The following is a 57,671-nucleotide window of genomic DNA, read 5'->3' as shown; positions in this document are numbered from 1 at the left end:
TATTGTACTAAGTGTGGGCTTATTTGGTTGTGGCAATTCTAACAATGCAGGCAATACAACTACGCAAGAAAACGCAACAACGACCAGTCCAACAGTGGCAGAAAACAAAGATACTTTTGTCAGCAAATTACCAGATGATGCTCCAGTAGTTAAAGTAGCAACGACAGGGACCATGCCTCCGTTTTCCTTTCAGGATGACTATGGAAATATGCAAGGTATTGATATTGATGCTATCCGTGCTATTGGAGAAGAGCAAGGCTTTAAAGTCGAGTTTTATAAAGAAACTTGGCAAGACATGTTTGATAGCGTAGAGACTGGCGGTCGTGACTTGGCGGTATCAGGTATCTCTTATAAAGACGATCGTAACGTAAAGTATGGCTTGTCCACACCTTACTTTTTTAACCCATCAGCCATGATGTACTCAAATAAAGACTTAGACTTGAAGCGTTTAGAGGACTTAGGAGGATTACATGTTGCTGGTATGGAAGGTGCAAAACCTGCAGAGCAACTAAAAGAAATTGGCAAATATGGTGAGCTTTCTACAAGAACCACAGCCTTTTTACTATTTGAAGACCTACTGCAAAACAAGGTCGACGTTATCCTACATGATTTGCCTATTTTGCAATACACCGCTAAGACCCATCCAGAGTATGACGTTACTATCGTACCGTATGAAGGTGAAGATACGCCTTCAGCGCAGCAAGTTGTACTAATGGCAAAGGATAACACTCAGCTTATCGACACTGTTAATGAAGGTATCACCAAACTTAAAGCAGAAGGGACCTTTAAGACAATCGAAGAAAAATGGTTAGGTGAAGCTCAATCTGACGCCCAAACTACTGAGCAAGCAAACTAAAGGACTTTCAACATGGCAACCACACATAATGTCGATAATAAGCGTTATCAAGGTCTGATTATATCAATTGCATTGTTCTTGTCGTTGATTGGTGCTTTGCTTGCGTTTACGTTTTATACCTCAAGCTTATTAGAAAGAAACACAGTATTAATTGATCAAACCAACCAAGTTGCCAACAGTGCGCAGGCGGTGATCAAAGACTTGTTTGATTTGGATAATAGCTACGGTGAGGATACCAACTCTCCTCATATGCAGCGAGTTTTTGAGCGTTTAGAGCAGAATACTGGGTTGATTACCAACTCTATTACAGCTATCGGACAAGGTGGTACGATTACTGATATCGATGGCGATACTTATGATTTACCGCAAGTTGATAGTAAGGCACAAGCCAACATCGTAGCAGCTAGTGAGCAATGGCAGCTTTTAGAACCTAAAATTCAAGCGTATCTAAAAGATGCTGATAATATTATGGTTGACTCTGCTGATGAGTTAACGCAAGCAGTCGAGCAGGCAAAGACATCAAGTTTGCTTATTAACGACTCTTTAGACCAACTGACTGATGATGTATTTACGAGTGCTGAAAACCAAGCCAATACTATTCGTCTGGTTCAGATACTTGGTGTTGCAGCAATCTTTGCCTACTTTTTGATCTTTGTATTCTTCTTTGTACGTCGCTTACGTGAAACAGATGCTGAAGCATTAGCAGCACGTCGCGAGACCCAAGAGATTATGCAAACGGTTAATACCGGCCTGTTCTTGCTTGATAAAGACTTAAATATTGGTCAGCAGCATTCAAAGGCACTCAATAAGATTATTGGCTCTGATAGCTTAGCAGGAGAAAACTTTGCCAGCGTACTACGCGGCCGTATTTCTGATAAAGATCTAACGACCACACGCCAGTTCGTTGAGCAGCTATACAATCCACGAGTGAAAGAAAAACTGGTTAACGATCTAAACCCCCTACACAAAGTATTGCTACATAACACTACTAGCGAACAGGGTTCGGACAGCCGTTTCTTAGATTTTAGATTTTCACGGGTTTATGAAAATAAAGACATTGCTCGTATTTTGGTCAACGTTAACGATGTATCAGACGCTGTTCATCTAGAACAACGTTTAGAGAAAGAACGTTCACAAAATGACATGCAGATTGAGATGTTAACAACCATCTTAAATGTAAATCCAAAAATCATTAATGAGTTCATCACTAACACCAAAACTCATATTGAAAAAATCAACAATATCTTAAAAAATCCTGGCAGTACGCAATATGAGCTTGAGGTTAAATTAAACGCTATCTATCGTGAAATGCATAGCTTAAAAGGTGAGGCCTCAGCATTAAAGTTACACAGCTTTACTAAGATTGCATCAGAAGCAGAAGATCAGCTTAACGTGCTACAAAATCAAGGCAAGCTGTCTGGTAATGACTTCCTGCCTTTAGCAGTGCATTTGGATGATTTGCTCAGTTTGTCTAACACTATCGAGACATTGGGTGAGCGTATCAACCGTACAGCGCCAGCTAGTGCAGCATCAGATGTACATGAAGCAGTAGTCCAAAATCAAGCAACAGATCTGTCAATAGATGGTTTAGAAATTGCAGGCAATGAGATTGACTTGGATGAAGAAGCTGACAGTCATTTGCTCGATTATTATCATGATTTTGCACGAGATATCGCAGCAAGACAAGGCAAACAAGTACAACTTGATAGTGCTACTTTGGGACAAATCAAGATACCAGAGCATCTTAAAAAGACCGTAAAAGAAATCAGTATCCAGCTGCTACGTAATGCTGTGGTACACGGTATTGAAACGCCTGATGTGCGTCAATCAGCTGGCAAGTCTGCTGTTGGTACAATTGGTCTTGAGATGCAAAGTAGTGGTCAAGATTTTATTGTGACCCTACAAGATGATGGTCAAGGTATCGACTATGATGGTATTCGTGAAAAGTTAGTCAAGCAAGGTCGTTTCGATGTCGAAGAGGCAAAACAACTTGATCGTAATGGCCTGTTAAAACAGCTGTTTTCTTCTGGATTTTCTACGAAAGAAGATGCTGACGAAGATGGTGGTCGCGGTGTTGGTTTAGACATCATCAAAGCTCAAGTAAAAGAATATGATGGTAAGCTCAATGTAAATAGTGAGCATGGTAAGATGACACGTTTTGTCATTACGCTGCCTAACGCTTAATTAAGGATAATAAATACGTTATGTATAAACTAATGATTGTTGATGATTCCAATATCATTCGAAACCGCATCCAGCGGGCTTATGACTCAGGAAATTTTATGTTGGTTGCGACGGCAACCAGCGGTGTTCAAGCTATTGAGAAGTTCAATACGCATCGTCCTGATGTCATTACTATGGATTTAACCATGCCACAGATGGATGGTCTTGAATGCATTGAAAAGATCATCGCTATTGATCCTGATGTACGAATTTTGGTGGTATCGGCATTGTCAGATAAATCTACGGGCATCGAAGCATTATCGCTTGGTGCTAGTGGGTTTTTATGTAAACCTTTTTCAGAAGAAGATCTCGTAGAGTCTTTGTATGAGCTGGTACAAGACTAATATCATCCAACGACCTAAGCAGATGTCATTATGAAAGAACAAAAGCTACAAATTTTTTTGAACATTATTAGTAACTATTTTAATCAGTTCGGAGGTTCAGAGCTCATCGCTGATACGCCTTATTTGTTAGAAAACAAACAGCCAAAAGTTCACGACTATACAGGTGTGATTGGAATATCAGGTGTCCAGAAAGGTGTGGTGTATTTTTCAGCAACACGCGAGTTACTGACTTCTTTATTAAACAGTATGGGCGAAACTGAAAATAGTGAAGAGATTTACATGGATCTTGCAGGTGAAGTGGCTAATACTATCGCTGGTAATGCACGCAATGAGTTTGGAGCCGAGTTTCACATCTCTGTCCCATTCGTATTTAAAGGGGCGCCGCAAAGTATCGTATTACCTAGCGAAGAGCGTTCCTTTATTATTCCTATTACTTGGCTATCGCAAGTCGGCGAAATTGTAGTTTGTCTGCAAGATTAAACATGTTGCGGGCATATGTTGGATATGGATAATAATATATTATGGTTAAAGTAGAAAAGTTAGGTGTGTTCCTAAGTTCGATTAATGCATTTTTTGCACAAATTGATGACGCACAAGTGGCTATTAATACCCCTTATTTGAATAACAATAAAAGCACTATCGGTTATGACTATAGTGGTGTTATTGAAATATCAGGTCCTCTTGAAGGCTGCGTTTATGTCAGCGCTCCCAGCAACATGCTGCGCCAAGTGATCAAAATAATGGGTGAGCCTGACTCATCGATTACAATGATGAAGGACTTACTTGGTGAAATGGCCAACACGATATCTGGTAATGCTCGTACCGAATTTGGTCCAGAGTTTATTATCTCACCCCCACATATCGTTCAAGGTGCACCAAGTGTGTCTTATTTGCCAAAAGAACGTCATAGTTATATTACCAATTTTACATGGCGTGGTTATGAAGCAGTCATAGGTATTTGTATCGCTTAAGCTAATCAATAAATTGGCCATCATTAAAAAACGACGTATAGGCGTCGTTTTTTTGTGTTTTCTTAATAAGTCATTGGTTTTATTGTCTGTTATTTAAGTATGTAACACATATCGTCAAAGTAATTGTTTATAATTAATAGGCAGTTATGATAAAATACAGCGCAGCTATTTTTAGAATATACTTTTTTTAAGTAATAGCTTAATTTTTAAATCAACCAATGACACACACATCATGGTAAAAAATTACTGGGTGTTTGGTGACTTGATTAATTTGCATATAGTAGAGTATTACGACGTTGCATTGATATAGTGTGTAACGTAAGCAAATGCGTGTCGCTAAATAGGTAGTTTTTGTGATGTGGAGGCATAACCCAACCAACAGGATATTTAACATGGCTACAAACAATCCAACCAAAATTGAGATGCGCGACTTATTACAAGCTGGCGCTCACTTCGGTCACCAAACACGTTTTTGGAATCCAAAAATGGGTCCTTACATCTTTGGTGCACGCAACAAAATTCACATCATCAACTTAGAGCATACTGTCAAAGCATTTAATGAAGCATTGACTTATGTAAACGGCTTAGCTGCTAAGAAAAACAAAGTATTGTTTGTTGGTACTAAACGCGCTGCTAGCGGTATCATTCGTGAGCAAGCTAGACGCGCTGGTATGCCATATGTTGATCACCGCTGGTTAGGTGGTATGTTGACTAACTGGAAAACACTACGTCAGTCAATCACTCGCCTAAAAGAGCTTGAGAAGCAAAGCGAAGACGGTACGTTTGCTAAGCTTACTAAGCGTGAAGCGTTAGAGCGTACTCGCGATATGGAAAAACTTGAGCGTTCATTAGGTGGTATCAAAGATATGGGTGGCCTACCTGATGCAATCTTCGTTGTTGACGTCGATCATGAAGCGATCGCGATCAAAGAAGCTAAGAACTTAGGTATTCCAGTTATCGGTATTGTTGATACAAACTCTAATCCAGACAACGTTGATTATATTATTCCAGCAAACGACGATGCTATTCGCGCTGTGACTTTGTATGTATCTTCTATTGCTGATGCGATCATCGCTGGTAAAGAGTATGCACAGACTCAAGCTGGTGGCAAATCTGACCAAGAGCAAACTGCACAGCAAGCTTCTACAACTGAAGAAGCACCAGCTGAAGATAACGCAGACGCTACAACGCCAGCAGAATAAATGACTGCTCGTTAAGGTCTAACGTTGAAAGGATATTTTGATAGTGTATCTGTCTATATCCATATTAGGTTATTAACAACATACAAGCTTACAATAGGCATGATGCAGTTTGACTCGTCATGCTTTGTTGTTGATGGATAGCTCTTTCACAACTAAGTATAGCTGTCTATGTCTCCCTTGTTATACATAGCTCGTAAATAGTAAAACATCAGCGACGTTAAGCCCCTCATACATAACAATACTAAGGTAACTCTTATGTCAGAAGTAAAAGTATCTGCCAAAATGGTAAAAGAATTGCGTGACCGTACTGGTCTTGGCATGATGGAATGTAAAAAAGCACTGCAAGAAGCAAATGGTGATGTCGAAGTTGCTATCGATAACTTGCGTAAGTCTGGTCAAGCGAAAGCAGCTAAGAAAGCAGGTAACATCGCAGCTGACGGTGCTATTATCATCGCTCAAGGTGACAAAAAAGCATTTTTGTTGGAAGTGAACTGCCAAACTGACTTTGTAGCAAAAGATGATAGCTTCACAGCGTTTGCAGAAAAAGTCGCAAACCTTGCTCTAGAAAACAACGTGACTGACGTAGCTAAAATCTCTGAATTGCCTTATGGTGACGGTCAAACAGTTGAAGAAGCACGTGTGTCTTTAGTACAGAAAATCGGTGAAAACATTCAGGTTCGCCGTGTTGAAACTATTGAAGGCGACAATATCGCATCATACCGTCACGGTCTACGTATCGGTGTTGTGGTATCGTATGAAGGCGGCAATGAAGAAACTGGCAAAAACCTTGCCATGCACATCGCAGCGTTCAACCCTGTTGCTGTCAATGATGAAGATGTCTCAGCTGACGTACTAGCACGCGAAAAAGACATTATCGAAGCAAAAGCTAAAGAATCTGGCAAGCCTGATAACATCGTTGAAAAAATGATCGAAGGTGGTCTACGTAAGTACCTAGACGAAGTAACCTTACTACGTCAACCATACGTCATGGACAATGACAAAAAAGTAGGCGATGTACTAAAAGCTGAAGGTGTAAAAGTACTTGGCTTTAAACGTCTAGAAGTTGGCGAAGGCATCGAAAAAAAGCAAGAAGACTTTGCTGCTGAAGTTGCTGCTACCCAAGCTGCTAACAAGTAAGCTTTAAAATATATTACAGGTCGCGGTGGATGCTAAATAATCAATAAGTTTGTATTTAGCATCCATCAACTGACTGTATTTAGATCGTAAAATAAAAAGCCCGCTAATAGATGAGCGGGCTTTTTTGTGTACAGGTTTTAATATTTAAATATATGTCTTACTTTCAATATTAGCGCAAAGCGGCGTAGGCGGAATTGGCATAACTGGCACTGCCACTGTTGTTGCTAGTGCCGTAACTGACAGTTTGTATCCCACCACTATTGTTGTTGCTATTAACAGTAGCATTATTAGCGCTCATAGTATTATCAGACAGACCTGAGTCGTTCTTGTATAAGCTATGGTAACGACTCATCACTTTTTTGACGTAGTTACGAGTTTCTTTAAAAGGTGGTATACCGTTGTATTTATCGACATTACCTTCTCCAGCATTGTAACCTGCTATCGCAAACTCTATATTGTTGTTAAAACGGCGCATAAGCCAAGCAATGTATTTAGCTGAGCCTTCAATATTGTCAGCAGGATTCCAAGGATTGCTGACTTTGAAGCGACTGGCAGTAGCAGGCATCAATTGCATAAGACCTTGCGCTCCCACAGGAGAACGAGCATTAGGGTTAAAAGCTGACTCAGTGTGCATCATCGCTTTCATTAGGCCTGGATCAACGCCATGCCGAGTAGCAGAGGCACGAATATAGCTATCATAAGCATCGCGACTACCGCTTTTGCTAGCAGAGCTACTGCTATAGCTGTTACTACTACTATCACCGTCATACATCTTTGAGTCTTTGTAATAAGTCACTTTTACTTTTTTAGTAAACTTATCAAAATTACCAGTCGGATTGACGTTCGTTAAGAGAACTTGGCCACCCTTATCTTTATATATGTACATGTTACCAGCTTGAGCGGTAACCGAGAGGGTAGATAGAGCGATAGCAGTCAACATAAAAGGAGACAGAAAACGGTTAAATAGAGGGGCAATTTTTATCATAGAAAATATCACTTTTTATCGAATAACAGCAAATTACTCTGCTTATAGGCGTAATGTTTTGTTTAATAAAGCCATTATTAGTAGCTGCAGGTTGTCACACCAATGACTGCCATAAATAGCCAACAAAATTACGTCTAACCAAAATCACTTGCAATAGATACAAAAGATAATAGTTGCTTACTATATCATAAAATAACTTTTAACCCTATAACCTTGGTTTGGAATAAGCACTAAATATTTTTAATAAATATTTAGAAAAATCAGATATTAACGCTATTTTTATTTTGAACAAGATTGATAAATACGTTTACTTATAATCTGATTATAATGTTATAAGGACAAGCGAAAGACAAACAGTTATATAGGTTTAGACATTTCTGATAGACATAAGTTTTTAAAATAAGACACATATCGGGTTTGCGAGTGACTGGTTTTAAAAGTGACTGAATTTAAGATTGACTAATCTTATATGCTTTATAAGCACCAAACTTTAAATGCCTAAGGCACTGATAAAGATAGGCACCCAAACTGCTGTTAGTAAACCGTTGACTGCCAGTCCAAAAGCAGCATAACGTCCAGCTGTATGACTGATTTGCCAAGCTTCTACTGTACCAAACGCATGAGCGGCCAATCCTAATGCCAAACCTTTAGCGCGGTCATCATCTATACTGCGAAATAAGAACCGAGCCAGCATGCCGCCTATTAAACCTGACACAATGATAATTAAGTTGGCCATTGCTAAAGGCGCTTTTATCAAATCTGCCACACTAAGGCCAATAGGGGTCGTTACAGAACGAGTAGCGAAGGCTAATAAGGTGTCATGACTTAACGAAAATAGATAAGCCAATGACATGGGTAGGAGGGCGCCGACCACACTAGCGATGACTACAATATTGGTCAAGCTTTTGACAGGTAACCCTTTGAAGCTCATAGCGGCTAGTGGCACAGCCAATAATACGGTGACGTAACCTAATAAATGGTCAAAGACAGGTTTGGCAACACTATAATAATCATTGTAATCCCACCGTGAAATAAACAAAAATACAATGACTAAGACGAGTGCAGTAATGACCATTGGTAACCAAGATATCTTCCTTGCCAATACGCGAGCAATAACGTGTGCGGCTAAGGTGAGTAATATCGCTGCCAAGGTAGCTATAAATACACTATCAAAGCTCATGCTGTCTCTCCTAAGCCTATTATGGCTTTTTATGCTCAGTAATAGTGTCGTCATTGATACTGACATCACTACTTAACCAACGATTGGCAAGTAGGCCAAGCCCCCAAAGAGGTATCAGCGTACTAATCAACATGGTTAGCATGACTCCCCATAGCTCATCGCCTAACGCAAAAAGCAGTAAACCTGCGCCAGCTGATATTGGCAAAAATGCAAAGCCACTATCAACCAGTAGCGTATTACTGGCTTTGGTCAGCCAGTTAGGTAAACCTTTGAGTATCCGCCATGCTACAAGAATAAAAAACATCGCTACCAAGCCGACTACATTGGCTGCTTTTTCAATACCCGCCCACTGACAAACAACAACGGCTGTTTCACGGACAATAATGACCATAGATAGTGTAATTATTAATGCAATCCATGGCGGCATAGACGAGGAGTAGCTAGCTTTCATAAACAATCCTTGCCAAAATAGCAATTAGTCAGTGTTGGAAATAAGGTAGAAGTTGCATTGTTGGCACAGAAAAAAGCGCTATAGCATAGAGTGGTAAGTATTATACAAAGATAACCAGACGCTTTATTGACTTTGCGATTGATTATATACATATTGAATAAACTAATAAACCTCGCTGAATACACAGATTTAACTAGTAAGGTTTGAGCACGTTAATAAGGTAAAAATACTTGTTCGTCAAACAATAAAAGTGACTTAAAAAAGGCCTGTACATGCAAACGTTGCAAGTACAGGCCTTTGTTGGACCAAGCCTACATACCTTGTTTAACTGGCTAAGATGATGAATCAGTCGTTGAGGAGTCATCAATATCAACAGGCTCATTGATATCTTGGCCATCCGTATTTCCAAAACCATCATCACCATCAGTCGTCGCTTGCTCAGTATTAATATCCTGTTCAAATGGTTCAAGTGTAGGCATCAATAGGGTTGCTTGCGCTAATGGTAAGACATCAATCGGCGATAAGTTTGCTTGCCCTAGTATTTGCTTGAGTCTATCACTTGGTAGACGAATGGTTAAGCATTCGTGTCCTGTGTCATCGTAGCTTTCTGCTTGAATAACCCCTAACTCATAAAGCGTATTTTTGAGCTGACCGGCATCATAAGGAAGCGTCAAGTCAAACGTTGTCAATGTACCTGTTAATAACTGCTGTACAGCAAGTGACAACTCTTCCATGCCTAAGTTATCTTTTGAAGACACATAAACGCGATTGGGCTTACCTTCAGTTGCATAGCCTATATGTGCAGGCTCATCGGTTAAATCGATTTTGTTATAAACGTTGAGTACAGGAACATCATTATCAATCTCAGCCAAGACATCTTTGACAGCCTGGATTTGCTCATGCATATCTTCACTAGAGGAATCAATAACATGTAACAATAAATCAGCCTCTAGCGTCTCCTCCAAAGTCGCATGAAAAGACTCAACCAATTCATGCGGCAGATGACGAACAAAACCTACCGTATCAACAAGCACGACCCGACCAACACCTTGCCAGTCTAGGCGGCGCAGCGTAGGGTCTAGGGTTGCAAATAGCTGATCTGCGGCATAGATGTTTTCATCAACTAGACGGTTAAACAAAGTTGATTTACCAGCGTTGGTATAGCCAACCAAAGATATAGTAGGTACATCTGACTTTTGACGTTTGGCTCGACCTTGAGCACGAGTTTGCTTTACTTTATCGAGCTTATTTTTCAGCTGATTGACGCGCGTCTGTAACAAACGGCGATCGGTCTCAAGCTGAGTCTCACCTGGCCCGCGCAGACCAATACCACCTTTTTGACGCTCCAAATGCGTCCAACCGCGTACCAAGCGGGTAGACAGATGGTTTAACTGCGCAAGCTCCACTTGCAGCTTACCTTCATAAGTACGCGCACGCTGAGCGAAAATGTCTAAAATTAAACCGGTGCGATCAAGTACGCGGCATTTTACTAGGGTCTCAATATTACGCTCTTGTGAGGGCGATAAGTTGTGGTTAAACAGAACAATATCAGCGTCATGTTCACGAACCAGCTCAGCGATTTCTTCAGCTTTACCACTGCCGACGAAGTATTTGGCATCGGGTCTTGAACGTGATCCGGTGACTAGTGCCAGACGATCAGCCCCTGCCGAATCTGCCAACAACTCAAATTCGCTTAAATCATCAGGATCTTGGATTTGACGAATGTCTAAATGTACGATAATGGCACGTTCGCCACCTGAGTGTCTTTCAAAATATTCCAAAAATTCTCACCTCTGAATAGAGTAAATAAATCGCTACTATTGTATAAAAATATAGCATGTCAGCAGCGTTCAGTTAAGGTCTATATATGGTCTGATGTCTTGATATTAAAGCGTATAAAAATAATTAGCGATGATTTTATGTTACAGCGCTTTTAGGGTAACTCGCTATCGATGATATTGTTATCTTAACTTTTTTATCAATAAATATAAAAACGGCTGATAAAATAGTATTAAACCTTGAGAAAACGAAGAACGTGCTGGTCCCACAGTAGCATAAGAAGACTGAGTGAACAAATCGTCACTGACTCACAAAACTTTGTTATACTTACCTCGTTTTTTGGCTTAATTTTGTCCTTCATATAAGGGTATTAATTTTTAGGCTGAATCAACATTTTCATTTATCTAAGTATTAATTTGTTCAGGTAATTGTTTAAACCGTTATCTAATCATGAGGGGCACAGATGAGCCAATCTAAATCAAAGTTTTCGCTCAGAAAGCAGGTGGGCCGCGGCAAAAAAATAGCTGGCATGACGACGACTATCGCAGGTGGTATGCGCACAGCACAGCGTATTGGTGCTTTTCGTGAACCACCACGTGAGACGTTACCACGCTATATTCAGACTTTTTGTCGCAAGATGGCAGGCTCTTTCGGTGTCAAGATTGTCCAGGTTGAGCCTGTGCCGCAGTATCACGGCCTATGGGTATCTAACCATGTTTCGTGGATGGATATCCCTGTAGTTGGTACTGTCAGCCCTGCTTTCTTTTTGTCAAAGGCAGAAATTGGCGATTGGCCTATCTTTGGTAAGCTTGTCCATGCAGCAGGCACAGTGTTTATCAAACGTGGCTCTGGCGACGTAGGCTCAGTGACAACGCAAATTGCCAGTTTTTTAAATGAAGGTTTTTCAGTTATATTCTTTCCTGAAGCGACCACCACTGATGGCAAAAAAGTGAAGCGTATTCACGGTACTTTATTACAAGCAGCAATCGACGCGGATGTACCGATTCAACCGCTTGTACTATGCTATGTTAATAAAGATGGTACCTTAAGTGAAGCACTGCCTTATTATGGCAAGCTTACGATGAAAGACAGCATTAAACGGGTCCTTGATAGTAAAAACGTGACCGCTTATGTACTACCACTTGAACCATTAGATCCAAACGGCCGCAGTAAGAGTGAGTTGACCAACGAGCTACAAAAGCGTATGCAAGAAGGTTTGACTGAACTACATTCAAGAGTACTTAGCACGTCACCTAACGCTTAAGAATTCATGTCTAATCTTGATAGGGATAGCATAAGAAAAGGCGCAAATCGCTATTGTTACTAGAGCGATTTGCGCCTTTTTGATATCAACAATGAACAACCTTATGTTGACCGTATAAATACGAGGCTGACCAGTCTATGGAGATGGGTTGGGTTGGCGCGTATGTACCGCTTCTATGGCATCTAATACATCAGTGGTTAAAGTCAGATGAATACTGTCAATATTTGACTTTAGCTGCTCAAGGTTGGTGGCCCCAATGATATTACTAGTGACAAATGAGCGTGAGTTAACAAAAGCCAGTGCCATCTGTGCCATATCTAAGCCTGCATCTGCGGCTATCTTAGCGTACTGGGCGGTTGCTTCTTGTGCTTGCTCGTTGACATAGCGCTCAAAACGATCATATTTCGTCAGGCGTGCTCCTTCTGGACGTTTGCCATCCAAATACTTACCTGATAGGACGCCAAAGCCAAGCGGAGAGTAGGCGAGCAGACCAACGTTTGAGCGGTGTGCAATCTCCGCCATGCCTACTTCATATAAGCGGTTAAGTAGGCTGTAAGGGTTTTGTACCGTAATCGGCGCTTTTAGTCCATTTTTATCCGCTTCCCATAAATAGCGCATCAGACCCCAAGCAGTATCATTCGATAGCCCATAAGCACGAATACGACCTTTTTTAATTTCATCATTTAAAGCACTGATGGTTTCCAAAAACGGCGTGAGGTCTTCTAGTGGCTGCGCTGCCATATCTTCAGTATAACCGCGCTGTCCAAAGTAGTTGGATTGGCGTTCAGGCCAGTGCAACTGGTAGATGTCGATATAATCTGTTTGTAGACGCTCAAGATTACTATCAATCGCGCTACTGATTTGCTCAGCGTTAAAACGCGTTTGACCGTCACGCAAAAAGCTCATTGGTGACATTTTGCTGGCAAGTATGACCTTGTCACGCTGTTTGGTCTGGTTAAACCATGTGCCTACGTAACGCTCTGTATCACCTTGCTTGTCTTTGTCTGGCGGTGAAGGGTACATCTCAGCTGTATCCCAAAAGTTTACCCCTTCGCTGAGCGCCATGTCCATTTGCGCGTGTGCTTCAGTTTCGGTGTTCTGTTGGCCCCAAGTCATCGTACCTAGACAGATTTTAGAGACTTGTTCATCGATTTGTGGAAGCGTCTGATATTGCATATAAATGTCCTTTTTAAAAGGGTTGTTGTTCTCTAGAGTACGTTTCATTATTACATTAGTTGGACGCCAGTCACCCCAGGTGGGGTAACTTTAAAGACTTTGACTTTAAATAGCACGGATTGACCAGCAAGAGGATGATTAAAGTCCACCTCTATCTCATCGTCATTGATAGTACTGATCGTACCTGGCAAAGTGTTTTTACCTTTGTCTTCAAATTCGACCAACATGCCAACTTCTGGATTATCGGTGACTAAAGCGAACTGAGTGCGACTAAAGTGCTGGATGTTTTCAGGATTCCATTCACCAAAAGCCTGCTCAGGCTCAAGATGGGCTGAGCGCGTGTCACCCGCACGTAGATTCATCAGTACCTGCTCAAAACCTGGCAATAAACTCTCATCGCCGATGGTAAGCTTGACAGGTGAATCACGGTGGAAGGTTGAGTCAACGATGGTACCGTTCTCTAGAGACACTTCAAAATGAAGCTTAACAAGGCTACCGTGAGTAATACGTGTGTCTTCATTTGGATTGATAAATTGGGAGTCAGTCATAATCAAGCGCCATTAGTCATAAAAGTAATGAGGAATTATTTGATGTGTATAGTGTAAGAAATGATAAGACAATTAACCATTAATGTAAGCGTTAATAATGTAACCTAAATAGTTTACAATATTTGACTGTTTAATACAGAGGCAAAAACAGATGGCAGATAGGCAACAGGGCACGATTAAAAAATGGCAAGACGATAAAGGTTTTGGCTTTATTAATACTGAAAATGATGAGTCCGTATTTTTTCATATTAGTGAATTTAAATCACAGCGTCGCCCTAAGATTGGTGAGTCTGTCATCTTTACGGTCGGACAAGACAATAAAGGTCGTGTGCAGGCAAGACAAGTACAAGAGCTTGAATATGTACAACAACAAATGGCGAAGAAAAACAGTCAAATCCGTAAACGTAATCAACAACGCACGGCACAAGCTGAGTTTGAGAATGGGCAAAAAAAACGTTTGCTCCTTGGTGCCGGTTTTTATGGCGTGCTTATACTACTTGCATTGACCAGTGAGATAAGTTGGCTGGTGGTTGCATGGTATATAGCACTAGGATTTATCACTTATATGATGTATGCCAAAGATAAAGCCGCAGCCCAAAGTGGCGATTGGCGTACGCCTGAATTAACACTACACCTGCTTAGCATGCTTGGTGGCTGGGTCGGAGCGATGGTCGCACAGACGTATTTGCGACACAAATCACAAAAGCCTGAATTTCGCATGACCTACTATCTGACGGTCATTATCAATTTAGCAGGGCTGCTCTTTGTCATAATGGGCGGCAGCTTAGATTTTTTAACCGAGTTATTGTAGAGCGTTGGTTTAAATTTGCGCCAGTATTCGCTGATAAACGGCTGTATCTGAGGCTGAAAAACAGCAAAAGATCACTTCACAAATTGAAAAATCATCCATTTGTTCTAAACCGTTTTGCACATACTCTCTGACTGTATCGATTGCAACTTTAGCTGCCTTATCAATGGGGTAACCGTAGACGCCTGTACTAATAGATGGAAAGGCAATACTGGTGAGACCTTTTTGAGTTGCCAGTTCTAAAGATTTTCGATAACAACGGGCAAGTAGTGCTTGTTCGCTACTATGACCGCCATGCCAAACAGAGCCTACAGTATGAATCACATACTGGGAGGGTAAGTCAAATGCTGGACTGATTTTAGCATCGCCAGTCTGGCAGCCATTTAATGTACGGCAATACTCAAGTAGCTTAGGTCCCGCTGCCCGATGAATTGCACCATCGACACCGCCGCCACCAAGCAAACTTGAGTTGGCAGCATTAACAATGGCATCGACGTTTAAGGTGGTGATGTCTGCCTGTAATACTGACAAAGTCACAACATTAGAGGGCTCAATATTAGGATTTTTAGAAGCAGAAATTTTCTTTTGATAAATAGGTCTTGATTGAGTGTTTGACATAGAAAAAACCTTTTTATTAGTTCAATAATATTATTTTATAACTTATTCTAAATTATTTTCCATCATTGGCTTGTATGTTATATGGTTATAATAAGTTGTATTTTATCAGCTCAATTCTATAGATCTATAAACAACCAAACAGGTAAATGGACTTTAATCATAACAAGGTAAATTATAATGATTACTCTGTACAAATATACCCAGCCAAGTCGAGCGGAGACTGTGATTTGGGCACTAAGCGAGCTTGACCTAGATTATGAAGTTAAAGAGATAGATGCCAAAAAAGGTGAGCAAAGAAGTCCTGAGTTTCTAGCAATTAATCCTTTTGGTAAAATCCCAGCATTAACTCATAATGACAAAGTATTTACAGAATCTTTGGCTATCATTGAATACCTTAATGACTTGCATCCTGATAAACCACTTACGCCTAACAGAGACGATGAAAACTACGCAGAGAAAAACTACAAACTGCGTCAAGTCATCTCCTTTGGCATGATTGAGCTGGAAAGTTATCTATGGATATTGACCAAAATTAAAGTTTTACAAAACTTTGAGAGCTGGCCCGAGGGTACGGCTGATAACTGCATGAAGTGTATCCAAAATGCGCTACCCATTGCTTACGCTTGGTTAGATGAGCAGGACTATATAGCAGGGGACAGCTTTACGTTAGCAGACATTTATTATCAGCAGCTGTTTACGTGGGTAAAAATGCTAGGAGTTGAATTACCAGAGCATGTTAAGGCTTATCTTAAGAAGTTATCAAAGCGTGAGAAGTTTCATGGGAGGTAGGATAATAGCGTGTAGCAAGAGCCGCTCCAACACGTTAATTTATCAAAAACAACAGGCAAAAGAAAAGGCGGGTTACGTATTCGTAAACCCACCTTCCCAATCTAAAAACTATCTACGATTATCATTGCTAAATTTCACGCTTCTTTTCTAAAAATAGCATATCAATGACAATCATCGCCACACCGATACTGATACCCATATCGGCAATGTTAAATATCGGATAATGCCAGACATCCGCATTATGCACATGGATAAAATCGATGACGTGACCATGTAGCAAGCGATCTATCAGATTACCAACTGCACCGCCAAGTACCAATGCTAGACCTGTAGATAGTAGCTTGGCTTGGCGCGGGGCTTTTATCAGATAGCCTATCAAGAACAGCGACATGATTAGAGCAAGACCTGCAAAAAACCACTTTTGCCAACCGCCTGCATCGGCCAAAAAGCTAAAAGCAGCGCCATAATTGTACGCTAAGGTCCAATTAAGAAACGGCTCGATAACGGGTACGGGCTCATGAAAAGTCAGCTTGGTTTCAGCTAGCCATTTTGTCCATTGATCGATGATAAGCACGGCAAGCGACAGCAAATACCACATAAAGGCACGACTGCCATTTGCGATAACTTTTGGTGTTTTAGTCAAACGTCCTTTGGGCGTCGATGAACTACCCGTGGTTGCATGGGCAGGTTTGGGCGAGCCGTCGGCCTCAACCTGCGGCCGTTGATTGTCGGATGATTCCGTTGGATTAGGCATAGTGACGCACCTCGCCATTGCCAGCGACGTTGGTTACGCAGCGCGCACATAATTCAGGGTGTGCTGGATCTGTACCGATGTCATCACGGATATGCCAACAGCGTATACATTTTGTGCCAGTGGCCGCGCTCACATTGACAGTCAAGTCTGCTGAGCTGTCTTCTGTTTGCTTAGCATCATTGGGAGCTTTAGCTATTGGAGCCAAAGTCGCTTTACTGGTAATCAAGACAAACCGTAATTCTTCACCAAGTTTTGCTAGGCTCTCATGCATCGCGCCATCGGCATACAGGGTGACGTCAGCGGACAAATTAGCATTAATGATCTTATCGCCGCGTGCAGTCTCGATGTTTTTATTAACCATGTCTTTGGCTTGCATGATACGTTGCCAGTCCTCACTACTGATGGCACTGAGCTCGAATGCTGGGAACTCGTACCATTCTTGGGTAAACACATAGCCGGCGTCTTGCCCGTTTTTACCTTGCAATACTTCCCAAGCTTCTTGGGCAGTAAACGACAAAATCGGCGTAATCCAGCGAATGAGTGCATGAGCAATATGATAAATAGCGGTTTGCGCAGAGCGGCGCGGCTGTCCGTCAGTTTGAGTGGTGTACTGACGGTCTTTAATAATATCTAAATAGAAGCTGCCCAAGTCTTGCGAACAAAACGCGGCAATATGCTGGGTGACTTGGTGAAAGTCCATGGCATCATAAGCACTGACAATTTGTGCTTGTACCGCTTGCGTACGTTTAATAATAAATTTATCAAGACTGACCAGCTCATCCATAGCAATGCTATTAGTCTGAGGATTAAAGTCGTCGGTATTGGCAAGCAAAAAACGCAAGGTATTACGGATACGGCGATACATGTCGATTGCGCCTTTAAACACCGTCTTACCTGCGCTCATCTCATAGCGATAGTCGCTAGAGGCGATCCACAAACGCAGCATATCTGCGCCTGTTTTATTAATCTCGTCTTGTGGCGTAATGATATTGCCAAGTGACTTACTCATCTTGCGGCCGTTTTCATCAACGACAAAGCCGTGGGTCAATACTTGCTTAAACGGTGGGCGCTCGTACATTGCTTCAGACGTTAATAGTGAAGTCTGGAACCAACCGCGATGCTGATCAGAGCCTTCTAGATACATATCAGCGGGGTTGGTCAATTCATCACGCTGTTCAAGTACCGCAAAATGCGTCGTCCCTGAGTCAAACCAAACGTCTAAGGTGTCAGTAGATTTGTCATAATCAGCAGCTTCATCGCCTAGATAGTCTTCACAGCTGGCATCAAACCATGCTTCAACGCCACCTTTGGCGATGTTTTGTGCGGCCATCTCCATCAGCTCAAGCGTCTTTGGATGCAGCTCGCCTGTTTCTTTATGAGTAAAAAAGGCAATCGGTACGCCCCAGGTGCGCTGACGTGAGATGCACCAGTCAGGGCGACCTGTCATCATAGATTCAATGCGGTTTTGCCCCCAAACTGGCGTCCAATTGACTGATGGGATATCGGCAAGCGCTCGCTCGCGTAAACCTTTGGTCTCCATGTTGATAAACCACTGCGGCGTTGCGCGAAAGATAATGGGCGACTTATGGCGCCAGCAATGCGGATAGCTATGTTCAATCTTGGTATGACTAACGAGATGACCGTTGTCATGCAAAGTGGCGATGATCTTTGGATTGGCTTTATAAATGTGCTCACCGGCGAATACCGCCGCGCTGTCCAAATACACGCCCGTACCGCCCACTGGGTTTTCAACTGGTAAGTTATACTTAAGGCCCACGATATAATCGTCAAGACCGTGACCAGGAGCAGTATGTACCAGACCTGTACCACTATCGGTAGTCACGTGATCGCCTAAGATAAACGGTACTTGACGATCTACAATCAAGGGATGCTGAGCACGCAAACCTTCAAGCTCGCGTCCTGATACGGTTGCCAATACGCCTTCATCACTGAGTTTAAGCTCGGTTAATGCCGTTTCAATCAGATCAGTGGCGAAGAGAAAATTACCTTTTTCAGTTGCGACTATACTATAGTCATGCTCAGGATGTACTGAAATCGCTTGGTTAGCAGGTAGCGTCCAAGGCGTGGTTGTCCAAATGACAGCGGCAATGTTGCCATCAATTTCACTTAGCGCCGCAACCTTTTCGGTATCAAGTACATCGAAGCTGACATAGATAGCGTCAGAGACTTTATCTTGATATTCAACTTCTGCTTCAGCTAAGGCAGAGCTACAATCCAAGCACCAGTTCACAGGCTTCATGCCGCGGGTCACATGACCGTTGTCATAGATTTTAGCCAGTGCGCGTACGATATTAGCTTCTTGCGCAAAGTTCATGGTTAGATAAGGGTTATCCCAATCACCAAATACCCCTAGACGCTTAAAGTCCGCTTTTTGCAATTCAATCTGAGTGCTTGCGTATTCACGACACAGACCACGGAATTCAGTGGCAGAGACTTTTTGACCAACTTTACCGACTTTGGCTTCCACCTTTTGCTCGATAGGCAAACCATGACAGTCCCAACCGGGCACATAAGGCGCATCAAAGCCTGATAGCGTTTTTGATTTAACGATAATGTCTTTGAGCACTTTATTGACTGCATGACCTAAATGAATCTGACCGTTTGCGTAGGGAGGGCCATCATGCAAAATATATTTGGTTGCGCCTATACGTGCTTGACGAATTTTACCGTACACATCGTCAGCTTCCCATGCTGCAAGCCAATCAGGTTCACGTTTGGCAAGATTTGCACGCATGGCAAAAGGTGTGTCAGCAAGATTTAGTGTGTCTTTATAGTCGATAGATTCGGTCATAGTCTTCGTCTTTGTCTCTATTTATACAGTGGAAAGATAAGGGTTGGGATGGAATATATTATGTGGTGACTTATAAACCAGCAGACAGGTTTAGCAAAATCAAAGCTACTCATTATAGGGTAAAAGAGGGACTAAAAATAGGGGCTATCATGCATGGGGCTAACCGACAACATCAGGCGATTACTAGGACAAAAATGGTGTGAAGGCTTGAGTTATAGTTAAGTATCTTGCCATGACAATAGGCTAAAAGGTTAAATTTTGGTGTAGCTTACAACAGGATGCCAGTATAGACCGCGCAGTCAGCAAACTGTTGTATGCATAAAGGAAAAGGTTTGGCACAAGAGACGGAGAATACCTGCAATATTATCATTTGGCTGTATCACAGGCTTTTTTATTCCTTCAAACAGGTATGATGGTTAAATGCTCTGCTAAATTGAAAAAAGGCTTTGTAGAAGTTTTAAAATCAAGTCCAGCCTCTAAATGATTTAAGTGCTGGTCAATCAATAGCAACAGGCGTTCTTCATCTTTATCTTCAATAGCTTGAACTATCTCAAGATGCTCATCTTCAGCACAGTGGGATGAGCCAGCCATGTTGTACAAGCCGATAATTAAGGTGGTACGTAACGTCAGCTCGCTCAAAAACCGCTCTAAAACTTGATTATCAGCGATCATCGCCAAACGCATGTGAAACGTACGTGATAAGCGCAGCTCAGCAGGCTTGTCTCCAGTTGCACGTGCTTTGGCTTCAGTAGCTATGATAGCACGCATATCAACAATATCATCTGGCGTAATATTTTCGATCACTTTACGTGCCAGCATACGTTCAATCATTCGACGCGCTTCAAAGACATCACCAGCTTCTTTGGGCGAGGGCGTTGAGATAAAGGCTCCTCGATTGGGCTGCAATTGCACCACATGCATCGTAGCAAGCGTAGAAAGTGCTCGCCTGACATTGGCTCTATTACAGTCAAACAAATCGCTTAGTACCTGTTCACCCAGCTTTGTTCCAGCAGGCAGCCGCTGCTCTGATACTGCCGCAGTGATTGAGTTAATAATCGTTTGCTCTGGCATCTCATCGATCCTAGAAGCTGTTTTTTCGGTTTTTATAACATTCATAGGCGCAATTATAGTGTGCTGCTGTTAGCTCTACAACAAATATTATAATTTTTTGATTGTTTTGTTAACAAAAATAGTTAACAATGTTTGTTAACAACTATTATTATATACAAGCGGACAATAAAACACGAAAGCCAATAATGAAAAATGAAACCAATAGCAAAACTTACAGATAGGGAGTCGCTATGAAAATCTTAGTTATGAACCCAAACTCTACAACGTCTATGACAGACAAAATCGTAGAAAGCGCGCGTCAAAAAGTCAGCGTCGGCACGACCATTATTGGTGCTTCTGGTACAGATGCACCGGCTTCTATTCAAGGGCATCACGACGAAGCGATGTCTGTCCCTGGTTTAATCAGACGTTTGCAACAAGCAGAAGCAGAAGGCATCGATGGCGTAGTGGTTGCCTGTTTTGATGATCCAGGCATCGGCGCTTGCCGCGAAGTCTTTTCAGGACCAGTACTGGGAATTTGTGAAGCAGCGGTTAAGGCGGCAAGTATGATTTCGACATCGTTCAGTGTCGTAACCACTTTGCCGCGTTCAGTACCTGTTATTGAAGATCTTATCCATGGTTATGGCTTATCACATCGCTGCCGCCGTGTACGCTCGGCTGCCATACCAGTACTTGCGCTTGAAGAGCCAGGCTCTGGCGCACGTGAAAAGGTTCGTGATGAGATCTTACGTGCAGTGCGTGAAGACAATTGTGAGGCCGTAGTTTTGGGATGTGCTGGTATGGCAGATCTGACAGAATGGCTGACAAAAGAGACTGGCGTTCCTGTTATTGATGGTGTCACTGTTGCTACGCGCATGGTTGAGGCTTTGATTGGCTGCGGTCTTAAAACCAGTAAGGTTGGTGCTTATGCTGCACCGATTGAGAATTAAATTAACCAAGATGAATTAATCCACGATTAACCAACAAACTTTCTCAAGGAAGGGGAACGTAATGGAAAATGCGAAAGTTGCCGTCGCTGCGGCAGGAGTACAAACCCTCGATAATAAGGCAATCGGGGAGGAGAGTCTGGCACCGCAAACCACGCGTATTATGGGCTCATGGTCTTATTTATTTGCATGGTTGGGGGGATGTGTATCAATTGGCACATTCACCGTTGGTTCAGGACTTGTGGGTACGTTAAACCTGCTACAGGTAGTATTGGCTATCGCAATTGGTTGTACCGTTATTGGTGCTGCGCTCATGATTAATGGTCGAGCAGGCCACAAATACGGCATACCGTTCATGGTACAAACCCGCTCTGCCTTTGGCTTTTCAGGTAGCCGTATTCCGGCACTGGTACGTTCGGTGCCAGCGATTGTCTGGTTTGGTTTTCAAAGCTGGATCGGCGCTGGTGCCCTAAACTTAGTATCCGACACTTTGTTTGGCTATAGCAACATTGTCGTATTCTTCGTAGGCTTTCAATTTTTACAAATTGGTTTATCCGTTCTTGGGTTTCATGGTATTAAATGGCTTGAAAACATCGGTTCGATTTTTATTATCGGTTCACTCGCTTATATGTTTTTTAGTGTTATTAACAAGTACGGTGATACGATTTCGACTAACCTTGTCAATGTCGAGGGCACATGGGGTACACCATTTTGGGGTGCCACGATGTTGTTTTTAGGGGTCTATAGCACAATGATGCTCAACGTATCTGATTACTCGCGCGAGCTACGCGAAAATGTTGGGCTATTTCGTCAAGTTGTCATCTATGCTAACTCAATTTTGCCTGCCACGCTATTTATGGGTTTAATCGGTGTCATGGTCACTAGTGCGACTGGTGAAGTTGATCCTATTCAAGTGTTTTCTAGCGCTGTCGATAACAAGCCTTTATTGGTTATCACCATGCTTTTCATCGCTTTTGCGCAAGTTACGACCAATATCTTAAACAACGTTATCCCACCTGCGTATGCTTTAATGGATATCTTTAATCTTAAGTATAAAACAGCAGCTGTTATTGTGGGTTTGCTAGCTTTCTGTACCTTCCCTTGGGAGCTGGTAAAAGACGAGTCTGCCGCAGGTTTGAATCTATTTATTCAAACTTATTCGGCATTCTTAGGTCCGTTATTTGCAATCTTGGTAGTAGACTTCTATTTCTTGCGTAAACAAAAACTTGATATCGATAAGCTCTATGACAAAGACGGCCCTTATAAAGGTGTGAATATGGCCGCAGTCATCGCCATGGTTACCGGTATCGTAGTCGCGTTGATGTTCTCTAGCATCTCTTGGTATGCAAGCTTGATTCCAGCAGGAGCTATCTATTGGATATTGATGCTTAAGATGCCAGCTGCACAGCGCTTTATGTCGTAGTCAATGCGATTGATGTACTCAGTCTTTTTGCATAAATCGTTAAACAGCCCCTATAGTAGAGAGCTCTACTATAGGGGCTGTTGCGTTGGACAGTGAGTTCCTGCATGATAACCTTTATGGTTCATTGTTGGGCTGTATTTATAACACTGACCCTGTACCACTTATTTTCTATAGTTAAATACACCACTCTACTGTCATCAAGGAAGATGAAATTATGAAAATAGGAATTCCAAAAGAGGTGAAAAATAACGAAAATCGGGTTGGCTTAACGCCAAATGGAGTCAGTGTCCTAGTCGATGATGGTCACGATGTGCTCGTTGAAAAGGATGCTGGCATAGGCTCACAGTTTACTGACGATGATTATAAAGAAGCGGGCGCGACCATCGTTAGTGATGCGGCAACAGCATGGGACGTAGAATTGGTCATCAAAGTAAAAGAGCCGCAAGCAGATGAACATCGATATCTCACCCAAGACTTAATCCTATTTACCTACCTGCATTTAGCAAATGAGCCTGAGCTTGCCAAAGTATTAATCGACAACAAAGTGACCGCGATTGCTTATGAGACAGTCCAGCTAATGGATAATTCATTGCCACTACTCACACCGATGAGTGAGATTGCTGGACGCATGAGTACACAAATTGGTGCGCAGTTTTTGCAAACTTTTTATGGTGGTAAAGGGGTGTTACTTGGCGGAGTCCCTGGCATTCAAAAGGGCAGAGTGACTATTATCGGTGGCGGAGTATCTGGTACGGAAGCTGCCAAAATTGCCGTTGGGCTACGTGCTGATGTTACTATTTTAGACTTAGATCCTCAGCGGTTGAAAGAGCTGTCCGAGATGTTCGGTAATAACGTACAAACTTTAGTATCTAATAAGGTCAATATCGCAAAGAGTGTCAAAAACAGTGATTTGGTTATTGGTGCCGTATTGATTCCAGGCGCAGCGACACCCAAACTGGTGACTAAGGAGATGATCGAATCTATGGACGATGGCGGTGTCATCATCGATATTGCAGTCGATCAAGGCGGGGTCTTTGAAACCACAGATCGTATCACCACTCATGATAGTCCCACATACATAAAGCACGGTATCGTCCACTATGCGGTGGCAAACATTCCTGGCGCTGTTCCACGTACTTCTACCATGGCATTGTCTAACGTCACCTTAACATACATACAAACACTTGCTAACAAAGGCTATCAGAAGGCCTGTCTTGATGATGCAGCATTGGCAAAAGGCGTCAATACCATGCAAGGCTATATGACTTATGAAGCTGTTGCTAAGGCACTAGACTATGAGTACAAAGCGCTGGATGAGCTGATTGGTTAATTTTTTAAGAACATGGTGACTGTTGTACTCATTATGAGCCGCACTGCAATATAAAAAATCAGTGATTTTAATAATGTTTTCAGTGATTTAAATTGACGTCAAATATTCGTTATTATATGGTGGATGATAGAGACTAATCAATGACACCAACCAGTAAAAGGATAATAGACATGGAGCTTTACGATTTAGAGGTATCAGGGAATTGCTACAAGATTCGGCTGTTCTTAGCATTGATAAAACAACCTTATACGCTGCATTCAGTAGATTTTTTGGGGGGTGAGCACAAGAACGAGACGTCTATTGAACGAAATGCGTTTGGTGAAGTGCCAGTGTTGATTGATGGTGATTTGACTCTCAGAGATTCGCAAGCCATTTTGGTTTATCTTGCTAGAAAGTTCGATAGAACAGACTGGTATCCAACAACGCCTGCTGAGGAGGCCAAAGTTGTTCAGTGGTTAATGGTCGCTGAGAGTGAGATTGCAAGAGGCCCTAACGATGCACGGCTGCATGATAAGTTTGGTTACGAGCTTGATATTGATATAGCTCGGAATAAGTCAGCTCGTGTTCTAGATATTTTAAACAAACATCTATCAGACCGTGATTGGTTAGAGCTTGACCGGCCAACATTAGCAGATTTAGCGTGCTTTCCTTATGTGGCACTTAGCGAGGAAGGCGGCGTATCATTGAAGCCTTATCCAGCAATAACAGACTGGATAGAGCGTATAAAAGCGTTACCAGATTTTGTCAGCATGCCTGGAATATAAGGCAGCACTTTTTATAAGAACAAACTATTTACGTAGGGCTACGGGTATAAATAAGTTAAGTCCTCATAAACAAATACAGGCAGCTTTGGTCAAAAGTTGGCGCTAAGCCACAACCTTAATTTAAGGGACCAAAGCGGCTGAATGCCTGTCAACCCTTGCGTCATCTCGCCATCTTTTAAGACCACATAAGAGGGCGTTACTTGTCCTTGCCACTCGGCAAAAATATTGCCGTCTTGGTCATTAACCGTTGTAAAACTATAATCATGCTCATTAAGGTAGCTGTCAAGTTCTTGATCAGAACCTGACTTAATTGCGACAGTGACTACCGGATAGTCATTAGACGCTGCAAGTTTGTCTATCGTTGGCGAAGTCACACTACAAATCGGACACCATGTACCCCAGAAATATACCAGCGTTGACTTATCTGCACTCATAGCAGCCAAATCAACGGGTTGGCCTTGATAGTCCGTCAATTGTAGCTGTGGGTTGGCTGGCATGACTGGCTGTCGCCACCAGTTAATCGCAGTATAGATGACCAAAAAGACAAAACCATATAATAGTACGGTTTTGAGTACGGATAACAACCTCTGTTTTGGGGTCTTTTTAGGTTTTATTTTGGTCTTTTCAACATCTGTAATCATAGTGTCTGCTTATTGCATATTTACTTAAATAGAGGGCTTGAACAACAGGCTTTTAAAAAATTTTTAGACAAAAATAAACGGCTGTATAGTCAGCCGTATTATTTAAATAATGATGTTTAAAGTAGCAATTTATCAATATATACAGTGGTTTGTTGACGCTACTGAATGGCATTAGTGAGACTTTTTCGCACGTCCTTGCAATGCATCGCCCAATAATACGCTACCAGAATTTTCATGACGTTCGTCGTCGCTCAGTTTACTGGCAGAAACTTTCGATTTTCTCTTCCATTTTAAGCTAAATAAATCATCACGGCGATCGATTAAGTTGTGTACTGAACCTTCATTACGCACGTAAGTAAGCTTATCCAAGTTCAAATCAGAAAAGAACACCATCTCTGTATTTGGAGTGGTCTCTGCCATAATCGCATCGTGAGGGAACGCAAAATCTGAAGGCGAAAAGATGGACGACTGAGCATACTGTATATCTAGACTTTCAACTTGTGGCAAATTACCAACTGAGCCGCAAATCATAACGTAACATTCGTTTTCGATTGCACGCGCTTGAGCGCAATGACGTACCCTTAGGTATCCGTTTTGGGTATCTGTCCAAAACGGTACGAACAAGATATCCATATCATCAAGCGCCATCAAGCGGGCAAGTTCAGGAAATTCAATATCGTAACAGACTAGGATACCGATACGGCCAGCGTCGGTGTCAAATACTTTGACCTCATCGCCACCTTCAATAACCCAAGCACTGCGCTCATGTGGCGTGATATGGATTTTGCGCTGTTCTTCAACAGTGCCATCACGGCGACATAAATAGCTGACATTATATAAAGTGTCATTTTCATCGAGCAATGGCATCGACCCACTAATGACATTGACGTTATAACTGACGGCTAAATGCGAGATCTCGTTTCTAAACCATTCGGTGTAACCGGCCAAAAACCGGATAGCGATGTTTTGATCTGTTGATTCGCATAATCCCATCAATGGCGCATTAAAGAACTCAGGCAAGCAAGCAAAATCAGAGTTGTAATCTGCCATTATATCGACGAAGAACTCAACTTGTTGTAACAGCTCTTCTGGTGACTCAACTTCACGCATCTGCCACTGAATACCGCCAATACGCACTTCAGATTTGCGCGTATTGGGCTTGTAGTCTTTGGGCTCATAATAAATATTGGCCCACTCAAGTAAGGTTGCAAAACCTTTAGATTGCTTATCATCTGGTAGATAAGCAGTCAAAATACGCTTGACGATAAAGCCGTTAGACAGCTGAAACGATAACGCTGGATCATGAATCTCACGTGATTCAACAGCATCAATATATTCGCCAGGGGTGAGGTCTTGATGGTCGTGGTATTTTGGAATACGACCACCCGCCAAAATGGCACGAAAGTTGAGCTGACGGCACAGCTCTTTACGAGCATCATATAACCGACGACCCAAACGATAACCGCGATACTCAGGATCGATTAATGCATCTAAACCATAGATAGCGTCGCCTTCAGGATTGTCTTTGATGATTTCTTTTTGTCCGATCAAATCATCATAAGTATGCGGGTTAGAAAATTTGGCATAATCAACACGCATAGATAGTACGATACCGATCAACTGATCATGATCAAATAACGCAATCTGCCCTTCTGGAAAAGCATCAATCAAGGTATGTATCGTGGTTTTTGACCATGCGCCGCCTAAATTTGCATAGACGCGATCCATTAACGCTTTTAATTGGGCGTAATCTTTTTTCTTAATTTCGGCAATCGTTAAATGAAAGTCGTCTAATTTTTCAATTTTGCTCATAATATTCCTGTTTTGGATATTTGGGATGTCAGATAATAATTTTTATAGATGAATAAGGCTTTAGAGTATTGATAATACTGAATTTTTGTGTAACAAAACTCATAAAAATATACCTATTGCTTCGTTTAATCGTTACAATATTTAATTGTCGTATTTACAACGAGTTGTTATAGCCACAGTGATTATTTGGTATGCTTTTTTGCGGTAGCATGTTCCCTAAGGGGTGTCATTTTATCAACTAAGATAACTAATGACAGTCTGGCATGGTAAATATTTACTACGTTTTTGTGAATTGTATGATTCGGCTCATTTAAATGTGAGTTTTGAATATTTTACTATCCATACAAAAGCGCTATTTTTAGGATTCTGCATGTCTTTGCAACAGGGTGATACAACTGATTTATTAGAGAATATAGAAGAGTCAGCACTTATTCAGCTGGTGTATGTGAGTAGCATCACTTTTAAAAGTCGCATAAATACTCTCATATTTGATGAAGTAGAAAAGCACGCACGCGATCACAATGAAGACCATGGCATCACTGGTATCTTATGTTATGGCAATGGTCAGTTTTTACAATGTATTGAAGGTAGCAAAAAAGAAGTACTCAGTTTACAAGCCCGTATTTTTGCAGACTTGCGGCATAAAAACGTTAAAGTCCTCTTAGTTCAAGCTATTGATAAACGTAGCTTTATGGATTGGCGTATGCGCTTATTGTTTTTGGAGCGCTGGCTATGGTCGCCCGCAACCAAACAACAAGCTGCGCTGTTAGCACCATATCTGCCTTTTAGTCCGCATGGTTGGTCTCCCAAGCGCACAGAGCAATTCTTACAAATTATCAGAAACTTTGTTACCCCGCCTCATATCAAAGCGGCGGGTATTACTTACAATGCATTGGGCAATATGGTTCAGCATATTGCAGCACCTCATCAAGCGTTTTTAGTTGTCCAAAGCTTCTTATGCATATTGGTCGTTGCAGCGTTATTACTCTTGTATTTGTAGACTGCCATATTTATAGACAGCCCAGCTAAAGTCCAGCTTATTAGTTATTCGTAGCGATTAAAAAAATAGTGATGGAGCAGTGACGAATGGTACCTAGCGTCACTGTCTTGTCATACCAACTAAAAAACGTGTCGCTACATATCGAAAATCTTACCCCGATTCATAATATTGTTTGGATCGAACACTTTTTTGATCTGTCTTAAGTAGTCAATCTCAATCTCGCTGCGACTATAGTGAAGATAAGGTTTTTTGGTCATGCCGACCCCATGTTCAGCAGATACCGAACCACCATATTTTTGTACGGTCTCAAACACATATTTATTAACAATCTGACATTCATTAAAGAAGTCATCTTTGGTCATATTCTCAGGTTTGAGGATATTGAGATGCAAATTGCCATCGCCAATATGACCGAACCAACACACTTCAAAGTCAGGATAATTGCTGCTGACAATATGATCAATCTCAGCGATAAAATCAGGTACATGACTGATTAATACCGATACATCATTTTTATATGGTGTGAATACGGAAATGGTCTCAGAGATATACTCACGTAGTTTCCAGAGCTCCTCGGCTTGCGCTAGACTCTGACTCATGACGCCATCAACGACCCAGCCCTGTTCCATGCAATGCTCAAATATTGCCATGGCTTTATCCATAATAGGCTCATAAGGCGCTTCAAACTCAAGCAGCGTATAAAACTTGGTGCGCGACTCAAACGGCTCTTGGACCTGACCATGCGCCATTAATTTATCGACTGCCACATCATCAAAAAACTCAAAGGCAGTTAGATCAATCTTCGCTTGAAAAGCAGACAACACATTCATCACATCGTTAAAGCTGTCCATGCCAAGTACCATGACGTTCAACTCTTGTGGCAGACGCTCAAGTTTGATCTGTGCATGAGTGACTAAGCCTAGCGTACCTTCACTACCGATAAACAGCTGGCGCAAATCATAGCCAGTGGCGTTTTTGACCATACCACGGTTCAATTGTAAGATATCGCCTTTACCTGTGACCACGGTCAAACCCATAATCCATTGACGGGTCATACCGTAACGAATAACCTTGATACCGCCAGCATTGGTGCCGATATTACCACCCATTTGACTAGAGCCTGCTGAAGCAAAGTCAACGGGATAGTACAAATCTTTGGACTCCGCGAATTGCTGTAGCTGCTGAGTTATCACGCCTGCTTCGATTTCGACCAAACGATCAGCAGGGTAGAATTGTCCGATATGATTCATTTTATCCATACTAACGACAATCTCGCCATTGGCAGCGACCGCGCCAGCCGATAAACCCGTACGACCGCCACTAGGTGTTAGCACTATGTTGTACTCATTAGCAAGTAGCACTATAGCTTGTACTTGTTCCGTCGTTTTTGGAAAGACAATAGCCGTGGGCGCGGGCGCAAAATGCTTGGTCCAGTCTTTGCCCCAATGCTCTAAGCTTTCGCTATCGGTTTTAATTTGTGTATTATCGAAATTGTGCTCATTTACCAAGGTATCAAAGATGATCTCGAGCTTATTAGTATCGGTAACAGTTGTAGTCTGAGGTGCAAATGGCGTCATGATTGAGTCTCTGTATAAACATTAGCGCTACACCTAACGGCTTCTCTTAACCAAAAAATTTTAACTAAAGTTAGGGCTAGCGAGTAGCTGCTTTAGATAAATCAGTTAGGACGAGATAGGTAATATTATGAACGCTTAAAGGCTGTAAATAGTGAATAAAGCAGTTTAAACAATGTTTAGATAACAAAGCTCACTATAGCATAAAAAGTTTTCAGGCTTGATAAGCAATAATTCATCTAATCTGCTAACATCACCGTTAAATTTTGTGTAAGATAACCGGACTGTTTTCGTTTCATCTAGCATAGATTATTTTTAATAAGGCAACCATAGGACAGTCCTCACATGGCATTATCATTACAAAAAGACAAAATCCGGTTTTTATTACTTGAAGGCTTGCACGAGAACGCCTTAAAGATTTTAGACAATGCTGGTTATAAAAATATCGAGTATCTTAGTCACGCCCTAGATCAAGATGAGCTGATTGAGAAAATAAAAGACGCGCATTTCATTGGTATTCGTTCGCGCACGCAGCTGACTCGTGAAGTCCTTGAGCACGCGGACAAGCTTATCGGTATTGGTTGCTTTTGTATCGGCACCAACCAAGTCGACCTTGAAGCGGCTCGCGAGCTAGGTATTCCAGTCTTTAACGCGCCATACTCTAACACTCGTTCGGTTGCAGAGTTGGTATTAGCAGAAGCGATTATGCTATATCGCGGTATTCCTGAAAAGAATGCCACTGTTCATCGCGGCGGCTGGGGCAAATCTGCTACCAATTCACATGAAGTACGTGGCAAAACGATCGGTATCGTCGGTTACGGCTCTATCGGCTCACAGCTATCTGTATTGGCCGAAAGCTTCGGTATGAAAGTTATCTATCATGACGTGGTTACTAAATTACCGTTAGGCAACGCTCATCAAGTAGGCAGCTTAAATGAGCTACTGTCTACTGCTGATATTGTGACTTTGCATGTGCCGGATGAGCCAAGCACGCGTTATATGATGAAAGCAGAGCAATTTGCACAGATGAAGGAAGGCAGTTACTTTATCAATGCGGCACGCGGAACTTGCGTTGAGATTGATGATCTGGCTGCAGTACTTGAATCAGGTAAAGTCTTGGGTGCTGCCATTGACGTATTCCCAAAAGAGCCAAAGTCTGCTGATGAAGAGTTTGAGTCGCCACTACGTAAATTTGACAATGTTATTTTGACTCCGCATATTGGTGGTTCCACACAAGAAGCACAGGCCAATATTGGTTTAGAAGTAGCTGAGAAGTTTGTTAAATATTCTGATCAAGGTGATACCATCACAGCTGTGAATTTCCCAGAGGTATCTATTCCTTATAAAGAAGGCACGCATCGTTTGCTGCATATTCACAAAAACGTACCAGGTGTACTGTCGCAAATTAACCGTCTATTTGCAGAAGCGCACATTAACATCTTAGCGCAAAGCCTAATGACTGAAGGCGATGTCGGTTACTTGATGATGGATGTTGATTATAATGATTCTAGTGCAGCGCTTGATCAGCTAAAAGATGTAGAAGAAACAATTCGCGTGCGGATTTTGTTTTAACATTAGAACCTTTTAAATATAAGTTTTTACAAGAATTAACCAGCATTATAAAAAGTAGCAGATAACTTTTAAAGTTGTTTGCTATTTTTTTTGTCTTTTTGGTGGGTTTAATGTTGGTGAAACTACATCCGTCATACACGCTAGCGTATAAGTTAACCTTTTCTTTGTTGTAGGGATTGACTGATAATTTATACTGTATAACCGAGTTAGCAATTGAACTCAATTTTGAGTTAGTACAGCTCATTGTTTAATCTTAAACAATAACAGCAAGGATTTTTATGAAAATGAACATAATAAAAGCAGCTGCACTAGGTGGCGTATTAGCCATGACAGCAACTGCTGGACAAGCAGCTAGTCAAGATGATTACCAATTATCAAGTCACATACTTGATATCAGCACTGGCAAGCCTGCGCCAAACGTTAATGTAAAATTGATGACGCAAAATGATGGTAAGTGGAAAGTGCTCAGTGAGCAAAAAACGGATAATAATGGTCGTATTGGTAATTTCTTGCCTAACGCAGGTAATGCTGATCATAAAGGGACGTATAAACTGCTTTTTGAAACTAAACCTTACTTTATGAACCAAGGTTTAGAGACTTTCTATCCTTATGTTGAAGTCAATTTTAATATTGAAGACAATAACCATTATCATGTGCCAATCACGCTATCGGCCTATGGTTACAGCACTTATCGTGGTAGCTAATAAAAATACTAACAATAAAAAAAGAGGCCAACTGAGCCTCTTTTTTTTGTTATGAGCTTTACTGACAGAGCATTTAACCTAACTTGTCTGAATCAGTAGAGTCTGACGAAAGACGCGCTTCAGTCTTAGCCACTTTACGTTTTTCAATCACCTCAATGACATCACTACCAATATGGGCTTCACCGCGTTGTTTCGCTAACTGCATCTGATGCTCACGCTCACGAAAACGCGCTCTTTGCTCATCGGTCGCTTTATCAATACAGTGCGGACATGACTCACCTTTGATATAGGCGATGCTTTGCATATCATCTTGAGTAATAGGCATACGGCAAGCAAAGCATTGCTCATATTCGCCTTTTTCTAGGTTGTGATTGACTGAGACGCGGTTGTCAAAGACAAAGCAGTCACCCTTCCACATAGAATCGCTGGCGGGTACTTCTTCAAGATATTTCAAAATACCACCTTCTAGATGATAGACCTCTTCAAACCCTTGCTCACGCATATAGGCGGTGGATTTTTCGCAGCGAATACCGCCAGTACAAAACATCGCCACTTTTTTGTGTTTGGCTGGGTCGAGCTCTTTCGCTACGTATTCCGGAAACTCTCGAAAAGTCTCAGTGTTTGGATTGATTGCATTTTGAAAAGTACCGATTTGTACTTCATAGTCGTTACGGGTATCGATAAGGATGACATCAGGGTCCGAGATCAACTCATTCCATTCACTTGGTTTTACATAGCGTCCAACTGACTGTAATGGATCGATATTTTCTACGCCCATCGTAACGATCTCTTTTTTTAGCTTGACCTTGGTGCGGTAAAAAGGCTGCGTATTGGTATAAGACTCTTTAAAAGTAAAAGTGCCGATTGCTTCGAGACTACGCAGATAGTCTAGGACAGTATCGATACCTTGGCGGCTGCCAGAAATCGTACCGTTAATGCCTTCACCTGCAAGCAATAGTGTGCCTTTGACGTCGTTGTTAAGCATGGTATTTAGAATTGGCTCACGGTGTTGCTCAAAGTCATCAAAACGTGTGAACTTATAAAGAGCAGCTACGACGATATTGTTAGTCACGCTATCGTAGGCGGGCGCTGACTTATTATTGTCTGTAGTGGTGTCTTGAGTGGTACTCATGTGTTTCTCCTGCTGGCTAGGTCGCAAACCTAGTGCAATAAGGTAAATTTAAATTGTGATGGTATAACACTAGCAAGATTGTGGAATTGGCTAGTGCGGGCGTAGTGTAGCAAATTTGACGCGTATTTTGAACGTTTTATAAAGCTAAGTGTTATAAATTAAGAGAGCTTTTACCTACTTATTACTAAGCTATAGAGGTAGACTACTTAGATACAGCTATCACATAATGTCAATGGAGATGACACATGAGTAATCTTTCTATCAATTCTACTATTAATTCTTCCGCAAACATGCCTATCAGTCGCTATCCAGTACCATCATTGGAGAGCCTGCCTACTGATATTTTAGAACGCATTCTAGCGGTGCAAGAAAAAGCCAAATTTATTCCCAATGTGTTTTTAGTGTTAGCGTACCGCCCAGCAGAGTTCAGAGCTTTTTTTGCCTATTACGATGCGATTATGGAGCGAGAAGGTAGTACGCTAAGCCCAGCTGAAAAAGAGATGATCGTGGCTGCGACGAGTGCCGCCAATGGCTGCCAATATTGTGTCATCGCTCACGGTGCGTTACTGCGTGTGTTTTCTAAAGAACCACTACTGGCAGATCAAATAGCAATCAACTATTTACATGCACCCATCAGCCCTAAACAAAAAGCCATGCTGGCGTTTTCAGTCAAGCTCTGTCGTACACCAGAGCTCATCCAAGATTCGGATTATGCAGCACTCAAAGAGCATGGCTATGATGACGAGGATATTTTAGATATCACGGGTATTACCGCGTTTTTTGGTTTATCTAATAGAATGGCAATTGTAATGAACATGCAGTCCAATGAAGAGTTTTATACAATGGCTCGTATGCCGAGGAAGTAGAAGCTATCTAATTTACTTAATTATTTATCGTTAGGTAGACACAAAAAATCCAGCTTAAAGGCTGGATTTTTTATTATCAACTTTTTATCTGTTGAAGTTAATTATCTTATAGCTTATTTGCTTTGGAACCAACGATCCGCTTGGTTACGAGCGCTTGCAATATCTGAGCTTGATAGGTTTAATGCTAATTGACCGATTTTACCACGTGCTTTATTACGTACTTTTTCGTCTAGCATGCCATCACGAGCAGCGAGGTCATACCATTTATATGCATCGACTAGATTTTTTTGCTTCTCATCTAGCAGTGCAAGCGTATAGCTGGCACGATTGTCGCCACGCATCGCGGCTTTCTCTAACCATACACGAGCCTGTTGTAAGTTTGGCTTCACGCCTTCACCGCGCAAATACATGATAGCTAAGTTTAACTGAGCAGGAGCAACCCCTTGCTGAGCCGCTTTAGTGTACCACTGAATTGCCTGCTGGGTATTTTGAGCAATACCTTCACCCTTTTGCAAGCGCTTGGCCAGATAAAACTGGGCATGATCGCTACCTTGAGCGGCACGGTTAGACAGCTCGCTAACAGGCATCAGCTCAAAACGCGACGTATCAAGTGGTACGTTTGAGATTAGCTCAGCGTTGGCCAATCCGGCACAAGAGAACAAAGCAGTAAACAAGGCGGCTTTTAATAATTTCATAGCAGCTCCAAAATTAGGCAGTTGATAAGCAATGGATAAAGTTTATCGCCAACACTTATGTTATAAGGCAACACTATCGCAGATTCTATTTTGCAGTATGAACTTACCTAGTTGTTAGCAAGGTGATATCAACTATGAATATAATCTTTATCATTTACGCTAAATCAACAGATAAGCAGTTGTAATGAGGGTGTCATCGACACTATTTTGCTAGCTTACCACCCGAAGTTACGAAACTCAAATACTAATTACTCATTTTAACGTCGTTTTGAGCATTATAGAATGTAACAAAATCATACGGTTATTAAGCTGTAAGAATGAATATACAGAATATAATACTTATTTAGCTACTAATAAACTTAATCACAGTCCTTTAATATAATAAATTCAAATAGACTTTTGTTTGGTTACTCGGTAAATGGCAACATCTGCTAGAAGATTAGGTGCCTGTCTTATTAGAGTTGACATTAAAGGGGAGGGACCTTTATCTGAGTCACTAACAGCAAAACGGCTAAGAATATGAATATCATGTTTGGCACACAATTGCTCAAAATCTTTGAACGTGCATAGATGAATGTTTGGTGTATCGTACCATTCATAAGGTAGGGCTTCTGAAACTGGCATTAAACCTTTGAACCCCAAATGAATACGGTTTTGCCAATGGGCAAAGTTGGGGAAGGTAATCACAGCTTCACGTGCGACCCGTAGCATGTCAAGTAATAGTACATCAGGGGCTTTGACCGCCTGTAACGCTCGTGCCATAACAACAGTGTCAAAACTGTTATCAGCGAAACGAGCCAGCCCATCATTTAAGTCTTGTTCGATAATGGACAAACCTTTACTGATAGCATCGTTAATCTTATCTTCGTCAATCTCAAGTCCGTAGCCAGTAACGCTACGTTTTTTTTGTAAATGAGCAAGTAGATCGCCATTACCACAGCCCAAATCTAATACATGTGAGTGGGGCGAAATCCAGCGCTCAGCCAACTGATGATCCATTCTCATAAGCGCTCTCCTTTGGTTATCGAGTTGCTCGTTATAAACGGTGCAGTTAAGAAGCCTTTGACTGCGCCCATGTAACGTGGGATATCAAATAAAAACGAATCATGACCGTGCGGCGCATCAACATCAATATAACTGACTGGTTTGCCAGTGGCCATGAGTGCATTCACAATTTCTTGTGAGCGCTCGGGAGCAAAGCGCCAGTCGGTAGTAAACGATACGACCAAGTACTGACATTTGGTATGGGCAAATGCTGATTTGAGTGCAGTCAGTTCTTGGTGATTGCCACTTTCGCTATCATCTTGAGACACAAGATTGTCCTCAAGTGTGCTTTTAGGGGTGTTGATTGATGCAGCAATTGAGTCTTCAAGTTGCACTGCTGCTGCCGAATCTAGCGATTGTGTTGATGGATAGTCGCGCGTTGGATCAAAATAATCTAACGCTTTGGTCATAAGTAAATAGGTGTTGGCATCGAAATTTTTACTAAAGCGTTCGCCTTGATAGCGCAAGTAGCTCTCGACCTGAAACTCGACATCATAGCCATACATAAATTTGCCTGATTTTAGATCTCGGCCAAATTTGGCTTTCATGGCATCTTCAGTCAGATAAGTAATATGACCCACCATTCGTGCAAGGATAAGCCCGCGACGAGGATAGGTGCCTGCTTGTATATAACGGCCGTCGTTAAAATCAGGGTCAGAGAGGATGGACTGACGAGCGACTTCATTAAAAGCAATATTTTGCGCAGATAGCTTTGGTGTACTAGCAATAACGACGCAGCGTTTTAGTCTGTCTGGATAATCAACTGACCATTGTAGCGCCTGCATCCCGCCCATAGAACCACCGACGATAGCGTGCCAAACATTGATGCCTAAGCGGTCAGAGAGCATTGCTTGAGTTTTTACCCAGTCTTTGATAGTGATTAGTGGAAAGTCAGGGCCATAGACTTGTGGCTCACTGCCATCGGCTTGATCAAGGGTATCAGGGTTGATGGTCGTTGGGCCCGTGGAGCCAAAACAGCTACCGATGTTATTGACACACACCACAAAAAACTGGTTGGTATCAATGGCTTTATTAGGGCCAATCATATTGTCCCACCAGCCCGATTTTTTGTCGTCAACACTATAATAGCCCGCTGCATGGTGACTGCCTGATAGGGCATGACAAATCAAAATGGCATTTGATTTATCCTTATTAAGTGTGCCATAGGTCTCGACCATTAAGTCAAAAGACGGCAGGGTACGATTGCATTCTAAAGTAAGCGGTTCGGCAAAATGGAATTTTTCGGGTGTGACGATTCCTACTGAGCCAACCATGTCGACTGAGCGATTCGAATCGAATGTATCTTTTGGAAGTTGGTCACTGGTACTATCAGGGCGTGCGTTCAAAGCTACCTCGCAAGACAACGATCATCAATAAAAAAAAGACAAGATGAAGACTATTTTTCTATACTGTTTTTAAAATGAGCTTGCCTATTGTATGGCGATGCGCGTAGGAGTACAACCTCCATGCGCCGTCTTTATTTGACGCGCGTAGCAAATTGTATAAAGGCCGCCTTTGCTATGCGTTTTTTTACGATAAAATGCTACACTAATCAGATATTAAATAAATATCGTCTTAACAATCCTCCTTTATTACTTATGAATAACATACAGCCTTTATGAAACCTAAACTGCCGCCACGTATCGCCGTCTTATTAGTCAACCTTGGGACACCTGATGAGCCGACAGCGCCTGCTGTCCGTCGTTACCTCAAACAGTTTTTATCTGACCCTCGCGTCATTGAGATTCCTAAGTTTTTGTGGGTTATCATTCTCAACTTGTTTGTCTTGCCCAGTCGTCCTAAGCGCGTGGCAGAAGCTTATGCCAGTATTTGGGATGGCGACTCGCCTATGCGCAACATCTTAAATGAACAAGTCGCTAAGCTTGAGCCGCGCTTGGCGAAAGACGCGGCGCCGTATCGCGTATCTGTGCATCCAGCGATGAGCTACGGCAATCCAGGACTGCCTGATGTCATGGACAAATTGCGCGCTGATGGTGTCGACCATTTTGTGATGTTGCCGCTATTTCCACAGTATTCAGCAACTTCAACAGGTGCAGTCTATGATGCCATCACAAAATGGACACAAAAGCAGCGCAATTTGCCCAATATCACGATTGTCAAAGACTACTTTGCTCATCCTTTATATATTAAAGCCTTAGCCGATAGCATTCGTCGTTTTCAGGCGACACATGGCAAACCCGAAAAACTGATGTTTAGCTTTCATGGTATTCCGCAGCCTTATGCTGATAAAGGCGATCCCTATCCAAGCCGATGTAAATGCACCGCCGCGCAGGTGGTGCAGGCGTTGGGTCTTGCCGATGATGAATGGATTATAAGCTTTCAATCACGTTTTGGTAAGCAGGAATGGGTGAAGCCGTATACCGATGTGGTACTTGATGAGTGGGCGAAGTCAGGGGTCAAATCGGTACAGATTTTAAGTCCCGCATTTTCAGCTGATTGCCTTGAAACCTTAGAGGAGTTGGCGATTGAAAACCGTGATAACTTTCTTAATGCAGGCGGACAAGAGTACCATTATATTCCAGCGCTAAACATAGATGAGGCGCACATCGACTTATTAGAAGCCATGAGCGCACCTCTAGTTAAAGGCTGGGCGGGTACGCTTGATGGCTGGGTATAACCTAAATATCCCAATACAAAGACAAAAAAATACCGGACATTGATACTGTTCGGTATTTTTTAACTGGGGTTTGCTCGTTATAGATCATCACTATTGCTGTGCTCAGCAGCATCTTTATCAGCGATATCGACAATATCCGGATAGTCACCATCATCTAGATTGTCTTGTACAAGGACATTATCAATAGTGGCTTCATCAACGTTTTGACGATGTATCGGAGTAAGTCCTTCAGTTGCCGCGCTGCCTACTTCAGTATTACTAAAGCCTGCATCGTTATCAATCACATCGTCGTCGTCAAAGGTATGCAGCATGGGATTGTCCATATCTACTTGCTGATTACTGTCACCATCAATGCGATCTTGTGCGTCTGGAAGTGGGGTTTTTGAATTATCCATAAGTCATTCCTTAATTTTTTATGATAGGTTGGATGTTGTCAATATTGTGCAGCTTTAAGAGGTTTACTGCCAGTAGTAAGGTGTCACAGCATGTTCAAAAAATGTAAGGTAAGCCGACTGATGAGATCGTCATGATGAAAAACAATAAGCGACCAATAATAGTAGCGTTGATAAGTGCCAGCGTCAGTTTGGGCGCCTGTGATCGCCTGCCTACTAGCAATATAATAGCTGTAGACGATACTGACGAGTTTGCAAAGCAGTCAATCGTGATTGTTACCAAGCTACCTGCTGCGACCACTATTATAGATTGCGCGCAATTGACACCCAAGCAAACCGTCCATGTAAAAGATCATAGTGCTTTAAACCAAAGCTGTGATCTAACAGAAAAATCAGTACGTTTCGTCCTTAGTCAATCAGACAGCTCACTCGACTGTCAGGGAGCTGCACTTAGTACAATGGCTGATGACAAATCAACGGCCAGTGCAATTACGATTAAACCTAAGACGGATGACGCTATCGAAGATATTGCCGTTGCCAATTGTCATGTAGATGGCTATGGTCATGCGCTACATATTCGCCAATATAGCCAACCAAATCAGCGCTACATTCGCGGCTTTATCGATCCTGCTGCCAATCGGAGGCTTGCTCCAAGAAATATTCGCGTAATCAACGTTACTAGTCGCAACAGTATTAACAGTGGTATGTTCGTCGGCGATCACGTACATGGCGTTACTTTTGATAAAGTACGCATTCAAAACGCAGGCACCGTGGGGTTATATTTAGAATTTGGTAGCCGCGATAATGTGATTAAAAATTCTGTGTTTATCGGTAATGGTTTTCGCACGTTTAAGCCCAATCGTGAAGCCATCGCGGTGGATTCTTCAAGCAATAATCGCATCGAGAATAATCGATTTATCCATAATGGCGCAGGCAGTATATTGCTGTATCGCAATTGCTTTGAGCATGCTGATGATCCAACGCGGGGTAATCATTTTAAACGTACAGAATCGAGCCGTGATAATATTATTCGCGGTAATGTTTTTCAAGATGAGCCAGTGGGCGTATGGGTGGCATCAAGGCAGTCGCGTAATCTTAAAGGTTTTGCGTGCGGTGCATATTTGATTAAAGAGACGCCTTTTGCCAGCTATCACTTAGACAGTGCTAAAAACAATCAGATCATCAATAATCGTTTTGAACAAGTCGAGCAGGGCGTTGTTGTGGAGGATGATGGCACGCTTATTAGTAGTAATCAATTCGCCGCTGACGTTACTTTGCCTATTAATATTGGCTCAAAAGTTCGCGAAGACAGCGCAGCAGGGCCAATCAAAAACACGCTTATTAAAAACAATACCTTCACCGATAAAACCATCGAGCAAGCAGTTGATATTCGAGCGGCAAGCAAAACGGCCACTCAGATTGAGTAGCCGTCAGGATAATACGATAAGCTGTTGGTAAATGGTCTGCGCTTTATTTGGCACCCACTTTGGTATTTACCCAGCGTATGATTGGGTCGGGCGTAACTTGTGAGAGTGCCTGAAAGACTTTAGCTGGCAAACCAACAGCATAATGCGTACCTTTTATTTTACGATTAGGACTGGTGGTCAATTTGCACAACGTTTTTGCCACGTCATTGACGTTTAGATTGATACCCAAGCGATCAATACTCGTCACCTCAATATCTTTTGTCATATCAGACTTAACCCAAAGCGGCATGACGTCTATGACTTTGATACCGAGCTTTTGATATTCAATATTAAGGCCTTCGGTGAGACCGCGGACAAAAAACTTACTGGCTGCATAATTGGCAACTTCAGGCTGACCATAAATAGCAGACGCTGAAGACACATTAACGATTTTACCATTATTGCTATCAGCCAAATAAGGCGCAAGCTTATGACAGCCAATGAGTACGCCTTTGCAATTGACATCGATTAAAGACAGCTGCTGCTGCAAATCAGTCGCGGGCAAAGCACCACTGACTAGCACACCTGCATTGTTGATTAACGCGTCAATACTGCCAAAATTATCAATCATTTGACTGATAGCGTCTTCCCATGAGTCAGGCTGGGTTACGTCAAGCTGACCAGTTATGATACGTTTTTGTTTGATCGCTTTTTTAAAAGCTTTATCTTTAGTTGCGTCTTCAAGCGTATCAGTATTGGTTGCAAATAGACCAACGCTATGACCCTTTGCCGCCAGCTTTTTGGCAGTGGCCAAACCAATACCACGCGATGCACCAGTGATTAATATATTCATAATGAGTAACTTAATAATGAGCAATAATGAGTAAATCAAGGTACAACGCTAAGTCACGATATTTAGCAACACCCTTAGTATAGGTATCAATAAAGTCGGCACCGTTATAAATACTACTATTGTCCCTCGAGCTTATATTGAGTATAGCAAATTAATAAGCAAAGTTAATCGCTAAAGTAGATACCACAGTCAACTCTTCTTACTATCATCTTGCGGTTTTTAAATCTAGGTTTTCTGCTGTCTGAGTGTCAAAATCGGCTAACTTAAATTTCCACACATAAAACAAAGCAATACCATAAATAGCAGTTTCTGCTAACTCTTCAATGGTACCGCCAACGGCATAAGGGAAAACAATCGCATTCTCGCCCATATACTGTATTATCGCCAGTATGACTACGAAGACATATAATGCTACATCGACATCTTTTAAGACGGCTTTGAGATAACGCCATGAATAAACGAGCAACCCAACGATGACAAGATAGACAAGGGTCAGCACACCATCTTCCCACCAGTCATAAGAATGACCAAGCAGCGAAAAGTCGCCTGAAATAAGCAGTTCTGGTAAGTAGTTTAGCTCTCGGCGAAGCACAGCAAAAAATACGAGCACTGATGCGAGCCAAAAATAACGACTTTGCTTGCTATGACTTTGTACTACATACTGGGCACAGCGTAGTAAGCAGACAATAATAAGTATAAGACCGGGTATTTCGATGATGCCATCTGTAGCCAAAATAAAGGGCTCCTGGTTTTGCAAAAAATAAAAAAGTGAACCCAAGGACTCACTTTAGACCATCAATTATAAAAACGTAGGTGAAGTATATTATACGTCCAGCTAATAAAAAACAGCATTTCAAGATATAACTAACTGGTCATCAGTCATTTTAGGACTCATCTTATTAAAGATCGACTTTCACTAGAGCAAAAGCTTGATGCTTAAAAGAGTAGAAAAATAATGGCCTTTATCTACAGGTAGTGATGTTAGTTTTGATGTAAGCTGGTACTCTCGCACAAAGTGTTATTCTTCTACCAGTTCCCGCTGTTTAATAATCACCCGTTGCATCAACGTATTAAACTGTTTTTGTTCTTCCTCAGTCAAGACTGACAGCGACTGTTGGTTGACCTGTCTGGCACAATTAATGGCTTTGGTTTCAAGCGACCTAGCTTTTTTCGTCAGCAAGATGTGTTTGACCCGTGCATCTTTTTTATCTGCTACACGCGTGATCAATCCATCGCGTTCCATTCTATTGAGAGTATTGGCAATTGTCGCCTGTGCTAAATTACCTAGCTGTACCAAGTCATTTTGCGTTATACCATCTTGTTGCCATAGCTCAAGCAGAATGGGGAAGTGAGCTGTACTAATACCTAACGGTTTTATCTGTTCATTGAGCAAAATGGCGTACAACCTAGCAAGATGATTAGCAAGATACCCTGTAGATTCAGTTTTGAAGGTCATGATCTATTCTCTATATAAGTATATTTTGAACAAGATATTTTCTAATATGATATAAATATAGCTTGCTATGTATTTATATAGCATGCTATGTTTATATTCAAGTATGAAGCGATTAGATTAAGTTTGCGTCTAAAAGTTTAGAGCTTTTAAAGTGTTGTTAACGCTATTTGGTAAATAGTTTATCGCTAACGCCATGCTACTAAAAACACTGCTGGAGAATAACAATGGATCGTCGATATTTAGTCAAAATTCATGCTACCACTGGTTTTTTAGGGTTTTTCTTTATTCTAAGCTTTTGGTTAAGTACGCTTATCAGTGAGCTATTTATGTCTTATGAAACCATTGCTATGGTGAAGCAAAGCATTCTCTACGCTTTCATCTTTTTTATTCCAACCATGATAATTGCAGGCATGTCGGGTAGCAAGCTTAGCGTCAAAGTGAAACATCCCAATGTATTGGCTAAGAAAAAACGCATGCCATTTATTGTTATAAATGGACTGATTATACTATTACCGTCGGCATTTTATTTAAGCTATTTGGCAAGCTTGGGCCGCTTTGGTAGCACGTTTTATATCGTACAGGGCATCGAGCTGATAGTAGGAGCCGCAAACTTGACGCTTATGGGGCTTAATATTCGTGACGGGCTTGGTATTCGTAGAAGAAAAAGAGCGGTGTAAGTCTGTCTATGTTAGTGAAGTGGCCTTTTAGAATATACGTTCTAAAGTTTTAAATGTATCTACGAGTAGAGTAAATGGAGTGGTTTGTTCAGCTTTTTCTACGAGCGCTGAACAAACCAACTGATCCTCTACCAACATCAATCTCTAATGCGCCTCATCCCAATTCTGACCACTATCAGTCTCAACTAATAACGGCACAGCAAAGTCTACATGCCAACCCTTTTCAACCGCAGTGGCCGTTAAGACATCTTGCATGGCATTAGTAATGAGTTGGCTAATCTCTTCTACCTTATCGCTATCTACTTCAAACACCAGTTCATCATGAACTTGTAGTAACATTTTCGCCTGCTCTTTAGGCAGTACTTTATCGACAGCAATCATAGCGAGTTTAATCAAATCAGCAGCTGAGCCTTGGAGTGGTGCGTTAATCGCAGCACGTTCGGCGCCTTGTTTGACCATGCGATTGCTATGATTGATATCAGGCGTATAGAGCTTACGACCCAGTATAGTCTCGACATAACCACGATTGACAGCACTGGCACGTGTATCAACCATATATTGCTTAACTCCCGGATAGCGATCAAAGTACATATCGATATAATCTTGTGCCTCACCGCGGCTCATTTGGAGTTGTTTTGCCAGCCCAAAGGCGCTCATACCATAGAGTAGACCAAAGTTAATGGCTTTGGCATTGCGGCGCTCAGTGGCAGTAACTGCTTCAACATCTTTGCCAAGTACCTCCGCAGCAGTCGCGGCGTGAATATCCAGCCCTTCTTTAAAAGCGTGAGTTAAGTTGGCGTCTTCTGAGAAGTGCGCCATGAGGCGCAGCTCAACCTGTGAGTAATCCGCTGCCAAAATAACGCGTCCTTTTGGGGCAATAAAAGCCTGGCGAATCAAGCGGCCTGTCACCGTACGAATTGGTATGTTTTGTAAATTAGGATCAGTTGACGATAGACGTCCGGTACTGGTCAATGCCTGATGGTAGCTAGTATGCACACGATCAGTCTCGTTATCGGCTACGGCATCAAGTGCATCGGTATAGGTGCTTTTAAGCTTAGATAAGCCGCGATATTCCAGTACGATTTCTACTAATGGGTGATCAATCTTCGATAATATAGCTTCACCAGTAGAGTACTGTCCTGACTTGGTTTTTTTACCACCAGGGACGCCAAGCTTATCAAATAGCATCTCACCGAGCTGCTTTGGTGAGCCTAAGTTAAATTCTTCGCCAGCAATTTCATAAGCGCGTTTTTCTAGAGCGATAATTTCTTCATCAAAGCGTTTAGACAGCTCATTGAGGAAAGAGCGCTTAATCAAAATACCGTTTGCTTCCATTTGACAAAGAATTTGGGCTGTTGGAATCTCTAGCTCGTGCAGTAATTTCGCGTTGTTGTCATCCTCAGTAAGTTGCCTATGAAACAGATCAAAGAGCTGATAAGTAATATCGGCATCTTCACAAGCATAATCGCTGGCAATATCGATAGCCACTTGATCAAAGGTAACTTGCTTTGCGCCTTTACCAGCGACATCTTCATAGCTGATGGTCTGTGTCTGTAGATAATGCCGCGCCAGATCATCCATACCGTGACGAGTAATGGCGGCATTGATGACATAGCTGGCGAGCATAGTATCCATCGCCCAGTTATTAGGGCTGGCATGAATAGCGCCTACTAAATCAATATCATAATGACTGAGGATATGAGCGTCATATTTTAGATGTTGACCGATTTTGCCAATTTTTGGGTTTTCCAAAATAGGTTTAAGTTTTGCTAATACTGTGTCACGATCAAGCTGCTTTTCGATCAGCTCATCACCTTCTAAGCGATGCGTGAGCGGTACATAATAAGCCTCATGGGCCTTCACGGCAAAAGATAAGCCGACAATTTCGGCTTGTCGCCAATAAATACTAGTCGTCTCGGTATCGATAACGAAATGCGCTGCGTTTGTAAGCTGCTCAAGTAGGCTCTCAAAAGCGGGCATGTCGAGAATGGTATGCCAGGCTTTGTCATGGCTTTTACTGTCTTTAATGTTTTCAATCGTGCTTGATTGCAGTGATTTTGCGACTTGCGCTTGCGACTCAGCATCGACCTGACTGTCAGCGATGCTTGCGCTACCATTGGCAGGATGGTTTGGGTGATCAAGAGAGGCCAACTCATTTTTAAATTCAAGCTCACTATACAGCTTGCGTAGCTCATCAATATGGGCGCAGGGGTCAGTATTTATTATAAGGTCTGTCCAATCTTGTCCGATGGCCAAGTCGGTCACAATGGTCGCAAGCTTTGCATTGAACGGAATATCATCGGCATATTCGACCAAGTTTTTACCAGCGCGGCCTTTAATTTCAGCAACGTTTTTGAGCATTGTATCGATATTGCCGTATTTATTAAGCAAGTCTTTGGCGGTTTTTTTACCGATACCAGGCACGCCTTTGATGCCGTCTGATGAATCGCCCATCAAGGTCAAAAAGTCAATCATCTGATGAGGCTCAATCCCGAACTTTTCTATCACGCCTGCACTATCGGTGATTTTGCCTGTAAAGCTATCTTCTAATATCACACAATCATTGATCAGCTGCATCATATCCTTGTCACCAGTCGAGATGACCACGTGATGGCCTTGCTCAACCGCGCGATAGGCAAGGGTGCCGATAATATCATCGGCTTCTGCGCCTTCTATACGCAATAAAGGAATCCCAAGCGCCGCTACCAGATGATGAATATAAGGAATTTGTTCAACCAACTCAATATCAATGGGCGGGCGCGCTGCCTTATATTCAGCAGACATAGCATGGCGAAAGGTCGGAGATTTGGTGTCAAAACAAACGGCCATATGCGTTGGATGATAGCGTCGCATAAGCTTCAGCAAAGCGTTTAGTGTGCCGCGTATGGCATTGGTTATCAGGCCTTGCGAGTTTTGCATGGTCTTTGGCAGTGCATGGTAGGTACGAAACAGATAGTACGAGCCGTCTACTAAAATAAATGGTGGCTGGTCTTTATCTACATGACTAGTATCCATGGTCGCCACATTGGGCATATTATCAAAATTTGGTAGCGTATTAGGGTTAATAGGTGAGTGCGAATTGTGGTCATTATCGGTCATAGAGGTCACTTATCAGCTATTGGATAAAATCAAAAAATATCAACCATTATAACGATAAAATCAGCGCGTGCCGAATGGCTCAAAAGTTAAAATGTATATGACTATAAGCGTTATTTAACTATAAAGGTTAAAAACAACAAAGCCCAGACTTGCTGGGCTTTGCTAACAACAGTTCTGTTTATCAACTCATGATACAGCTTAGCTTTTTACTTCTGAAGTCACTTCAACATCAATATTACCACGTGTCGCCTTTGAGTACGGGCAGACTTGATGAGCCTTTTCAACGAGTTTTTGGAACTCATCAGCAGACAGGTCGGTATTTTCGCCAGTCACATGAATTTTTGCTGCTAACTTGTAGTCATGCCCTTCACCTTGTAGCAAATCTACTTCTATTTGAGTAGTCGAATCAAATTTGGCTTTTTCCATTTGTTTGACTGCACCAAGTGCGCTATCGAAACAGGCGCTATAGCCCATGGCGAATAGCTGCTCTGGGTTATTACCTTCTTTTCCAGAACCTGGCGCTACCATATTGATGCTGAGATCACTATCAGCTAAGCTGGCTGAACCTGCACGGCCGCCAGTAGTAGTAGCTTTAGTAGAGTATAAAGTTTTCATAACACATCCTTTGTTGTCAGTTTTTATAGTAAACACATTTTGTTGGTCATTAAGTTGATTAGCATAACAAATTTTTAACACGACTCTATATAGCGGTGGTAAATCTATACTATGAATTTGTAAGTCAATCTTTTAGGTTGGTAAGTAAAGTACTCGCTTCATGTGGTCGCAGCTTGGTGATTAGTGTAAGCTAATAGTAGCCGTTAAACGATGATAGATTAGGCGGTAGCCACTTCCTTTACATTTAGTGAAATAGCTTTTAACAACGTTCCATTACTGACAAATAAGGATGCCTAGCGATGAAAAAAACACACAAACAACTCTTTGCACCGCTTGCTATTTCTTTATTAGCGATTGGGCTTGTTGGGTGTGACGAGGAAGACAATGGCATTTTTGGCTCAAGCAATAACAATGAGCTGACGCTGACAAGTTTTGATAAAGGCATTGATCGTCAAACTGGTAGAGAAGCTGTGGCGCGTATTGATACCGAATATAGCGAGGGTGAGCGTGATATTGATGTAACCAACATTTTAGGAAGTTTTAGCGCGCAAAATATTGATGATTTAGAACGATCGATAGTGTTATCGAATAACTTTGAGGGCACGCTTGAAGATCGCTATATTAAGGTCAACGGACGTACTATCAGACAGCCAATTTATGAGTTGAATAGTAGTAATAATTTAAGTTATGAAACCATTTATAGAACATTAGATCTGTCTGGAGTCAGCGCTGGTAGTTATAGTCTTGGCAATAATTTGGCTAGTAGCCGAGGGATTCTCACTGATTTGAATAATTATCCAAACATTCCACCAAATGTAGAGTTTCCAACAGGTTCTGTTTGTTATATCCCTGTGACGACCAGTGACCGCTCGTTTTTTATTTTCAATGATAAAGATAAAACCCGTTATGATAATCTTGATGACTGGGTTGATATGAGCGAAAATCGTTTTAGCGATAATCGAAATTTTAGTACCACTCGCTCAGATACGGGTATCAATAATCAACTAAAAACTGCTCAGGTTAGATATTTTGCCTTTGACAATGAACCAGAATATATATTCAGAGCTGTCGATTATGACGACCGTATCTATGAAGCCGATTACATTGACAGTAATGCACCGCGCCCCAACGAAAACAGCAGACGCGGGGTGGTTGATTGCACTTTAGTTAATGAGGTAGCGGCTGACTTCTTAGAAGACCAAATCAACCGCTACTATTAATAGCTGTTTTGGCATTTACATAAACGTTGATTATGTACTATCGAAGATGACATCAGTTATGTGCAGCTTGCCATGCACTCATTGAACCAAGATAAATATCGATATTATCAAAGCCTTGGCTTGCAAGCCATCCTGCTGCGACTGTCGCCCGTGCGCCACTACCACACATCAACGTATAGTGCTGGTTTTTATCAAGTTTATGCCAACGTTCGTTAAGATGACCGACATAGATATGTTCAGATCCTTTAATTGCAGCAGAAGCTCTTTCATCGGCGTCGCGGACGTCAAGCAGTGTCCAGTCGTCTTTATTAACGTTGAGCCTTTCTTTAACCTCAGCAGTATCGATCATAGGTGTTGATTGTATCTTTTGACCTTGTGCGGCAGCAGACACCACACCGACATAGCCACCGACGATATTATCAAGGGCGATGCGTACCAAATGCTCCATGGCGGTAGCAAGCTGCTCTTCATTGGCGGCAATCAGTGCTATGCTTTCGCCTTCAGAGATAAACCAGCCAGCAAAAGCGGAGATCATCCCCACAGGCAGGCTCATAGCGCCGAGCAGATGACCGGCAGCATAAGCCATCGGCTCTCGAATATCGATGAGATGATCCGCGTCACAGGTTTTAAGCTCATCAAGCGATAGATGACGCGGACGCATAATGCGCGGCGCGGCGTCACCGCCTTCCATATTGAGGCGCTCCATCAAGCGAAAATAAGGGGGTTGATAATGGTTTTCGTTGATTTTGACATCGATAAATACGTCACGACTCTCAATCTGCAGGCGCGGATTATTCAGTCTTTCATGGCCGACACTTGAAAACTCACGCGCAGCCATACCTGAGCCGCACACTGACCCAGCCCCATGGGCAGGATAAATAAGGGCTTGATCGCCAAGCGCTAAAATTTTTTGTAATGAGTCATAGAGCAGACCTGCCACTTCCTTACGTCGATTGGGATAAAAGTCCGTACGCCCAACATCGCCCACGAATAGCGCATCCCCTGTGAAAACCCCGACAGCTTGTTCTGGATAGGCGCTATCAAATAACACAAAGCTAATATGATCATCAGTGTGACCAGGTGTCTCTAGTACGCGAATCTCAAGCTGACCGATGGCAAAGCAGTCATTCTCATGAGTTGTTTGCGCATAAGTGATAGGCTTTTCAGGATTTGGCCCATGTAGTACTACTGCACCAGTCAATTCTGCTAGAATTGGCGCACCAGAAACCAAGTCTTCATTACGGTGAGTTTCGAAGATATGGGTAATTTTCAGCCCAGCAGCACGTGCTTTTTCGACATAAATGTTACAGTCGCGGCGTGGGTCAATGACTGCTGCTTTTCCACCTGAGCCTACCAGATAGGACAAGTGAGCGAGTCCGGGTGTCTTTATTTTCTCAAGTAGCATAATTATTCCCTTATAAATATTGGTGGCTAAATATCATTGAAGTAACTGTATTCAATAGCTGTGTTTAATAATTGTATTCAATATCTAGATTTAACATCTATATTAAATTTCGTCTTTTTAAAAGAGTAGCAAATAAATAGTACTGGCACAGTATCAAGCTATATATTATAAGTAGGTGTATTGTTTCAGCGTATCAGTACCTTAAGCAAAAATAGCATCCAAACCATAAATCGGCTACAATAAGCGCACTAAATTTTCACCTCTATCTGTATTACCTTCTGTTTTTCCTTTCCAAAATTTAACGATAAGTTATTCATTATGAGCGCAGATTCTAAACCTTCAGCCACTAAGTTACCTCCTGCCAAGCTTGCTCGCGAAGTCGCCAAACGCCGCACCTTTGCCATTATTTCGCATCCTGATGCGGGTAAGACTACTATGACCGAAAAGCTACTGTTATGGGGTCAAGCGATCCAAGTGGTTGGTGAAGTCAAAGGCCGCAAAACCGATCGTCATGCAACCTCTGATTGGATGAGTATGGAACAAGAGCGCGGTATCTCTATTACGACCTCAGTCATGCAGTTCCCTTATAAAGATCATATGGTCAATCTACTAGATACCCCCGGTCACGCTGATTTTAGTGAAGATACTTATCGTACCTTGACCGCCGTTGATAGCGCACTGATGATGGTCGATGGCGCAAAAGGGGTGGAGGAGCGTACCATCAAACTGATGGAAGTTTGCCGGATGCGTGATACACCAATCATCTCGTTCGTCAATAAGCTGGATCGTCAGATTCGCGAACCGCTTGAGCTGCTTAGTGAAATTGAGAGTGTACTAAAAATCAAATGCGTGCCTGTGACGTGGCCTATTGGTATGGGTCAAGATTTCGTTGGGGTATATCACTTAACCGAAAACAAGACCTATCTTTATGAAAAAGGTCATGGTGGTGATATGAGCGTCGCTGAAACGCGGGACGGTTATGACTATCCTGATATACGCGAGCGTCTGGGTGAGCTGATGTTTAATGCTTTTGAAGAGTCGCTTGAGCTGGTACAAATGGCGCTAGAAGACTTTAGTGTTGAGGAGTTTTTAACAGGCGAGATGACACCAGTACTGTTCGGTACAGCGCTAGGTAATTTTGGGGTCAATATGGTGCTGGATACTCTAGTCAAATATGCCCCATCGCCCAAAGCGCATCCGACTCATGAGCGCGAAGTGGCAGCGACTGAAACTGAATTCAGCGGCTTTGTCTTTAAAATTCAGGCCAATATGGATCCGCGTCACCGTGACCGCATTGCGTTTTTAAGGGTTTGCTCAGGCAAGTACGAGAAAGGTATGAAAATGAAGCATGTGCGTCTGGGCAAAGACGTACGGATTGCTGATGCCCTGACTTTTCTTGCAGGTGACCGTGAAGCATTAGAAGAAGCCTATCCAGGTGATATTATTGGCTTACACAATCACGGTACGATCTCTATCGGCGACAGCTTTACCGAAGGCGAGGAGTTGAACTTTACCGGTATTCCACATTTTGCGCCCGAACTGTTTCGCCGTGTGGTACTAAAAGACCCATTAAAATCTAAAGCACTGCAAAAGGGTTTACAGCAGCTTAGTGAGGAAGGAGCTACTCAGGTCTTTATGCCGCAGATTAATAACGATTTAATCTTAGGCGCAGTGGGTGTGCTCCAGTTTGAAGTGGTCGCGCATCGACTAAAAGAAGAATATAAGGTGCAGTGTACTTTTGAACCCGTCTCCATCGCTACAGTACGCTGGATTCATTGTGACGATGAAGTAGCGCTGGCAAAATTTAAGAAAAAAGCGCATGATCAGTTGTCGATAGATGGCGGTGGCTACTTAACATATTTGGCGCCATCGCGTGTTAACTTGCAACTGATGCAAGATCGCTATCCGGAAGTGACTTTTAGCAATACTCGCGAGCACTAAAATCAACGATGCTAGAAGGTATTATTTAGTCCTATAATATATTCTTAAAAGACACGCTGGCCGTGTCTTTTTTGTTTGTATGATTCATTGAAAGTATTAGGCCATGTTATTAAAAACTGATCGCTAAAACAGTGTTCCTACAATAATAGATTTTGATTACGGTAGAATATCTATAAATGTCGTCTATTAATTAAAGAGGATATATGTCAATAGCTACTTATTATCATGTGATAAAGCATTCACAATTTAATAAAAATATAAATACAATCAAAGGTATAAAGCCGATTGCTACTTTTGGCGTTGCCATCTTATTGAGTGCTTTTAGTTTATCTACCAATGCGACTACTTTGATCAGTGCAACAGACTATCTTGATTATAATTTACCAAAACATTTACAAGAACGCTGTATTAAACGTGAAAACTGTCCAAAAATTGACATCAAATATCTTAAAACCAATCATGACTGGCTAAACGGGGTTGTTAATGGACGTATTAACGATCTAGTTGTAAACAGTAAAATGTCTGAGTCGGCACCTATCAACAATAAAAATAGTCACGCCGATGTTAGAGCAGCTATTGATGACTTTGCAGCCTCACAATTTTCTGATTTGCCTGCAGATAGCGTTTTTACTTATCGTTTAACGATAGAGCCTAAATATCTAGGACATGTAGATAACTTTGAGTTATTTGAGATACATTCCTATATATTTACAGGCGGTGCCCATGGAATGCCGTATAGCGAATATCTCGTATTTGATTCCACAACGAAGCAACAGGTGCAGCTGGTAGACATGTTGCAAAAGGGCAAAAAGTCAGACTTTGAGGCATTGGCGTACGATGCTTATAAGAAGTGGGTCGGTACAGTTGCCAGCGACACTCATGATTATGAGCAAAGCTGGCCTTTCGTGTTCAGTGACAACATAACTTTAACGGATAAAGGCATCGATATTCGTTACCAGCATTACTCTATCGGTCCTTATGCCTACGGTATGCCAGTGCTAAGTATCCCGTATGATAAGCTAAACACCATTATCAAGCCTTATTTCATGCCACAGTAAAATAAAGACAAACAACAACTTCCGGTATGACCAAAGATGGTATTTGGTCATATTTTCAAAAATTTATAATAAGGAGTCGCAAGATGACGAATAACTTAGATGACAACAACCTGCTAAAGACTAAAGAAGAGACAACGACTTGGCAGCTTAACGCAATGACTGAAGCGTTGGGTGATTTAACACTGACGGTTGATGACAGTTTGTCCATCGGACGCGGTAACGACAACGATGTCGTACTTGGTAGTAAGGCAGTATCACGCAATCATGCGTTACTTAGTGTCTTAAACGGAGATTTATATATTAAAGATTTGGACTCATCAAACGGGACATTTATCAATGATGAGCGCATTGAGGGCAATAAGTCTACTCATCTTAATACAAATGATACGGTTGGTTTTGCAAGTTTTGTCTTTAAGGTTGCTGCCCCGCAGGTAGATACTGATCCGGTCACACCAGTAGCAGCCGCGCCAGTTGAACCTGCGACCAAGCAAAGCACGGCGACAGACAAAGATAGCGTGCTGACTGAAAGCGTAGTAGATGAGACAGCTGTCAATGAGCCAGTGGTCAAAGATACCATAGTCACAGAAGTCCTCTCATCTACCACTAGTGAATCCGTAGAAACACTAACTAATACGGCAACAGAAACTACTTCTCAATCTACTTCAGCACCGAGTACGGCCACAGCTAAGGAGACAGTGATGTCTAATGATAAGTCTAAAGAGACGCTAAACCATGAGCCAACAGTTAACGAGCCAATAGCAAAACAGCCAACTGCGCATCAAGAGCCAGATGATGCTCCAGAGCACGATAAGACGACTAAAACCACTTTACAAGAAGAGTCAGATCCAGATGTACTACGCGCCAAACAAGCTGCCTCAGCGCAGTTTTCTGGTACTGCCAATCTAGGTCAAGGTCGCGATCTAGGAACTGAAGGCAATAATGCAATGGATCAAGCTGTCAACAATCCTGCTAATACAGGACATCCAGAGAAAAAACCAAGCGGTAGTTGGTTCATATGGGTATTTATCGTCATTATTATCATCGGAATTGCTCTATGGTTATTTAACATGGGCGGCGTTTAATCGCTTATTTTGATCGTTTATACAGTTTGCTAGCTGGCACCAATCAGTTATAGAAGATGCCTTATAACTAAAGAGATGAGCCGAACAGTACAGTAGTGCTAAATAATACTAACGCTGGCCAGTTTTGTTATACTGGCTGGCTATACTGTAGCTAAATTTGGTCCATCCTCATTTCTTGACAGGTTTATGCTCTATTTATTTCAACGCCGAGCATGTACTGTCTTTTTGCTACTGCTATTTTTATCTTTTGCCTATTTGGTGTTAAGAGACTTTTTACTATGATGACCTTTGAAGAATATAACGCATTTAAAACACAAGGTTATAGTCACGCCCCCCTTGTCAAAAAACGCTTAATGGATGCTCAAACACCAGTTTCTGTGTTTTCTAGAGTACGTGATTTAAGCGGTTCAGCTTATTTGTTTGAGTCAGTCGTAGGCGGTGAGCGCTGGGCGCGTTATTCTATGATTGGTCTGGGTAGCGATTTAATCTTACAGTACACAGACGGTTATATGACCATCAAAAGAGACGATCAGATTGATAGTGACGCAGTCGATGATCCATTTGATTATATTAGAAAGCTTATGGCACAGTATAAAATGCCCACACCAAATGAGATCGAAGCACTACCAAGCTTTAGTGGCGGGCTGGTGGGCTACTTCGGTTATGACATGATACGCGTTATTGAACCAAGCGTTGGATTGTCTGATGCGCCAAACCCCATGTCGCTACCTGATATGTGGTTAATGCTCTCGATGAGTGTCATCGTCTTTGATAATTTAGAAAACACTTTGTCCATCATCGTTTATGCAGATTGTAATGATAAGGATGGCTATGGTGCAGCGATTCGAGAGCTTGAGAAAATCGAAGATAAGCTGGCTGAGATGCCAGACTTGAGTACGCCCATCATGCCCACACCAAAATTTGAATCGCAAACTGGACAAGAGAAGTATTGCAATGATGTCAATAAGATAAAAAATTATATATTAGAAGGGGACGTTATGCAGGTCGTTCCCGCTCAGCGTTTAACTGCGGACTATAAAGGAGACTCGCTGGCAGTGTATCGAGCGTTAAGATTTTTAAATCCGTCACCTTATCTGTTTTTAGTACATGGCTATACGCTTGATGACCACAAACGTTTTGACATTATTGGTGCCTCTCCTGAGATTCTATCACGTATCGAAGATGGGACAGTGACAGTGCGTCCACTGGCAGGCACACGTAAACGCGGTCAAGATGAAGCAGAAGATCTAGCACTTGAAATAGAGCTACTGGCTGATAAAAAAGAAATCGCTGAGCACTTGATGCTAATTGATCTTGGTCGTAATGATATCGGCCGTGTCTGCGAGTATGGCAGTGTCAAAGTTACCGAGAAGATGTTTGTAGAGCGCTATTCGCAAGTGATGCACATTGCCTCTAACGTCGAAGGTAGAATACTAGCTGACAAAGACGCGCTGGATGTATTCTGTGCGACTTTTCCAGCAGGTACACTATCAGGTGCACCCAAAATTCGTGCCATGCAAGTGATTGACGAGGTCGAACCAGTACGTCGAACTGTGTTTGGCGGCTCAGTAGGTTATCTGGGTTGGCATGGCAATATGGATACTGCGATTGCCATACGTACGGCGGTGATGCGCCGCGGTAAGATACATATTCAAGCGGGGGCAGGGGTAGTTGCTGATTCAGTGCCAGAAGCAGAGTGGGACGAAACCAATAAAAAAGCACTAGCATTGGTCAAGGCGGTAAAGATGGCTTGTGATGGGTTACGTATTCATTAGTACGACTTGGTTAAAGACTAGCGGTCTGGTATTATTAAACCTATGTTATTTGATTCATACTTAGCTTAATGAAAAAAGACGTGATGTGTTGTGGCTACAATGAAAGTGCAGCATAAATCGTAACCAGTATTTTTATAAAAAAATCCAATGCAATCAAGTGCTTGAAAATTTTTATTAAAATAAGTGTAAAAAAAATAAAAAAGGGCTTGCGTCTGTCAAAATATTTGATAGAATAGCCACCACTTTGAGAGAACAAGCCGACTTAGCTCAGTTGGTAGAGCAACTGACTTGTAATCAGTAGGTCGCCAGTTCGATCCCGGCAGTCGGCACCATCTCTTTCAAAGTAGCTTTTTATAAATTTGCTTTATATTAAAGTCTGTTTATTCAAAGCAACCTAAGGTGGGATTGGGGAGCGGTCAAACCCAACAGACTGTAAATCTGTCGCGAAAGCTTCGAAGGTTCGAATCCTTCTCCCACCACCATATTTCTGTAGTTTGTCATAACGCCAAGCATACTCGTTATACATAATTACTCTTTATATTTATAATACTGTTTTGTATTCATACTATAAGAGTCACTTTGCATAAGAGTCATTGCGGGTGTGGTATAATGGTAACACCTTAGCCTTCCAAGCTAATGACGCGGGTTCGATTCCCGCCACCCGCTCCATATATACACCAACGCAAAAATTACCAATAAATCATCACGACAATCAGTATATTATTACTGTATCGTGATATTTTTTTTAGTACAGCTTATAGGCTGGCTAAGATATGCTCATATAGCTCAGCGGTAGAGCACTCCCTTGGTAAGGGAGAGGTCTCGAGTTCAATTCTCGATATGAGCTCCATTTATTGATTATACTTTTTGTGTTTGCTTCGCTACTTTTAAATAATGTTACGTCGATATCAACCATACAGAATGTTGAAAATTAATAGACTGTCGAAAATTCTAAAGTTAGTGTGGCGGATTAAGATTTAAAGGTGACACTGAGGTGTTGCCTTTTAGTGCTGTCAGTACATTGTGAATACATCAGTTATTCAACATAAACCGATCATATGTACTGAGTAGACTGAAAATGTTAGTATAGTGTTCGAATCGTATCTCTATACTGATAGTAAAAGTTTGTTAGATTTATCCTAGCGTCAACGGTTTGATGGTTTTAACTCTGTCATAAACCGTCAAATAGCTATTTACCGATCTTACTGTTTAATATTTTTTAAGCATAAAGATTCATCAATAAAGAGGAACTACCCATGGCAAAGGCCAAGTTTGAACGCAACAAGCCCCACGTCAACGTCGGCACCATCGGACACGTTGACCATGGCAAAACCACATTGACTGCCGCAATCGCAACCGTAGCAGCAATCACCTCTGGCGGCGAAGCCAAAGACTACGCGTCTATCGATAGCGCACCAGAAGAAAAAGCACGTGGCATCACCATCAACACCTCACACGTAGAATATGACACCGACACTCGTCACTACGCGCACGTTGATTGCCCAGGTCACGCCGACTATGTTAAAAACATGATCACTGGTGCCGCTCAAATGGACGGCGCAATCCTAGTCGTATCAGCAACTGATGGCCCAATGCCACAAAC

General features: G+C 42.1%; 51 protein-coding genes and 4 tRNA genes (1 of these 55 running past the window's edge). 31 read left to right on the top strand and 24 right to left on the bottom strand.

Annotated features, from left to right (window positions below):
• From ACS8FB_RS10320 to tsf, 7 genes are all read left to right on the top strand, one after another.
• Nucleotides 1-856: the 3' portion of a substrate-binding periplasmic protein gene (locus ACS8FB_RS10320; RefSeq protein ID WP_299218112.1), read on the top strand. Its footprint begins 26 nt before the window's first position; only the last 856 of its 882 coding nucleotides appear in the window; its start codon lies beyond the left edge, outside the window; it ends in the stop codon at nucleotides 854-856.
• A 12-nt stretch (nucleotides 857-868) separates the two neighbouring features.
• The gene (locus tag ACS8FB_RS10315) at nucleotides 869-3,040 is read left to right on the top strand and encodes an ATP-binding protein (RefSeq protein ID WP_439262708.1); all 2,172 of its coding nucleotides are present in this window, start codon (nucleotides 869-871) and stop codon (nucleotides 3,038-3,040) included.
• Between the two features lie 20 nt (nucleotides 3,041-3,060).
• Nucleotides 3,061-3,423 carry a response regulator gene (locus tag ACS8FB_RS10310; protein ID WP_439262706.1) on the top strand — a complete coding sequence of 121 codons (363 nt, stop codon included), beginning with the start codon at nucleotides 3,061-3,063 and terminating at the stop codon, nucleotides 3,421-3,423.
• 30 nt (nucleotides 3,424-3,453) lie between these two features.
• Nucleotides 3,454-3,903, top strand: a complete 450-nt coding sequence (locus ACS8FB_RS10305) for a chemotaxis protein CheX (protein ID WP_439262704.1) — start codon at nucleotides 3,454-3,456, stop codon at nucleotides 3,901-3,903.
• 41 nt (nucleotides 3,904-3,944) lie between these two features.
• Nucleotides 3,945-4,394, top strand: a complete 450-nt coding sequence (locus ACS8FB_RS10300; RefSeq protein WP_299218105.1) for a chemotaxis protein CheX — start codon at nucleotides 3,945-3,947, stop codon at nucleotides 4,392-4,394.
• Nucleotides 4,395-4,786: 392 nt separating this feature from the next.
• A complete protein-coding gene (gene rpsB / locus ACS8FB_RS10295) occupies nucleotides 4,787-5,596 on the top strand; it encodes a 30S ribosomal protein S2 (protein ID WP_439262702.1) in 810 nt (269 codons plus the stop codon).
• A gap of 255 nt (nucleotides 5,597-5,851) precedes the next feature.
• Nucleotides 5,852-6,733: a translation elongation factor Ts gene (gene tsf, locus ACS8FB_RS10290; RefSeq protein WP_299218101.1), complete on the top strand. Its 882-nt coding sequence runs from the start codon at nucleotides 5,852-5,854 to the stop codon at nucleotides 6,731-6,733.
• A gap of 169 nt (nucleotides 6,734-6,902) precedes the next feature.
• Here the strand turns inward: tsf and ACS8FB_RS10285 are convergent, their stop codons facing one another.
• The 4 genes from ACS8FB_RS10285 to hflX form a co-directional block, all read right to left on the bottom strand.
• Nucleotides 6,903-7,718 (bottom strand): lytic transglycosylase domain-containing protein, encoded by an 816-nt coding sequence (locus ACS8FB_RS10285; RefSeq protein ID WP_439262700.1) that lies wholly within the window; start codon nucleotides 7,716-7,718, stop codon nucleotides 6,903-6,905.
• A 490-nt stretch (nucleotides 7,719-8,208) separates the two neighbouring features.
• Nucleotides 8,209-8,898 (bottom strand): LrgB family protein, encoded by a 690-nt coding sequence (locus tag ACS8FB_RS10280; RefSeq protein ID WP_439262699.1) that lies wholly within the window; start codon nucleotides 8,896-8,898, stop codon nucleotides 8,209-8,211.
• 19 nt (nucleotides 8,899-8,917) lie between these two features.
• On the bottom strand, nucleotides 8,918-9,349 hold the full coding sequence (locus ACS8FB_RS10275) for a CidA/LrgA family protein (RefSeq protein ID WP_439262697.1): 432 nt from the start codon (nucleotides 9,347-9,349) through the stop codon (nucleotides 8,918-8,920).
• 332 nt (nucleotides 9,350-9,681) lie between these two features.
• On the bottom strand, nucleotides 9,682-11,130 hold the full coding sequence (gene hflX, locus ACS8FB_RS10270; protein WP_439262695.1) for a ribosome rescue GTPase HflX: 1,449 nt from the start codon (nucleotides 11,128-11,130) through the stop codon (nucleotides 9,682-9,684).
• A gap of 461 nt (nucleotides 11,131-11,591) precedes the next feature.
• Between hflX and ACS8FB_RS10265 the strand changes: the two genes are divergently transcribed.
• Nucleotides 11,592-12,392: a lysophospholipid acyltransferase family protein gene (locus tag ACS8FB_RS10265; RefSeq protein ID WP_439262694.1), complete on the top strand. Its 801-nt coding sequence runs from the start codon at nucleotides 11,592-11,594 to the stop codon at nucleotides 12,390-12,392.
• 135 nt (nucleotides 12,393-12,527) lie between these two features.
• Here the strand turns inward: ACS8FB_RS10265 and ACS8FB_RS10260 are convergent, their stop codons facing one another.
• Both ACS8FB_RS10260 and fkpB read right to left on the bottom strand, forming a co-directional pair.
• Complete coding sequence (locus ACS8FB_RS10260) at nucleotides 12,528-13,568, bottom strand: aldo/keto reductase (protein WP_439262693.1); 1,041 nt, start codon at nucleotides 13,566-13,568, stop codon at nucleotides 12,528-12,530.
• Nucleotides 13,569-13,618: 50 nt separating this feature from the next.
• On the bottom strand, nucleotides 13,619-14,116 hold the full coding sequence (fkpB, locus tag ACS8FB_RS10255) for an FKBP-type peptidyl-prolyl cis-trans isomerase (protein ID WP_439262691.1): 498 nt from the start codon (nucleotides 14,114-14,116) through the stop codon (nucleotides 13,619-13,621).
• A 151-nt stretch (nucleotides 14,117-14,267) separates the two neighbouring features.
• On the opposite strand from fkpB, the gene ACS8FB_RS10250 reads away from it, so the two are divergent.
• Nucleotides 14,268-14,927, top strand: a complete 660-nt coding sequence (locus ACS8FB_RS10250; protein ID WP_439262689.1) for a DUF1294 domain-containing protein — start codon at nucleotides 14,268-14,270, stop codon at nucleotides 14,925-14,927.
• A 9-nt stretch (nucleotides 14,928-14,936) separates the two neighbouring features.
• Here the strand turns inward: ACS8FB_RS10250 and ACS8FB_RS10245 are convergent, their stop codons facing one another.
• Complete coding sequence (locus tag ACS8FB_RS10245; protein ID WP_439262687.1) at nucleotides 14,937-15,542, bottom strand: O-acetyl-ADP-ribose deacetylase; 606 nt, start codon at nucleotides 15,540-15,542, stop codon at nucleotides 14,937-14,939.
• Nucleotides 15,543-15,719: 177 nt separating this feature from the next.
• On the opposite strand from ACS8FB_RS10245, the gene ACS8FB_RS10240 reads away from it, so the two are divergent.
• Entirely contained in the window at nucleotides 15,720-16,331 is a 612-nt protein-coding gene (locus ACS8FB_RS10240) for a glutathione S-transferase family protein (protein WP_439262685.1), read from the top strand.
• A gap of 127 nt (nucleotides 16,332-16,458) precedes the next feature.
• Here ACS8FB_RS10240 and lspA read toward each other — a convergent pair whose 3' ends face one another.
• From lspA to ACS8FB_RS10225, 3 genes are all read right to left on the bottom strand, one after another.
• Nucleotides 16,459-17,085: a signal peptidase II gene (lspA, locus tag ACS8FB_RS10235; RefSeq protein WP_439262683.1), complete on the bottom strand. Its 627-nt coding sequence runs from the start codon at nucleotides 17,083-17,085 to the stop codon at nucleotides 16,459-16,461.
• A complete protein-coding gene (gene ileS, locus ACS8FB_RS10230) occupies nucleotides 17,078-19,897 on the bottom strand; it encodes an isoleucine--tRNA ligase (RefSeq protein WP_439262681.1) in 2,820 nt (939 codons plus the stop codon). Before ileS ends, lspA begins: the two co-directional genes overlap by 8 nt.
• 399 nt (nucleotides 19,898-20,296) lie before the next feature.
• Nucleotides 20,297-20,968 carry a GntR family transcriptional regulator gene (locus tag ACS8FB_RS10225; RefSeq protein WP_439262679.1) on the bottom strand — a complete coding sequence of 224 codons (672 nt, stop codon included), beginning with the start codon at nucleotides 20,966-20,968 and terminating at the stop codon, nucleotides 20,297-20,299.
• Nucleotides 20,969-21,198: 230 nt separating this feature from the next.
• Here ACS8FB_RS10225 and ACS8FB_RS10220 point away from each other — a divergent pair, with 230 nt between their 5' ends.
• From ACS8FB_RS10220 to ACS8FB_RS10205, 4 genes are all read left to right on the top strand, one after another.
• A complete protein-coding gene (locus tag ACS8FB_RS10220) occupies nucleotides 21,199-21,897 on the top strand; it encodes an aspartate/glutamate racemase family protein (RefSeq protein ID WP_439262678.1) in 699 nt (232 codons plus the stop codon).
• Nucleotides 21,898-21,958: 61 nt separating this feature from the next.
• Nucleotides 21,959-23,317, top strand: coding sequence for an NCS1 family transporter (locus ACS8FB_RS10215; protein WP_439262676.1), 1,359 nt, complete (start codon nucleotides 21,959-21,961; stop codon nucleotides 23,315-23,317).
• A gap of 214 nt (nucleotides 23,318-23,531) precedes the next feature.
• On the top strand, nucleotides 23,532-24,647 hold the full coding sequence (gene ald / locus ACS8FB_RS10210) for an alanine dehydrogenase (protein ID WP_439262674.1): 1,116 nt from the start codon (nucleotides 23,532-23,534) through the stop codon (nucleotides 24,645-24,647).
• Nucleotides 24,648-24,817: 170 nt separating this feature from the next.
• On the top strand, nucleotides 24,818-25,411 hold the full coding sequence (locus ACS8FB_RS10205; protein WP_439262672.1) for a glutathione S-transferase family protein: 594 nt from the start codon (nucleotides 24,818-24,820) through the stop codon (nucleotides 25,409-25,411).
• 89 nt (nucleotides 25,412-25,500) lie between these two features.
• Here ACS8FB_RS10205 and ACS8FB_RS10200 read toward each other — a convergent pair whose 3' ends face one another.
• Both ACS8FB_RS10200 and ACS8FB_RS10195 read right to left on the bottom strand, forming a co-directional pair.
• Nucleotides 25,501-26,052: a protein disulfide oxidoreductase gene (locus tag ACS8FB_RS10200; RefSeq protein ID WP_439262670.1), complete on the bottom strand. Its 552-nt coding sequence runs from the start codon at nucleotides 26,050-26,052 to the stop codon at nucleotides 25,501-25,503.
• 171 nt (nucleotides 26,053-26,223) lie between these two features.
• Nucleotides 26,224-27,864, bottom strand: coding sequence for a carbon-nitrogen hydrolase family protein (locus tag ACS8FB_RS10195; RefSeq protein WP_439262668.1), 1,641 nt, complete (start codon nucleotides 27,862-27,864; stop codon nucleotides 26,224-26,226).
• A 370-nt stretch (nucleotides 27,865-28,234) separates the two neighbouring features.
• Between ACS8FB_RS10195 and ACS8FB_RS10190 the strand changes: the two genes are divergently transcribed.
• On the top strand, nucleotides 28,235-28,864 hold the full coding sequence (locus ACS8FB_RS10190; RefSeq protein ID WP_439262667.1) for a BLUF domain-containing protein: 630 nt from the start codon (nucleotides 28,235-28,237) through the stop codon (nucleotides 28,862-28,864).
• Between the two features lie 134 nt (nucleotides 28,865-28,998).
• Here ACS8FB_RS10190 and ACS8FB_RS10185 read toward each other — a convergent pair whose 3' ends face one another.
• Nucleotides 28,999-30,441 (bottom strand): FAD-binding oxidoreductase, encoded by a 1,443-nt coding sequence (locus ACS8FB_RS10185; RefSeq protein ID WP_439262665.1) that lies wholly within the window; start codon nucleotides 30,439-30,441, stop codon nucleotides 28,999-29,001.
• A 342-nt stretch (nucleotides 30,442-30,783) separates the two neighbouring features.
• Here ACS8FB_RS10185 and serA point away from each other — a divergent pair, with 342 nt between their 5' ends.
• The gene (serA, locus tag ACS8FB_RS10180; protein WP_439262663.1) at nucleotides 30,784-32,010 is read left to right on the top strand and encodes a phosphoglycerate dehydrogenase; all 1,227 of its coding nucleotides are present in this window, start codon (nucleotides 30,784-30,786) and stop codon (nucleotides 32,008-32,010) included.
• A 278-nt stretch (nucleotides 32,011-32,288) separates the two neighbouring features.
• On the top strand, nucleotides 32,289-32,714 hold the full coding sequence (uraH, locus tag ACS8FB_RS10175; protein ID WP_439262661.1) for a hydroxyisourate hydrolase: 426 nt from the start codon (nucleotides 32,289-32,291) through the stop codon (nucleotides 32,712-32,714).
• Between the two features lie 73 nt (nucleotides 32,715-32,787).
• Here the strand turns inward: uraH and trhO are convergent, their stop codons facing one another.
• Nucleotides 32,788-33,846 carry an oxygen-dependent tRNA uridine(34) hydroxylase TrhO gene (gene trhO / locus ACS8FB_RS10170; RefSeq protein ID WP_439262660.1) on the bottom strand — a complete coding sequence of 353 codons (1,059 nt, stop codon included), beginning with the start codon at nucleotides 33,844-33,846 and terminating at the stop codon, nucleotides 32,788-32,790.
• 245 nt (nucleotides 33,847-34,091) lie between these two features.
• Here trhO and ACS8FB_RS10165 point away from each other — a divergent pair, with 245 nt between their 5' ends.
• On the top strand, nucleotides 34,092-34,712 hold the full coding sequence (locus ACS8FB_RS10165) for a peroxidase-related enzyme (protein WP_439262658.1): 621 nt from the start codon (nucleotides 34,092-34,094) through the stop codon (nucleotides 34,710-34,712).
• Between the two features lie 113 nt (nucleotides 34,713-34,825).
• Here the strand turns inward: ACS8FB_RS10165 and ACS8FB_RS10160 are convergent, their stop codons facing one another.
• The 3 genes from ACS8FB_RS10160 to metX form a co-directional block, all read right to left on the bottom strand.
• Nucleotides 34,826-35,407: a tetratricopeptide repeat protein gene (locus ACS8FB_RS10160; RefSeq protein ID WP_439262657.1), complete on the bottom strand. Its 582-nt coding sequence runs from the start codon at nucleotides 35,405-35,407 to the stop codon at nucleotides 34,826-34,828.
• A gap of 387 nt (nucleotides 35,408-35,794) precedes the next feature.
• The gene (gene metW / locus ACS8FB_RS10155) at nucleotides 35,795-36,412 is read right to left on the bottom strand and encodes a methionine biosynthesis protein MetW (RefSeq protein ID WP_299218054.1); all 618 of its coding nucleotides are present in this window, start codon (nucleotides 36,410-36,412) and stop codon (nucleotides 35,795-35,797) included.
• Nucleotides 36,409-37,725 carry a homoserine O-acetyltransferase MetX gene (metX, locus tag ACS8FB_RS10150; protein ID WP_439262908.1) on the bottom strand — a complete coding sequence of 439 codons (1,317 nt, stop codon included), beginning with the start codon at nucleotides 37,723-37,725 and terminating at the stop codon, nucleotides 36,409-36,411. Before metX ends, metW begins: the two co-directional genes overlap by 4 nt.
• Before the next feature lie 344 nt (nucleotides 37,726-38,069).
• Here metX and hemH point away from each other — a divergent pair, with 344 nt between their 5' ends.
• The gene (hemH, locus tag ACS8FB_RS10145) at nucleotides 38,070-39,089 is read left to right on the top strand and encodes a ferrochelatase (protein WP_439262655.1); all 1,020 of its coding nucleotides are present in this window, start codon (nucleotides 38,070-38,072) and stop codon (nucleotides 39,087-39,089) included.
• A gap of 77 nt (nucleotides 39,090-39,166) precedes the next feature.
• Here the strand turns inward: hemH and ACS8FB_RS10140 are convergent, their stop codons facing one another.
• Nucleotides 39,167-39,484 (bottom strand): hypothetical protein, encoded by a 318-nt coding sequence (locus ACS8FB_RS10140; protein WP_439262653.1) that lies wholly within the window; start codon nucleotides 39,482-39,484, stop codon nucleotides 39,167-39,169.
• 131 nt (nucleotides 39,485-39,615) lie between these two features.
• Between ACS8FB_RS10140 and ACS8FB_RS10135 the strand changes: the two genes are divergently transcribed.
• Entirely contained in the window at nucleotides 39,616-40,908 is a 1,293-nt protein-coding gene (locus ACS8FB_RS10135; protein WP_439262651.1) for a right-handed parallel beta-helix repeat-containing protein, read from the top strand.
• A 43-nt stretch (nucleotides 40,909-40,951) separates the two neighbouring features.
• On the opposite strand, the gene ACS8FB_RS10130 is transcribed toward ACS8FB_RS10135, so the two are convergent.
• From ACS8FB_RS10130 to ACS8FB_RS10120, 3 genes are all read right to left on the bottom strand, one after another.
• Complete coding sequence (locus tag ACS8FB_RS10130; protein WP_439262649.1) at nucleotides 40,952-41,740, bottom strand: SDR family NAD(P)-dependent oxidoreductase; 789 nt, start codon at nucleotides 41,738-41,740, stop codon at nucleotides 40,952-40,954.
• Between the two features lie 205 nt (nucleotides 41,741-41,945).
• Nucleotides 41,946-42,473 carry a hypothetical protein gene (locus tag ACS8FB_RS10125; protein ID WP_439262647.1) on the bottom strand — a complete coding sequence of 176 codons (528 nt, stop codon included), beginning with the start codon at nucleotides 42,471-42,473 and terminating at the stop codon, nucleotides 41,946-41,948.
• A 285-nt stretch (nucleotides 42,474-42,758) separates the two neighbouring features.
• Nucleotides 42,759-43,196: a MarR family winged helix-turn-helix transcriptional regulator gene (locus ACS8FB_RS10120; protein WP_439262645.1), complete on the bottom strand. Its 438-nt coding sequence runs from the start codon at nucleotides 43,194-43,196 to the stop codon at nucleotides 42,759-42,761.
• 224 nt (nucleotides 43,197-43,420) lie between these two features.
• Here ACS8FB_RS10120 and ACS8FB_RS10115 point away from each other — a divergent pair, with 224 nt between their 5' ends.
• Nucleotides 43,421-43,873, top strand: a complete 453-nt coding sequence (locus ACS8FB_RS10115; protein WP_439262643.1) for a hypothetical protein — start codon at nucleotides 43,421-43,423, stop codon at nucleotides 43,871-43,873.
• A gap of 144 nt (nucleotides 43,874-44,017) precedes the next feature.
• On the opposite strand, the gene polA is transcribed toward ACS8FB_RS10115, so the two are convergent.
• Nucleotides 44,018-46,972: a DNA polymerase I gene (gene polA, locus ACS8FB_RS10110; RefSeq protein ID WP_439262641.1), complete on the bottom strand. Its 2,955-nt coding sequence runs from the start codon at nucleotides 46,970-46,972 to the stop codon at nucleotides 44,018-44,020.
• Between the two features lie 198 nt (nucleotides 46,973-47,170).
• Nucleotides 47,171-47,587 carry an organic hydroperoxide resistance protein gene (locus ACS8FB_RS10105; protein WP_439262639.1) on the bottom strand — a complete coding sequence of 139 codons (417 nt, stop codon included), beginning with the start codon at nucleotides 47,585-47,587 and terminating at the stop codon, nucleotides 47,171-47,173.
• 299 nt (nucleotides 47,588-47,886) lie between these two features.
• Between ACS8FB_RS10105 and ACS8FB_RS10100 the strand changes: the two genes are divergently transcribed.
• Nucleotides 47,887-48,807: a hypothetical protein gene (locus ACS8FB_RS10100; protein WP_439262637.1), complete on the top strand. Its 921-nt coding sequence runs from the start codon at nucleotides 47,887-47,889 to the stop codon at nucleotides 48,805-48,807.
• Nucleotides 48,808-48,859: 52 nt separating this feature from the next.
• On the opposite strand, the gene ACS8FB_RS10095 is transcribed toward ACS8FB_RS10100, so the two are convergent.
• Nucleotides 48,860-50,212: an MBL fold metallo-hydrolase gene (locus tag ACS8FB_RS10095; RefSeq protein WP_439262636.1), complete on the bottom strand. Its 1,353-nt coding sequence runs from the start codon at nucleotides 50,210-50,212 to the stop codon at nucleotides 48,860-48,862.
• A gap of 318 nt (nucleotides 50,213-50,530) precedes the next feature.
• On the opposite strand from ACS8FB_RS10095, the gene ACS8FB_RS10090 reads away from it, so the two are divergent.
• From ACS8FB_RS10090 to ACS8FB_RS10050, 9 genes are all read left to right on the top strand, one after another.
• On the top strand, nucleotides 50,531-52,153 hold the full coding sequence (locus ACS8FB_RS10090; protein ID WP_299218033.1) for a peptide chain release factor 3: 1,623 nt from the start codon (nucleotides 50,531-50,533) through the stop codon (nucleotides 52,151-52,153).
• Between the two features lie 203 nt (nucleotides 52,154-52,356).
• Nucleotides 52,357-53,211, top strand: coding sequence for an RsiV family protein (locus ACS8FB_RS10085; protein WP_439262634.1), 855 nt, complete (start codon nucleotides 52,357-52,359; stop codon nucleotides 53,209-53,211).
• 83 nt (nucleotides 53,212-53,294) lie between these two features.
• Nucleotides 53,295-54,293 (top strand): FHA domain-containing protein, encoded by a 999-nt coding sequence (locus tag ACS8FB_RS10080; RefSeq protein ID WP_439262632.1) that lies wholly within the window; start codon nucleotides 53,295-53,297, stop codon nucleotides 54,291-54,293.
• A 278-nt stretch (nucleotides 54,294-54,571) separates the two neighbouring features.
• A complete protein-coding gene (locus ACS8FB_RS10075; protein ID WP_439262631.1) occupies nucleotides 54,572-56,068 on the top strand; it encodes an anthranilate synthase component I family protein in 1,497 nt (498 codons plus the stop codon).
• Nucleotides 56,069-56,324: 256 nt separating this feature from the next.
• A tRNA-Thr gene (locus ACS8FB_RS10070) sits at nucleotides 56,325-56,400 on the top strand.
• A 66-nt stretch (nucleotides 56,401-56,466) separates the two neighbouring features.
• Nucleotides 56,467-56,550, top strand: a tRNA-Tyr gene (locus ACS8FB_RS10065).
• A gap of 113 nt (nucleotides 56,551-56,663) precedes the next feature.
• A tRNA-Gly gene (locus ACS8FB_RS10060) sits at nucleotides 56,664-56,737 on the top strand.
• A 106-nt stretch (nucleotides 56,738-56,843) separates the two neighbouring features.
• Nucleotides 56,844-56,918: transfer RNA gene (locus ACS8FB_RS10055), tRNA-Thr, on the top strand.
• Nucleotides 56,919-57,324: 406 nt separating this feature from the next.
• The coding region (locus tag ACS8FB_RS10050) for a GTP-binding protein (protein ID WP_439262630.1) at nucleotides 57,325-57,671 on the top strand (347 nt) is incomplete at its 3' end.

The sequence above is a fragment of the Psychrobacter sp. 1U1 genome (genome assembly GCF_051847535.1).
Lineage (GTDB): Bacteria > Pseudomonadota > Gammaproteobacteria > Pseudomonadales > Moraxellaceae > Psychrobacter > Psychrobacter saeujeotis.
This window is presented reverse-complemented; position numbering and strand designations above follow the sequence as displayed.

Excerpts from the sequence above, each read along its gene's own strand:
- ACS8FB_RS10315 (WP_439262708.1), top strand. The coding sequence starts at position 869 with ATGGCAACCACACATAATGTCGATAATAAGCGTTATCAAGGTCTGATT.
- ACS8FB_RS10310 (WP_439262706.1), top strand. The coding sequence starts at position 3,061 with ATGTATAAACTAATGATTGTTGATGATTCCAATATCATTCGAAACCGC.
- ACS8FB_RS10305 (WP_439262704.1), top strand. The coding sequence starts at position 3,454 with ATGAAAGAACAAAAGCTACAAATTTTTTTGAACATTATTAGTAACTAT.
- ACS8FB_RS10300 (WP_299218105.1), top strand. The coding sequence starts at position 3,945 with ATGGTTAAAGTAGAAAAGTTAGGTGTGTTCCTAAGTTCGATTAATGCA.
- rpsB (WP_439262702.1), top strand. The coding sequence starts at position 4,787 with ATGGCTACAAACAATCCAACCAAAATTGAGATGCGCGACTTATTACAA.
- tsf (WP_299218101.1), top strand. The coding sequence starts at position 5,852 with ATGTCAGAAGTAAAAGTATCTGCCAAAATGGTAAAAGAATTGCGTGAC.
- ACS8FB_RS10285 (WP_439262700.1), bottom strand. The coding sequence starts at position 7,718 with ATGATAAAAATTGCCCCTCTATTTAACCGTTTTCTGTCTCCTTTTATG.
- ACS8FB_RS10280 (WP_439262699.1), bottom strand. The coding sequence starts at position 8,898 with ATGAGCTTTGATAGTGTATTTATAGCTACCTTGGCAGCGATATTACTC.
- ACS8FB_RS10275 (WP_439262697.1), bottom strand. The coding sequence starts at position 9,349 with ATGAAAGCTAGCTACTCCTCGTCTATGCCGCCATGGATTGCATTAATA.
- ACS8FB_RS10265 (WP_439262694.1), top strand. The coding sequence starts at position 11,592 with ATGAGCCAATCTAAATCAAAGTTTTCGCTCAGAAAGCAGGTGGGCCGC.
- ACS8FB_RS10260 (WP_439262693.1), bottom strand. The coding sequence starts at position 13,568 with ATGCAATATCAGACGCTTCCACAAATCGATGAACAAGTCTCTAAAATC.
- fkpB (WP_439262691.1), bottom strand. The coding sequence starts at position 14,116 with ATGACTGACTCCCAATTTATCAATCCAAATGAAGACACACGTATTACT.
- ACS8FB_RS10250 (WP_439262689.1), top strand. The coding sequence starts at position 14,268 with ATGGCAGATAGGCAACAGGGCACGATTAAAAAATGGCAAGACGATAAA.
- ACS8FB_RS10245 (WP_439262687.1), bottom strand. The coding sequence starts at position 15,542 with ATGTCAAACACTCAATCAAGACCTATTTATCAAAAGAAAATTTCTGCT.
- ACS8FB_RS10240 (WP_439262685.1), top strand. The coding sequence starts at position 15,720 with ATGATTACTCTGTACAAATATACCCAGCCAAGTCGAGCGGAGACTGTG.
- lspA (WP_439262683.1), bottom strand. The coding sequence starts at position 17,085 with ATGCCTAATCCAACGGAATCATCCGACAATCAACGGCCGCAGGTTGAG.
- ileS (WP_439262681.1), bottom strand. The coding sequence starts at position 19,897 with ATGACCGAATCTATCGACTATAAAGACACACTAAATCTTGCTGACACA.
- ACS8FB_RS10225 (WP_439262679.1), bottom strand. The coding sequence starts at position 20,968 with ATGCCAGAGCAAACGATTATTAACTCAATCACTGCGGCAGTATCAGAG.
- ACS8FB_RS10220 (WP_439262678.1), top strand. The coding sequence starts at position 21,199 with ATGAAAATCTTAGTTATGAACCCAAACTCTACAACGTCTATGACAGAC.
- ACS8FB_RS10215 (WP_439262676.1), top strand. The coding sequence starts at position 21,959 with ATGGAAAATGCGAAAGTTGCCGTCGCTGCGGCAGGAGTACAAACCCTC.
- ald (WP_439262674.1), top strand. The coding sequence starts at position 23,532 with ATGAAAATAGGAATTCCAAAAGAGGTGAAAAATAACGAAAATCGGGTT.
- ACS8FB_RS10205 (WP_439262672.1), top strand. The coding sequence starts at position 24,818 with ATGGAGCTTTACGATTTAGAGGTATCAGGGAATTGCTACAAGATTCGG.
- ACS8FB_RS10200 (WP_439262670.1), bottom strand. The coding sequence starts at position 26,052 with ATGATTACAGATGTTGAAAAGACCAAAATAAAACCTAAAAAGACCCCA.
- ACS8FB_RS10195 (WP_439262668.1), bottom strand. The coding sequence starts at position 27,864 with ATGAGCAAAATTGAAAAATTAGACGACTTTCATTTAACGATTGCCGAA.
- ACS8FB_RS10190 (WP_439262667.1), top strand. The coding sequence starts at position 28,235 with ATGTCTTTGCAACAGGGTGATACAACTGATTTATTAGAGAATATAGAA.
- ACS8FB_RS10185 (WP_439262665.1), bottom strand. The coding sequence starts at position 30,441 with ATGACGCCATTTGCACCTCAGACTACAACTGTTACCGATACTAATAAG.
- serA (WP_439262663.1), top strand. The coding sequence starts at position 30,784 with ATGGCATTATCATTACAAAAAGACAAAATCCGGTTTTTATTACTTGAA.
- uraH (WP_439262661.1), top strand. The coding sequence starts at position 32,289 with ATGAAAATGAACATAATAAAAGCAGCTGCACTAGGTGGCGTATTAGCC.
- trhO (WP_439262660.1), bottom strand. The coding sequence starts at position 33,846 with ATGAGTACCACTCAAGACACCACTACAGACAATAATAAGTCAGCGCCC.
- ACS8FB_RS10165 (WP_439262658.1), top strand. The coding sequence starts at position 34,092 with ATGAGTAATCTTTCTATCAATTCTACTATTAATTCTTCCGCAAACATG.
- ACS8FB_RS10160 (WP_439262657.1), bottom strand. The coding sequence starts at position 35,407 with ATGAAATTATTAAAAGCCGCCTTGTTTACTGCTTTGTTCTCTTGTGCC.
- metW (WP_299218054.1), bottom strand. The coding sequence starts at position 36,412 with ATGAGAATGGATCATCAGTTGGCTGAGCGCTGGATTTCGCCCCACTCA.
- metX (WP_439262908.1), bottom strand. The coding sequence starts at position 37,725 with ATGGTTGGCTCAGTAGGAATCGTCACACCCGAAAAATTCCATTTTGCC.
- hemH (WP_439262655.1), top strand. The coding sequence starts at position 38,070 with ATGAAACCTAAACTGCCGCCACGTATCGCCGTCTTATTAGTCAACCTT.
- ACS8FB_RS10140 (WP_439262653.1), bottom strand. The coding sequence starts at position 39,484 with ATGGATAATTCAAAAACCCCACTTCCAGACGCACAAGATCGCATTGAT.
- ACS8FB_RS10135 (WP_439262651.1), top strand. The coding sequence starts at position 39,616 with ATGATGAAAAACAATAAGCGACCAATAATAGTAGCGTTGATAAGTGCC.
- ACS8FB_RS10130 (WP_439262649.1), bottom strand. The coding sequence starts at position 41,740 with ATGAATATATTAATCACTGGTGCATCGCGTGGTATTGGTTTGGCCACT.
- ACS8FB_RS10120 (WP_439262645.1), bottom strand. The coding sequence starts at position 43,196 with ATGACCTTCAAAACTGAATCTACAGGGTATCTTGCTAATCATCTTGCT.
- ACS8FB_RS10115 (WP_439262643.1), top strand. The coding sequence starts at position 43,421 with ATGGATCGTCGATATTTAGTCAAAATTCATGCTACCACTGGTTTTTTA.
- polA (WP_439262641.1), bottom strand. The coding sequence starts at position 46,972 with ATGACCGATAATGACCACAATTCGCACTCACCTATTAACCCTAATACG.
- ACS8FB_RS10105 (WP_439262639.1), bottom strand. The coding sequence starts at position 47,587 with ATGAAAACTTTATACTCTACTAAAGCTACTACTACTGGCGGCCGTGCA.
- ACS8FB_RS10100 (WP_439262637.1), top strand. The coding sequence starts at position 47,887 with ATGAAAAAAACACACAAACAACTCTTTGCACCGCTTGCTATTTCTTTA.
- ACS8FB_RS10095 (WP_439262636.1), bottom strand. The coding sequence starts at position 50,212 with ATGCTACTTGAGAAAATAAAGACACCCGGACTCGCTCACTTGTCCTAT.
- ACS8FB_RS10090 (WP_299218033.1), top strand. The coding sequence starts at position 50,531 with ATGAGCGCAGATTCTAAACCTTCAGCCACTAAGTTACCTCCTGCCAAG.
- ACS8FB_RS10085 (WP_439262634.1), top strand. The coding sequence starts at position 52,357 with ATGTCAATAGCTACTTATTATCATGTGATAAAGCATTCACAATTTAAT.
- ACS8FB_RS10080 (WP_439262632.1), top strand. The coding sequence starts at position 53,295 with ATGACGAATAACTTAGATGACAACAACCTGCTAAAGACTAAAGAAGAG.
- ACS8FB_RS10075 (WP_439262631.1), top strand. The coding sequence starts at position 54,572 with ATGATGACCTTTGAAGAATATAACGCATTTAAAACACAAGGTTATAGT.